The organism is Roseovarius sp. (genome assembly GCF_030373445.1).
Classification (GTDB): domain Bacteria; phylum Pseudomonadota; class Alphaproteobacteria; order Rhodobacterales; family Rhodobacteraceae; genus Roseovarius.
In genome coordinates this window covers 57,672-105,585 of the sequence record NZ_JAUCYU010000017.1, presented here as the reverse complement: position 1 = coordinate 105,585, position 47,914 = coordinate 57,672, and the positions used below count along the sequence as shown (strand labels likewise).

Below are 47,914 nucleotides of genomic sequence, written 5' to 3'. Positions count from 1 at the left end.
TGTTTCGATGGTGTAGATATGACACCAACAATAAGTGTTGTAAAGACACTTAATGGGCCCGCGACGCAGATTCCGCGTAAAGCACTGAAAATGATGGATTCAATTTCGGATTTTCCGCGCGGGCGCGCCGTTCCCGACCCGGTGCCAGCCCCGACTCACCCTGCCTGATTGCCCGGAATTGGCCGATTCCCGCGCAGTTTCGAAGGACGTTCAGCGGAAAACCGTGTTTACACCGACCGCGCTGCCTATATAGTGTCGGCAATACACATAGAGGTGAGCATGACCTATCAATACGAGTACCCGCATCCCGCCGTCACGACCGACACGGCGGTGTTTTCCATCATCGAGGGGCGGCTCAACGTGGCGCTGATCGAGCGGGGCGGGGAGCCCTACAAGGGGCGCTGGGCGTTGCCGGGCGGGTTCGTCCAGATGGACGAGGACCTCGAGACCGGCGCCCGGCGCGAGCTGGCGGAGGAGGCCGGGGTGACGCCCGCGCAGCTGGAAGGGCTGCCGTTCCTGCAGCTTGGCGCCTATGGCCGGCCCGACCGCGACCCGCGTGAACGGGTGATCACGGTTGTGTTCCTGACGCTGGTGCCGATGGACCGGCTCAAGCTGGTGGCCTCGACCGACGCGGCGCGGGCGGAGTGGTTCTCCTTCGACAAGCTGCCGGAGCTGGCCTTCGACCATGCGACGATCCTCGAGGATGCGCGGATGGCGCTGGCGAAGCTGGTGTCGACCGACCTGGGGGATGACGCCTCGGTGGTGTTTTCCTTCCTGCCCGAGGAGTTCACCCTGTCACAGGCGCAGGTGGCTTTCGAGACGATCAAGGGCGAGCCGCTGGAGAAGCGGAATTTCCGCAAGTGGATCAATTCGCATTGGGATCTTGAGGATCTGGAGAAGAAGACCACCGGCGGGCGGCACCGGCCGGCAAGCCTTTACAAGCTGAAGGGGCGCAGGAAGGCGGCTTGAAGGGGCAGGCGCCGCGCATCGGCGGGCCGTGGTGCGGCGATCCGACGTTGGTGATGGGCAGTTTATGCCTGCCAAGTACATCCGTCACTCGAGCGTGGCGCTTGCGTCTGCCAAATCGCCGTGCCGTCGGGGCGGCCCACCTCTCGGCGATTGCAGGCAATCGCCTGTCGGCCAGCGGTCGATGCGCGGCGGCGCGCCCTTGGCGCGCCTTTGTTCCGCGCAAGGCGTGTCCGGTCTAGCGTTGGTGCCTCAGACCCCCAGCCACCTCGTATGCGCCTCGTCGTCCCTGGCCAGCGCCGCCGCGTCGCCGCGCCAGACGATCTGGCCGCGGCCCATCAGGCTGATATCGTCGGCGAGCCCGAGGGCGAAGTTCAGGTTCTGCTCGACCAGCAGGATGGTGAGCCCCGAGGCCTTCAGCTCCTTCAGCTTGCCGAAGATCTGCTGGATGATGATCGGCGCCAGCCCCTCGGTCGGTTCGTCGAGCATCAGGATGCGGGGTGCGGCCATCAGCGCGCGGCCCACCGCCAGCATCTGTTGTTCGCCGCCCGACAGCTCGTGCCCGCCATTGTTCAGGCGGTCGGCGAGGTTGGGGAAGAACGTCACCACCTTGTCGACCGTCCAGTCCGACCCCGGCCCGGCCAGCCGGCCGGCGAGTTCGAGGTTCTCGCGCACCGTCAGGGCGCCGAAGATGTCCCGCGTCTCGGGCACGTAGGCCACGCCCAGCCGGGCGATGTCATAGGGCAGCTTGCCGGAGATCTGCTGGCCGGCCAGCGTGACGCGCCCCGCCGTCAGCGGCAATTGACCGATCACCGATTTCAGCGTGGTCGACTTGCCCACCCCGTTCCGGCCCAGGAGCGCGTGGACCGTGCCCTCGCGCACCTTCAGGTCGAGCCCGTGCACCACGCGGGTCTCGCCATAGCCGGTTTCGATCCCTTCCAGCTCAAGCATCCTGCTGCCAGTCCCCCAGGTAGATGTCGCGCACGACCGGGTTGCCGCGCGTCTCGTCCGGTGTGCCCTCGAACACCACCTCGCCGAAATTCAGCACGGTGATCCGGTCGGCCACGTCGAAGGCGAGGTCCATGTCATGCTCGATGATCAGCACGGTCAGCTCTTCGGGCAATGATTTCAGCAGCCGGTGGAAGCCCTCGATCATCGAGGGGCCGACGCCCGAGGTGGGCTCGTCCATCAGCAGGAGCTTGGGCCGGGTGGCCAGGGCGATGCCCACTTCGAGCTGCCGCCGGTTGCCGTAGGAGGCGGCCTTGACGGGCGTATCCAGCAGGTCGGTGAGCGAGACCAGTTCGGCGGCTTCCTCGACCGCCTCCTTCACGCCGCGGTCGCGGAAGCTGTCCTTGACCAGCCAGGCGATCTTGCCCTGCGCGGCCGCCGCGGCCAGCGTCAGGTTCTCGCGCACGGTGAGGTCCTCGAAGAGGTTGTTCTTCTGGTAGCTGCGCGACAGCCCCATGCGCGAGCGCTGGCTGACGCTCATGCCGGAGATCGACGTGCCGCCGACGAGGATGTCGCCCGCCGTGGGCTTCAGCTCGCCCACCAGCAGGTTGAAGAGCGTGGTCTTGCCCGCGCCGTTGGGCCCGAGGATCACCCGGCGTTCGCCCTGTTCCAGCTTGAACGAGACGTTGCGCGTGACCTGCAGCCCGCCGAAAGCCTTGGAGAGGTTGTGGACGTCAAGCATTCTGCGCCGCCCCCCTGGCCTTGCGCCGGGTCATCCAGTGCTCGATCTGGCCGTAAAGGCCGCGGCCGCCCGCGAGCACCGTGGCGATCAGGACAAGGCCCACGACGATGTGCCAGTGGTCGGTATAGCCGCTCAGCTCGTGCTTGAGCAGGACGAAGGCGATGGCGCCGATCATCGGGCCGATCAGCGTGCCGAGACCGCCGAGGATCACCACGATCAGCGCCTCGCCCGACACCGTCCAGAACAGCAGTTCGGGCGAGATGTACTGGATGTGCTGGCCCGCGATGATGCCCGCGACGCCCGCCAGCAGGCCGGAGAAGCCCATGGCGCGGGCGCGGTGGATGATGGTGCTGACACCGATGGCGCGCATCCGCGGCTCGTTGGAGTGGATGCCGCAGAGGGTGCGCCCGAAGGCCGAGCGCATGACCCAGGCGGCGGCGACGTAGCACAGCAGCACCAGCAGCAGGGCGTAGAGCGCGAAGGGCAGCGACTTGTTCATGGCGATGCCGGCCCAGTCGAAGTCGAACCTTGGCAGGCCGCCCATCCCGTCATCGCCGCCCAGCCAGCGGGATTTGAAGATCACGGTATAGGCCATCTGTCCGAAGGCGAGGGTGGCCATGATGAAATAGATGCCGGTGGTGCGCGCGGTGATCCAGCCGACCACGGTGCCGAACACCGCCGCCGCGCCGATGGCGGCCACGGCCGAGGGCAGGGCGGGATAGCCCAGCTTGGCCGTCAGGATGCCGTAGGTATAGGCCGAGACGCCCATGATGGCACCGTGGCAGAGCGAGACCATACCGCCGAACCCCGCCACCACGTCGATGCTGATGGCGAGGATGGCGAGGATGGCGATTTCCACCACGATCTCGCGGGCGAAATAGCCGCCGTAGATGGCGTAGAGCGCGAGCGCCACGAGTGCGAAGACAAGGACGATGGAACGGGTCGGGGTCTGGTGGAACATCGGCTCAGGTTCCTCGCGCCGGGATCAGCCCTTGCGGGCGCAGGACAAGGATCGCGGCCAGCAGCAGGTAGCTTGCCACGGCGGCGAAGCTTGGCAGGAAGGCCGCGCCGACGGTTTCGATCAGGCCGACGATGAGCGAGCCCGCGATGGCGCCCTGGAGGCTGCCAAGGCCGCCGATGACGACGACGATCAGCGTCGGGATCAGGATCGAGATGCCCATGCCCGTGGTGGCCGAGAAGACCGGCGCGGCCACGACGCCCGCCAGCCCGGCCAGCGCGCAGCCGACGCAGAAGACCGCGAAGAACAGCCGCCCCACGTTGATGCCCATCGCGGCGGCCATGTCGCCGTTTTCCACGCTGGCGCGGATCATCGCGCCGATCTGCGTGCGGGCCAGCACGAGCCACAGTACCGCCATCACCACCGCGCCGAGGCCGATGATGAAAAGCCGGTAGGTCGGGTAGGAGACGCCCAAGAGGTTGGAGGTGCCCGACAGCCCCGCCGGCGCGTCGAGCCCCAGCGCGATGTCGCCCCAGCCCAGCCGGGCGATGTCGAGGAAGACGAAGATCAGCCCGAAGGTGACCAGCACCTGGTTCATCGGTCCGGCGCCGCGTAGCCGGTCGATCAGGGTGAAGTAGAGCAGCGCGCCGATCGCCGTGACACCCAGCGGCGCAAGGATGAACGCGCCCCAGTAGCTGCCGGTCAGCGCCGCCGCCGAGATGCCCAGGTAGGCGCCCATCATGTAGAGCGCCCCGTGGGCGAGGTTGACGAAATGCAGCAGCCCGAAGATCACCGTCAGCCCGATCGACAGCAGGAACAGCAGCATCGAGTATTGCAGTGCGTTCAGGAACTGAAGAACCCAGAAACCCGCATCCATGACCGGCCCCTTTTCACCCCGGGTTGGTTTGCAGAAGGTACACCCCCGAACCGGCCCGGTCCGGGGGCGACACCTTGCGTGGTCTTAGTCGAGCTGACAGCCGTTCGGCTCGTCGCGCACGGCTTCGATCTTGCCAAGGACCTTCTGGGTCAGGCCGTCGCCTTCCTTGACGGTCTCGTAGATATAGACGTCCTGCACGATGTTGTTGGTGGCGGCGTCGATCTCGACCGGGCCGCGCGGGCTGTCGAAGGTCAGGCCCCGCAGCGCCTCGGCGATCGAGGCGCGGTCGCTGGCGCCCGAGTCGATGGCGGCCATCAGTGCCTTGGCGGCGTCGTAGCCCTGGATGGTGAACTCCGACGGCGCCTTGTCCTGCGCGGCCTTGTAGGTCTCGACGAACTTGGTGTTCAGCTCGTTATCGACCGTCGGCACGTAGTGCAGCGAGGCGATGACGCCCACGGCGGCGTCGCCTTCGGCGGCCACGTAGAGCGGCGAGGTCACGAAGCCCGAGCCGTAGAGCGGCAGGTCTTCCTTGAGGTCGAACGAGCCGTACTGCTTGACGAAGCTGATCGCCTCGCCGCCGGCGTAGAACACGAAGAGCGCCTCGGCGCCCGACGACTTGGCGTTGGTCAGGTAGGGCCCGAAATCGCTGGTCTGGCCGAAGGGCGTGAATTCGCCGCCCACGACCTCGCCACCGCCCTCGGTGAATTTCTGGCTGAACGCGTCGACCATCTGGTGCCCAGCGGCATAGTCGGGGGCCAGGGTGTAGGCCGTCTTGACGCCCTGCTCGGCCAGCCATTCGCCCATCGGGCGCGACACCTGCCCGTTCGAGAAGGACACGCGCGTGATGTAGGGCGAGCAGGCCTCGCCCGTCGCCTCGTCATTGCCGGCATTGGCGACGATCAGCGGCACTTCCGCGCCGTCGACGAAATCCCGCACCGCGCCGAGCACGCCCGAGGACACGAGGCCCATGATGACGTCGACCTCGTCCTCGAGCACCAGCTTGCGCGCCTTGGCCAGCCCGACCGGCGGTTTCGCCTCGGTGTCTTCCTTGACCAGCTCGAATTCGCCGGTGCGCCCGGCCTCTTCCAGCGCCATGTTGAAGCCGAGGGTGATCTCGTTGCCGAGGGCCGCGTAGGTGCCGGAATAGGGCAGCAGCACGCCGACCTTCGTCTGTGCGCTTGCCCCGGTCACGGCGAGCAGTGATGCCGCCGCAGCGGTCAGAAACAGTTTCTTCATTGGTATCCTCCCTAACGATATCCTTGCCGAGACTACGGGCAGGTATCGATTCCTGTCTATGCAAAAAAGTGCAGATTGTAAAGGTGAATGTTGCAATATTGCGCAACAAGTGCATTATACGACCAAACCGCTCTATTCGATTCTGTCGTGGCCAATTCGGGAGGAGGCACACATGTCGCAGGAACGTTTCGAGGCCCTGGTCGGCGAGGTTGCGGAGGCCATCGAGGGCAAGCCGCTCGACGCCGGTCTGGCCGGGTATCTCAACAAGACATGGCCGAAGGACGGCCCCGAATTCGCCGAGCTGCGCGAGCTGTGCGCCGAGGGCGAGCGGGACGGCTGGCTGATGTCGCGCGAGGCCGGCGGCATCCGCTTTGGCCGGGCCGTGAAGCCCGGCGGCGCGGCGGGGGATTTCAGCGTCGACGTGGTGCGCATGAAGGATGTACGCGGGCCCCATCACATCCATCCCACGGGCGAGATCGGTGCGATCATGGGCCTTGACGGCCAGCCGCATTTCGATGGCTTCGCCGAGGGCTGGTATGTCTACGAGCCCGGCACCGACCATCACCCGACGGTCACCGGGGGCGATGCCTACGTGCTCTACCTGCTGCCGCAGGGCGCGATCGAGTTTACCGGCAAGTAGGCCGGGCACGCCGGGCCCCGCGCCCGGCGACGGGAGGAGGACCCATCAATGAACGACAATGCCGCACTCTATTTCGTGGACCGCCACATCGAGGAGGGCCGTTCCGACAAGGTGGCCTTCCGCGAGGCCGATGGTGCGAAGCGCAGCCTGACCTATGGCCAGCTGGCACAGGAAGCCGCCCGCTTCGGCGGGGCGCTGGAGCGGCACGGCGTGCGGCGCGAGGAGCGGGTCGCGATGATCGTGCAGGACCAGGTCGAGTTCCCGGTGATCTTCTGGGGCGCGCTCAAGGCCGGGGCCATCCCGGTGCCGCTCAACACGCTTCTGTCGACGCAGGTCTATGACAGCATCCTTTCCGACAGCCGGGCCTCGGTTCTCGTGGTGTCGCAATCGCTGTGGGAGACGGTGGCGCCCGCAGTACAGGACAACCGCTACCTGCGCGCCGTGGTGGTGATCGGCGAGGCGCCCGAGGGCACCGGAAGTTACCAGTCCTTCGTCAAGGACGCGCCAGAGATCGAGACGGTCGAGGCCAGCGCCGACGAGCTGGCCTTCTGGCTCTATTCCTCGGGCTCGACCGGCGCGCCCAAGGGCGTGCGGCACGTGCATTCCAGCCTGCAGGCCACGGCCGAGTGCTTCTCGCGCGATGTGCTGGGGATCACCGAGGACGACACGGTCTATTCCGTCGCCAAGATGTTCTTTGCCTACGGGCTGGGCAACGCCATGTCCTTCCCGATGTCGGTGGGCGCGACCACGGTGATTGCCGCCGGGCGGCCGACGCCCGACCTGGTCTTCCGCATCATGAAGGAGGAGAAGCCGACTATCTTCTGCGGGGTGCCGACGCTCTATGCCGCGCTGGTCTTCGAGCAGGAGAAGGCGGGCACGCCGCCCGATCATTGCATCCGCCTCTGCACCTCCGCCGGCGAGGCGCTGCCGCGCGAGGTGGGCGAGCGATGGCACCGTCTCTGGGGCGCGCATATCGTCGATGGCGTGGGCTCGACCGAGATGCTGCATATCTTCCTGTCGAACCGGCCCGACGACATCGTCTACGGCACCTCCGGCACGGCGGTGCCCGGTTACGAGGTGCGGCTGGTGGACGAGCATGACGAGGACGTGGCCGAGGGTGAAGTGGGCGAGCTGCTGGTGCGCGGCCCGTCGAGCGCCGAGGGCTACTGGAACCGCCGGCACAAATCCATGTCGACCTTCGCCGGGCACTGGACCCGCACGGGCGACAAGTATGAACGCACGCCCGAGGGCCGCTACGTGTATTGCGGGCGGACCGACGACATGTTCAAGGTCTCGGGCATCTGGGTCAGCCCCTTCGAGGTCGAGCAGACGCTGGTCGAACACCCGTCCATCCTCGAAGCCGCGGTCATCGGCCGGGCGGACGATCAGGACCTGATCAAGCCCGCCGCCTATGTGGTGCTGAAGGATGGGGCCGAAAAGGTCGATGCCGACACGCTCAAGGGCTACGTGAAGGACAAGATCGGCATGTGGAAATACCCCCGCTGGATCGAGGTGGTCGACGAGTTGCCGAAGACCGCCACCGGCAAGATCCAACGTTTCAAACTGAGGGAGAGCGCGTGATGAGCATCGACTGGAACGCCGGCAAGGGCACGCTGACGGCGGGCGGCAAATCGCTGGAATGGGCCGCGTTCGGCGCGGCGCCGGGGGAAAACCCGGTGATCGTCATGCTGCACGAGGGGCTGGGCTGCCTCGCCCTCTGGCGCGACTTCCCCGAGCGGGTGGCGCAGGCCACGGGCTGCCCGGTTTTCGCCTTTTCCCGCGCGGGCTATGGCCAGTCGGACCCGGCCGACCTGCCCCGGCCGCTGGATTACATGACGCGCGAGGCAGTCGACGTGCTGCCCGACGTGCTGAACGCGCTGGGCGATGGGCCGGTGATCCTGTTCGGACATTCCGACGGGGCCACGATTGCCGCGGAATATGCCGGGAGGGTGGAAGACTACCGCGTGCGCGGCCTGATCCTGATGGCGCCGCATTTCTTCACCGAGGAGATGGGCCTGGCCGAGATCGCCAAGGCGCGCGAGGTGTTCGCGGAGGGCGACATGAAAACCCGGATGGCCAAGTACCATCGCGACCCCGAGGCCACCTTCCGCGGCTGGAACGACGCGTGGCTCGACCCGGGCTTCAGGGCGTGGAACGTGGCCGAGGTGATCGACTACCTGCGCATTCCGTCGCTGGTGATCCAGGGGCGCGAGGACCAGTACGGCACGCTGGCGCAGGTCGAGGAGGTCGAGACCCGCAGCTATGCGCCGGTCGATACGGCCGTGATCGACGCGTGCAGGCATTCGCCCCACATGGACCAGCCCGAGAAGACGCTGGCGGCGGTGGCCGAGTTCACCGCGCGCCTGACCCGGATCGAGGCGGCGGAGGTCGAGGTCGCGTGAGCCCCGCACCGTGACCCGCGCCCCGGCATTGACCCTGCCGCCCCGGCCCTACCTTCCGGGGAAGACCGAGCGGCCAGACGAGGCGATTTTCGAGCCGCTGAAGGAGGGGCTTTCGCCGGCGATGACACCGGAGGAAATGGCGCAAAGCGCGGCGTTCCTCGGCGGGAAGGAGGCGTTTGCGCAAGGGTATTTCTGGGAGGCCCATGAACTGTGGGAGGCCGTCTGGATGGTCCTGCCCCCCGCCAGCGCCGAGCGGCACCTGCTGCAGGGGCTGATCCAGCTGGCCAATGGCGGGCTGAAGGCGCGGATGGGCCGCGAGAATGCCGCCCGCCGCATCGCCGCGCTGGCCGACACGGCCCTGCGCGAGGCCTTCCTGCAGGGGCAGGAGAGGCTGATGGGGCTGGGCCGCGCGGAGGTGGAAGAGATGAGGAATCACGCGCGGGCACATACCGGGTGAGGGGTGTGCAAAATAATGCCAAATCCCGCCAGATTGGCAATTGCCCGCCATAAACTAATGAAATAAGGGGTTATATCGTGCACAAAACACGGGCTTTGCGGTTTACATGCCCACCCATAAGCACTATGATGCAACTTAACGCACAAGCAAGATTGGCTCGAACCGGGAGGACGCCGCGGTGACCAAGACCATAGATTTTCAGACCGACCCGTCGAAATACCGCCACTGGCGCGTCGAGTATGATGGCGACATCGCCAACCTCTACATGGATGTCGACGAGGATGGCGGGTTGTTCGACGGCTACCAGCTCAAGCTGAACTCCTACGACCTCGGCGTCGATATCGAGCTGGCCGACATCGTCCAGCGGATGCGCTTCGAGCATCCGGAGGTGAAGGTCGTCGTCATGCAGTCGGGCAAGGACAAGGTGTTCTGCGCCGGCGCCAATATCCGGATGCTGGGCGGCGCGGCGCACAGCCACAAGGTCAACTTCTGCAAGTTCACCAACGAGACGCGCAATACCTACGAGGCGGCCGAGGCCGACTCGGGCCAGAAATACATTGCCGCCGTAAAAGGCTCCTGCGCGGGGGGCGGGTACGAGCTGGCGATTGCCTGCAACCACATCATGCTGACCGATGACAGCACGTCCTCGGTCGCGCTGCCCGAGGTGCCGCTGCTGGCCGTGCTGCCGGGCACCGGCGGCCTGACCCGGGTGACCGACAAGCGCAAGGTGCGCCGTGATCTGGCCGACGTGTTCTGCTCGATCGAGGAAGGCGTGCGCGGCAAGCGGGCCAAGGACTGGGATCTCGTCGACGAGGTGATCCCCAACTCGAAATTCGACGCTACGGTGCAGGAGCGCGCGAAGGAATTCGCCGCCGCCTCGAAGAAGGCCACCGGCAAGGGCATCACGCTCGGCCCCATCGACCGCACCATCGGCGAGGACGGCTCGCTGACCTATTCGCTGGTCGAGGTGGAGCTTGACCGCGACCGCCGCCGGGCGACCATCACGCTCAAGGGCCCCGATGGCGAGGCGCCCGCCGATGCCGCCGCGCTGGAGGGGCAGGGGGATCAATCCTACCTGCTGAAGCTCGCCCGCGAGCTGGACGATGCCATCCTGCACCTGCGCCTCAACGAGGCCGAGCTGGGCCTGCTGACCTTCCGCACCCAGGGCGACCCCGAGGCTGTGCTGGCGCATGAAAAGGTCCTGCTCGACAACAAGGACAACTGGCTTGCCAACGAGACCCTGCAATACTGGAAGCGCGTCCTGAAGCGGATCGACGTGACCTCGCGCAGCCTTGTCGCGCTGGTCGAGCACGGCTCCTGTTTCGCGGGCGTGCTGGCCGAGCTGCTGTGGGCCGTCGACCGCTCCTACATGATGGAGGACGAGTTCGAGGGCGACAACCGCCCCGTCGCCACCGTCACCCTGAGCGATGCCAATTTCGGGCAATACCCGATGGGCAACGACCTGACCCGGCTCGAGACCCGCTTTCTTGGCCAGCCCGGCCACGTGGCGGAGCTGAAGGCCAGGACCGGCGAACCGCTGGAGGCCGAGGCGGCCAAGGAGGCCGGCCTCGTCACCTTCGCCTATGACGATATCGACTGGGAGGACGAGATCCGCATCTTCATGGAAGAGCGCGCCTCGTTCAGCCCGGATGCGATGACGGGGATGGAAGCCAACCTGCGCTTTGCCGGCCCCGAAACCATGGAAACCCGGATCTTCGGGCGGCTGACCGCCTGGCAGAACTGGATTTTCAACCGGCCGAACGCCGTCGGCGAGGAGGGCGCGCTGCAACGCTACGGCAGCGGCCTGCGCGGCAAGTACAACATGGAACGCGTCTGACCGGCGCAACTGGGAGACCTAAAACATGCTCGATCTCATCAATGTCAGCTACGACACGCAGATTCCCAACAACGTGAACCTGTCCTCGGACAAGCGCGTTCTGAAGGCGCTGGAAAAGTGGCACCCCGGGTATATCAACTGGTGGAACGACCTGATCCCCGACAATTTCCAGCAATCGCTGGTCTACCTGCGCACCGCCGTCAGCGTCGACCCCAAGGGCTGGGCCAAGTTCGACTACGTCAAGATGCCCGAGTACCGCTGGGGCGTGCTGCTGGCCCCGCAGGTGGAAGACCGCAAGATCCCCTGCGGCGAGCACGTGGGCGAACCGGCCTGGCAGGAAGTGCCGGGCGAATACCGCAACATGATGAAGCGCCTGATCGTCATCCAGGGCGATACCGAGCCCGCCTCGGTCGAGCAGCAGCGCTTCCTGGCGCTGACCGCACCGTCGCTCTACGACATGCGCAACCTTTTCCAGGTGAACGTGGAAGAGGGCCGGCACCTGTGGGCGATGGTCTACCTGCTGCACAAGTATTTCGGCGCCGATGGCCGGGAAGAGGCCGACGACCTGCTGCGCCGGTCGTCCGGTTCGGAGGAAGCGCCCCGGATGCTGGGCGCGTTCAACGAGGAAACGCCCGACTGGCTGTCGTTCTTCATGTTCACCTACTTCACCGACCGTGACGGCAAGATGCAGCTGGAAAGCCTTGCGCAATCGGGCTTCGACCCGCTGTCGCGCACCTGCCGCTTCATGCTGACCGAGGAAGCGCACCACATGTTCGTGGGCGAAACCGGCGTCGGCCGCACCATCGAGCGGACCTGCCAGGTGATGAAGGAAAACGGCATCGACGACCCCTACGATACCGACAAGATCCGGGCGCTGGGCGTGATCGACCTGCCGACCGTGCAGAAGAAGCTGAACCTGCACTACACCCTGTCGCTCGACCTGTTCGGTCAGGAAGTGTCGACCAACGCCGCCAATGCGTTCAACGCCGGCGTCAAGGGCCGCTATCACGAGCACCGGATCGAGGATGACCACAAGCTCGAGGGCGACACCTATACCGTGTGGGATTTCGAGGATGGCAAGGCCGTGCAGAAACAGGTGCCGGCGCTGACCGCCATCAACATGCGCCTGCGCGACGACTATACCCGCGACGCTTCGGGCGGGATCGGCCGGTGGAACAAGATCATCGAGAAGGCCGGAGTCGACTTCAAGCTCAAGCTGCCGCATGAAAGCTTCAACCGGCAGATCGGTGTCTTCGCCGGGCACAAGTTCAACCCCGAGGGCGAGATCGTGTCGGAGGCCGAGTACGAGAAGGGCATGGCCGACTGGCTGCCCACCAAGGCCGACGGCGATTTCATCCAGTCGCTGATGGAGCAGGTCACCGAGCCCGGCAAGTTCGCCGGCTGGATCGCCCCGCCGAAAGTCGGCATCGACAACAAGCCGGGCGACTTCGAATACGTCAAACTGCACATGGCGTAACCCGCCATGGCAAGCGCCGGCCCTGCCTGTCGCGGGGCCGGCATTCCCCAATTCCACCGGAGGAGACAATGCAGATCGATCGCCACATCGGCCACAAGCCCAACATGAGCGCATTGGGCGACGAACTGGCCGCCCTGCGCGGCAGGTGCATCGGCTGTACGGGCTGCAAGGGCACCTGCGCGGCCCTGATCGAGGCGCTGACCCTGCCGGACCATGTTCTGAAAGGGGGCGAGGCATGAACCAGCCGATCAAGCAACACCTGATCGACCCGGAAATCTGCATCCGCTGCTACACCTGCGAGATGACCTGCCCGATCGAGGCGATCACCCATGACGACAACAACGTCGTGGTCGACCCCGACAAGTGCGATTACTGCATGGCCTGCATCCCGGTCTGCCCCACCGGCAGCATCGACGAATGGCGCGTGGTCAAGGAGCCCTATTCGCTGGACGAGCAGTTCTCGTGGGAGGAGTTGCCCGAGCAGGAAGAAATCGAGGCCGCGGGCGCCGGCACCGAAGGCGGGATCGAGGCGCTGGACGACGCGATGGCCGCGCTGCTGGCCGAGGCGCACAAGGGTGCCGGCGGCAAGTCGAAGGCGCCGGCCTCGGCCGCCAAGCCCACGGTCAACCTCTACAACCTCGCCAACCCGGTCGAGGCGGTGGTGCAGGGCAATTACGGGCTGACCCATGACGAGAGCGACTCGGACGTCCGCCACATCATCCTGAACTTCGAGGGCAAGCCCTTCCCGGTGCTGGAAGGCCAGTCGATCGGCATCATCGCCCCGGGCGAGGACGAGAACGGCAAGCCCCACCTGCCGCGGCTCTATTCCGTCTCAAGCCCGCGCGACGGCGAGCGGCCGAACTACAACAACGTCTCGCTCACCGTGAAGCGGGAAGAGCATGGCGTCTGTTCCAACTACGTCTGCGACCTGAAGAAGGGCGACAAGGTCAAGGTCACCGGCCCGTTCGGCGCGACCTTCCTGATGCCCGACGACCCCGAAGCGCGGCTGCTGCTGGTCTGCACTGGCACCGGCTCGGCCCCGATGCGGGCCTTCACCATGCGCCGCCAGCGTGCGGTGGGCGAGAAATCGGGCGGCATGACCATGTTCTTCGGCGCCCGCACGCCGGAAAGCCTGCCGTATTTCGGCCCCTTGCGGAAAGTGCCCGACACCCTGCTGCAAAAGCACCTCGTCTTCAGCCGCCTGCCCGACAAGCCCCGCGAATACGTGCAGGACCGGATGGCCGTGGAAGAGGAGGTGGTCGCCGACCTGCTGCAGGACCCGAAGACCCATATCTATATCTGCGGCCTCCGCGGGATGGAGGAAGGGGTGGAACACGCCTTCGCCAACATCGCCGAAAGCATCGGCCAGCCCTGGCACGACCTGCGCGACACCATGCGCGACGAGGGCCGCTACCACGTGGAGACCTACTAGGCCGATGGACGATCAGGGCGGGCCGGGCGACGCCGGTATCTACGAGCACGAGATCCGCGTCACCTGGGCCGATTGCGACCCCGCGCGCATCGCCTATACCGGGCGCATCCCTTGCTTCGCGCTCGACGCGATCAACGGCTGGTGGGAGCATCACCTGGGCGGCGGCTGGTTCCAGATGGAGATCGACCGGAACATGGGCACGCCCTTCGTGTCGATGTCGCTTCAGTTCACCTCGCCGATCACGCCCCGGCACCGGCTGATCTGCCGGGTCTGGCCCAACCGGCTGGGCGAAACCTCGATCGGGTTCCATGTCGACGGTTACCAGGACGGCACGCTGTGTTTCTCGGGCGATTTCGTCAGCGTCTTCATCACCGCGTCGGAGTTCCGGAAGGCGCCGCCACCGCAGGAAATCCGCGCCCTCGTCGAGCGGCACCTTGTGCCCGCCTGAGCGGGTCTGATAGGCTTCGACCACGTCCGGCAGGTAGGTGGCGCAGGGGGCAACCTGCACCATATTGCCAACCTTGAGGGTTGTGTTCGACCCGTTTTCCTTTAAAATTCTGCACTATATTTCTCAAGGCGGGCAGCATGGCCGAAATCACCAACTTCCGGGGCGAAGTCACGGCAAACGCGCCGAAGGACAGCCTCGACCTCGAGGTGGAAGACCTGATGCAGCGCGTCGGCATGCGCGTGCGCAAGGCGCGCGAGCTGAAGGGCGTGCCCCGCCGGGTGATCTCGGAACGCTCGGGCGTTTCGCCCCGCTACCTCGCCCAGCTCGAAGCCGGGGAGGGGAACATCTCCATCGGCCTTCTGCAGCGCGTGGCCTCGGCCCTCGATCACCGGATCGAATGGTTCGTGGGCCAGGACGACCCCTGGACCTCGGACGCGCTGCGCATCGCCGACCTCTACCGCGCCGCCACCGCCGAGAAGCGGCAGGCCGCGATGGAGGCGCTGAGCACCCACAGCCCCGACCAGCTGCGCGCCCGCCGCATCTGCCTCATCGGGCTGCGCGGCGCCGGCAAGTCGACGCTTGGCGCGATGGCGGGGCAGATGCTGCACACCCCCTTCCTCGAACTCAATATCGAGATCGAGGAACATGCCGGCATGCCGGTCGCCGAGGTCGTGGCGCTTTACGGCCAGGAAGGCTATCGCGAACTGGAATCGCAGGCGCTCAGCCGCATCATCGCCACCCATGACACCGTGGTCCTCGCCGCCGCCGGCGGTATCGTGGCGGAGCCCGACACTTTCAAGACCCTGCTGGCCCATTTCCACACCATCTGGATCCAGGCCCGCCCCGAGGAACACATGAGCCGCGTCCGCAACCAGGGCGACACCCGCCCCATGGCCGGCAACCCCGAGGCCATGGAACAGCTTCGCAGCATCCTGAAAAGCCGCGAGGCGCTCTACGAACAGGCGGAGGCCCAGCTCGACACCACCGGCAAGCCGCTTCATGCCTCCGCCGAGGAACTGGTCGATCTGATCCGCGCCCGCGGCTTCCTCGACGAACCCCCCGCCTGACCCCGGAAACACGGGGATTTGCCCCCGGCAAAGATCGCGTTATTTCCCTCACAGGCCGACTGGAGGGGCAGAGAGGCAAGCGCATGACGGTCCATACGCGCCGGGAGGGGGCGACCGGATATGTCGAGATCGACACCCCGCCCGTGAACGCGATCGGGCCGGGCATCCGCAAGGGGCTGCTGGCCGCCGTGGACTGGGCCGAGGCCGAGGGGCTGGAGCGTGTCATCCTGTCGGCGCGCGGGCGCCTGTTTTCCGCGGGCATCGATATCCGCGAACTTGGCGCGCCGCCGCCCGAGCCGTACCTGCCCGACGTGCTGAACCGGATCGAGCGAAGCCGCGTGCCGTGGATTGCCGTGGCCCATGGCACGGCGCTGGGCGGCGGGCTGGAGCTGATGCTTGCCTGCCGCTATCGCATCGTTGCCCCCGGCACCCGGCTGGGCCTGACACAGGTCACGCTGGGCGTGGTGACAGGGGCGGGGGGCACGCAACGCCTGCCGCGCCTTGTCGGGCTGGAAAAGGCGCTCGAGCTGATCCCGAACGCGCGTACCGTCTCGGCGGAGGAGGCCAGGACAATCGGCCTCGTCGACGAGGTTGCCGCCGATCCTTCCGGCGCCGCCGAACGGCTCGGTTGCGACGTGCTGCGGGCGAAGCTGCCAGTCAACCGGCTTGAGCCCGGCGAGCTGTCGCCCTGCATCTTCGATGCCGCCCGCCGCGCGGCCGAGGCCAACATGCCCGGCCAGGTCGCCCCGCAGCGTGCCATCGACCTGATCGAGGTCTCCCAGTACATGCCCTTCGATGACGGGTTGATACAGGAGCGTGCCGCCTTCCTCGACCTGAGCCATTCCGCCCAGTCGAAGGCCCTGAACCACGTCTTCTTCGCCGAGCGCGCCGCCCGGGCGCCGGAGCGGTTCGAGAACACGCCCCGCCCGGGGCTCGACCGGGTCGCCGTGCTGGGTTCGGGTTTTCTCGGCTCGACTATCGCGTTCGCCCTGCTGATGGCGGGCCTGCCGGTGACCCTTGTGGAAACGGGCGATGACGGGCCCTGTTGCGCCACCTCGGGGATCGACCGGCAGTTCGACCTTGCCCGGCGCCACGGGCGGCTGACCGACGATACCGCCGCCGCCCGCCGCGCGGCGCTGACCCTTGCCGGCGATTTGGCCGGCGCCGGGCCGGTCAGGCTGGTGATCGACTCCGCTGACGGCGCGGGCGAGGAACGTGCCGGCCTGCTGTCCGCCCTGCCGCGCGGCGCGGTCCTCGCGACCACCGCGTTGCACGAGATCGACCGCCTTGCCCGGCACGCGCCCGACCCGACCCTCGTTGTCGGCCTGCATTTCTCCGCACCGGAGCAGTCGGCGGGCCTGCTGGAAATCGTCCCCGGCGCGGCAAGCTCCGACCTGGCCCGTGCCACCGCGTACGACCTTGCCGGGGCTCTCGGCATGCTGCCCGTTCTCTCCCGGCGCGCGGGGCGCGCCATCGGCCGCCGCCTCCTCGCGCGCTATGCCGAGGCCGCCGAAACCGTCCTGATGGACGGCTCCACCCCGTGGGAGGTCGACGAGGCCATGGTCGAGTTCGGCTTTGACACGGGCCCGTTCGAGGCGCAGGACAACACCGGCCTCGACCTTGCCCATGCCGAGCGCCGCCGGCAGGATGCCACCCGCGACCCGACCCGCCGCTACATTCCCGTGGCCGACCGGATGGTCGAACTGGGCAAGCTGGGCCGGAAGACCGGGGCAGGGTGGTACCGCTACCCCGGCGGCGGCAAGGTCGACGACCCGATCGTCGCCGATCTTGCGCTGGAAGAGGCCCGCTATGCAAAAGTCGAGCGCTGCGACTACCGGCCCGAGGAGATCCGCCACCGCCTGCTGCTGGCGCTGATCAACGAGGCGGCGGACATCCTTCACCAGGGCATTGCCGCCTCGGCCACCGATATCGACCTCGTCACCGTCTTCGGCCAGGGCTTCCCCCGCTGGCGCGGCGGGCTGATGCATTACGCCGACACGCTGGGGCCCGCCAAGGTGCTGGAAGGGCTGCGGAAACTGGCGCAGGAAGACCCGCTGGTCTGGGCGCCCAGCCCGCTCATCGAGGAGTGCGCGGCCAAGGGCCTTTCCTTCGCCGACTGGCGGCGCTGAGCCAGCCGCCTACGTGGTCGCCACGGCCTCCGCGATCGCCTGCAGGCACAGGATCGTCTCGGCCATGTAATCCTCGTCATAGCCCGATTCGTTCTCCAGAACGCTCAGGTAGGCGCAGGACAGGCCGCTTTCCGGGTCGACCATCAGGAACTGCCCGCCATAGCCGGCATGACCGATCCACCGGCCATTGCTCATCATCTGGTGGGCGTAGCGCACGAAATCGCGCGGCGCCGGCAGTGGCTTGCCCGCCCCGCCGATCACCGCCTGCGTGAACGCACCGTTCCACGCCATCCCCTGTGCCCCCGCCGCGACCCGCGCCAGCAGCAGCCCGAACCGCGCAAGGTCGGCCGCGCTCAGGCAGCCGCCACCGGCAAAGGCGGGCAGCCCCTCGGGGCTGAGGCTCATGTGCAGCGCACCCGCCACGCCCGCATCGTCGGCGATCTCTTCCACCAGCTTCGGCAGCGCGCCGGGGCGGCAGCCGTCACAGATCAGCGTCAGCAGGTCGGTATTGGCCGAACAGTAATTCACCGTGTCGGCATGGTTGCGCACGTCGGCACTGGTGATTCCGGTCACCACGTCGTGCATCGTTACCTCGGGCGCGTCGCCCCCGGGCAGGCGCCAGCCAAGGGCGATCTCCTCGGTGTAGCATTCCGCTTGCGGGTCGTCGTAATCCTCGGAGAAGTCGTTCATGACATTCATGTCGAGCACGTCCTGCACCGTCGCGCCGCGATAGCCGCTGCCGATCTCGGGTAGGTAATGCTCGACCGTTCGGCCCGGGTCGAGCCACCCCTCGGCCACCATCCGGCCGGCCACGAGATGCATCATCAGCTTGGTCACGGACTGGATCGAATGCGGCTGATCCCCGGGGAAATCCGCCGCATGACGGCTGAGCAGCACCTCGCCCCGCCGGGCGCAGACCAGCCCGGAAAACGCCGCCCGCCCGGTCAGCGTGGCCACTTCCGGCATCGCGGCGATCCCCGCATCCTCGGCCGGCCGCAACACCACCGGTTGCCGGGCCCGCACCGTCAGCGCCCGGCGGAACAGCCGGTGAGCGTTGTGAAACCCGTGCCGGCGATGCGCCGGCTGGTTCCACCGCTGCTTGTTGTCCGCGCCGACCGTCAGGTCGGGGTTCGGCTCGCGTTCAGGCTCCCACATCGTCCACCTGCATCAGCACATCCACCGCCAGCACGCCGGTCTCGTACACGAAGAGCGGGTTGATCTCGATCTCCGCCACGGTCGCGCGGTTGGCCACGGCATATTCCGCCAAACCCGCCAGCGCCGCAACCAGCGCCGCGCGGTCGGCGGCGGGCCGGCCCCGGAACCCGTTCAGCAGCCCGGCCACCTTCAGCCGGCCAAGCGCGTCCGATATCTCCCGCTCCGTCGCCGGCAGCAATAGCGACACCATATCCGCCAGCAACTCCACCAGAATGCCGCCGCTGCCCAGCGTCATCGCCAGCCCGAACTGCGCATCGCGCCGGATGCCCACCACCAGCTCGGCCAGCGGCGGCGGTGCCATGCTTTCGACAAGGAACGCATCCGTCACGATCGTCTCGCGATAGGCGGCCACCGCCACCCGCATCTTCATCGCCGCTTCCAGCAATGCCTCGGGCGACCCGATCCCCAGCGCCACGGCCCCGGCCTCGGTCTTGTGCGCCAGCCCCGGCACCATCATCTTGAGCGCCACGGGAAAGCCGATCTCGCCCGCCGTCTCGGCCAGCGTGCCGGCCCGCGTCACCCGCCCCGTCGGCACCGGCAGCCCGGCATCGGCCAGCATCTCCTTGCCCTGCGCCTCGGTCAGCAGCCGCGCCGCCTTCGTCGCCCGCCCCGGCATCAGCGCGCCCGGCGCCGCCGACAGGATGCGCCCCCGCGCCGCCTTCCACCACGCCGCGTCGCGGATCGCGTTCAGCGTTTCGTGCACCCCCTGCATCGGCGCCACGCCGCGCCTGATGAACGCCTCGCGGATATGCGCGCCCATGTTCTCGGGGATCGTCGCGCAGATCGCGGCCGGAAGCCCCGCCGCCTTCGCCGCCTCGGCAAAGGCCAGCCCGTCGTTGAGATACAGCCCTTCCGTCTCGTCCAGCCCCGGCGCGGGGTAATCCTGCACCAGAAGCGTCGCCTGTGCCGGCACCCTTTCCAGCGCCGCGGCAAAGACCGGCAAGGTCCGCTCGGCCTGCCCCCAGATCGGGGTTGTGTAGTCCAGCGGGTTCGACACGGTGGCAATCGGCGGCAACAGCTCTTTCAGGGCCGCCTTCGCGCCCGCGTCCGGTGCCGGGTAGCGCAGCCCGATCGCCTCGCCATGATCGGCCAGCATCGTCGCCCCGCCGCCCGAACAGGTGAAGCCCAGCACGTCCGCCCCCTCGGGGGCGCCCGCCACGCAGAGAAACTTCAACGTCTCCAGAAGTTGCGACGGGTTGGTCACGCTGATCACCCCCACGCGCTCGAACAGCGCCTCGTAAAGCTCGGCCGATCCGGCCAGCGAGCCCGTGTGGCTGAGCGTCAGCGTCTCGCCGATGGCCGAGCGCCCGGTTTTCAGCGCCACAACGGGCGTGCCGGCTCGAAGCGCCTTCAATGTGGCCCGTTCGAAGGCCGGAATGTCCGACAGCCCCTCGATATGCAGGCCAATCGCCCGCACCTCCGGCCGTTCGCACAGCAGGTCGACCAGTTCCGTCAACCCAAGGTCGGCCTGGTTCCCCGCCGAGGCCATGTAGGCCAGCGGCAAGGAGCGCTGGCTCATGGTGATGTCCGAGGAAAACATCCCCGATTGCGTGACGACCGCCGCGCCGTAACCCGGGCAGGCCCCGCCATGCGCGAAGGGCCAGAGCGCCGAGTTGCCGACGTAATTGATCAGCCCGTAGCAATTCGGGCCCAGCAGGACCATGTCGCCGATGGCCGCCTTAAGCCTTTTTTCCAGCTTGCGCCCTTCGTCATGCGCCTCGCCGAACCCGGCGGTGTAGCAGACCACGCCGCCGGCCCCCATCGCCGCCAGCCCGGCCACCGCGTCGGGCACGAACGCGGCTGGGATGGCAAGGAACACCGCGTCCGGCGCTTCCGGCAGGTCGGCAATCGTGGCAACACAGTCCAGGCCCGCCAGCCTGTCGCGCCTGGGGTTCACCACCCACATCTCGCCAGCGAAGCCCGCCCGCCGTGCCTCGCCGATGGCCACCGCCGCATCGGCCCCGCCGATGAAGGCGATATGGCGCGGGTTGAGAAGCCGCTCGAAATTCTGCCGCTTTTCCGGGGTCATGCGTCACGCGCCCAGCGGCCGCAGGATCGACCGGGTGATGATATGCCGCTGGATCTCGCTGGTGCCGTCCCAGATGCGCTCCAGCCGCGAATCCCGCCACAGGCGCTGGATCGGCAGCTCTTCCATCAACCCCATGCCGCCGTAAATCTGCACCGCGTCGTCGGCGATCCGGTTCAGCATCTCGGAACAATAGACCTTCACCATCGCCGCATCGGCATCCTCCATCGCGCCCCGCCCGGCACGCTCCACCGCGTCGGCCACCATAAGGTCGGCGGCGCGCAGGTTCATGGCTCCGTCGGCCAACCGGAACCCCGTCGCCTGGAACCGCCCGATGGGCTGGCCGAACTGCTTCCGGCTGGCGGCCCATTCCGTCGCCATCTCCAGTATCCGCTCGGCCTTGCCGCAACAGCAGGCCCCGACCCAGATGCGCCCCATGCCAAGCCACTTGCCCGAAAGCTCCAGCCCGCGGCCCTCTTCGCCCAGGATCTGCCCCGGCCCCAGCCGCACATCGTCGAAGGAAAGCTGGTAGGTTTTGTAGCCGCGATAGCTGACGCACTTGTTCCCCTCGCGACAGTCGAACCCCGGCGTGCCCACGTCGACCAGGAACGCCGTCACCCGCTTGCGCTTGCCGCGCTTCGTCTCGTCCTCGCCGGTGGCGGCGAAGACGATGGCGAAATCGGGCATGCAGGGCCCGGAAATGAAATGCTTCGAGCCGTTCAGGATCCAGTCATCGCCATCCTTGCGGGCATTCGTCTTCATCCCCATCACGTCCGACCCGGCCTCGGGCTCGGTCAGGCCGAACAGCTCGCGCTTTTCGCCGGTCACGCATGGCAGCAGGTATTTCTCCCGCTGCTCCCCCTCGCAGGCGAGCAAAATCTCGGTCGGCCGCGCCGCCCAGCTGTGGAGCGCGTGGGAGGTCTTGCCGTATTCCCGCTCGATCAGGTGCATCGCGTCGATGCCAAGGCCCCCGCCGCCCACCTCTTCCGGCAGGTTGCAGGCGTAGAGCCCCAGCTCCTTGGCCTTCGCCTCGATCCGGCGGCCCAGCTCCTCGGGCACCTCGCCGGTGCGGTCGACCATTTCCTCGTGCGGGAACATCTCGTCTTCCATGAAGCTCTTGACGGTCTTCAGAAGCAGGTCGTTTTCATGGCTCACGTGGAAGTTCATGGGGGTTATTCCTCTGCAACAGCCATCTGCGCGCGGCGGCGCGCCAGCAGGGCGTAAATGACGAAGGCCAGAAGCGTGACGCCGATCAGCACGACGGCCGCTGCCGCCACGGTCGGGTCGGTGTTCTCGCGGATGCCGTTCCACATCCGCCGGGGCAGGGTGTAGACGGTGAATTTCGAGATGAAGAGCGTGACGACGATCTCGTCCCAGCTCAGGATGAAGGCGAAAAGCGCCCCGGCCACCACGCCGGGCTTGATCGACGGCAGGATCACACGTCGCATCGTCACCCAAGACGGCGCGCCAAGGTTGCGGCTGGCCTGTTCGAGCTTGGGGTCGAAATTGGCAAGGCTCGCGCTGACGGTGATCAGTACCAGCGGCGTTGCCAGAACCGTATGGGCGAGGATCAGGCCCGGGTAGCTGTCGATCAGCCCCATGGGCACCAGCAGGCGATAGAACACCATGGCCGAGATGATCTGCGGAATGATCAGCGGCAGCAGCAGGAAGGCGCGCACCACCTCCGTGTAACGCGACGTGACCCGCCACAGGCCGATGGCGCAGAGCGTGCCGAGCGAGGTCGCCAGCAAAGCGGTGCTCGCCGCGATGATTCCGCTTTGCGCGAAACTCGACAGCCATTCGGGGCTGGTGAACAGGGTCTCGAAATGCCGGAGCGAATACTCGCCCTTGGGCATCGACAGAAACCGCTTCGGCGTCAGCGACACCGGAATGGCAATCAGCGCCGGCAGCACCAGGAAGAGCAGCGCCAGCCACGCGCCCACGACGTTCAGCTTGGCGAAAAGCCCCGGCCTCATCGTGTCGCCCCCCCGCCGAAGACGGCCGAAAGCTGCATGAACCGCGACATGATCCATAGAAGCGCCAGCACCCCGATCAGCATCAGCGTGCCCAGCATCGCGGCCGTGCCCCATTGGAGCGTCACCAGAAGCTGCACGCTGATATATTCGGCCACCATCAGCACCTTGCCCCCGCCCAGGATCGCGGGCGTCACGTAAAAGCCAAGGCTCAGGATGAAGACCAGCAGGGAAGAGGCCACGAGGCCGGGAATGGTCAGCGGCAGATAGATCCGCCGGAAGGTCTGCACCCCGTTGGCGCCAAGGTTGCGCGAGGCGGCCATGACGCGCGGGTCGAGCGTCTGCATGTTCGCCATCAGCGGCAGCACGGCATAGGGCACCATGTAATGCACCATCCCGATCAGCACGCCCAGCTCGTTGCGCATGAAGCGCACGGGCCGGTCGATCAGGCCGATCGCCTCCATCCCGTTGTTCACAAGGCCATTATGGCCCAGCAGCATCAGCCACGCGAAGGTGCGGACAAGCACTGAGATCCAGAAGCTGATCAGCAAGAGCGTCAGCATGATGTTCTGGTTCTTCTGGTGCGCATGCACCATCGCGTAGGCTAGGCAATAACCGATCGCCACGCTGAAGACGGTGGTGATCGCGCAGGTGCGGAAGGTCGTCCAGAGGATCCGCGCCAGCGCGTCGGATTCGACAAGCTTCTCGTAATTCCCCAGCCCCGGCTCCGGGTCGGTCACGCTCAGCCACAGGATATTGGCAAGCGGCCCGAGGTAGAACGCCACCACCACGAGGAAGAAGGGCGCAACCAGAAGCCATCCGGGGCTGATATGTCGTGTGAGTGCCTGCATCATCGCATGTCCGGGCGTTGGAAACCCGGCCCGCTCGGCGCATCACGCGCACCGGGCGGGCCGGTTCGACCTAGCTGATCGCTTCGAGGAAGGCGTTCACCGCCTCGCTGCCATTCTCGCCCCACCAGACCGGATCGTTATAGACGATCTTGTCGATGTTCTGCTCCGACGTGATGGCATAGGGCTGCTGCTCTTCCGGGATCTCCGAGAACGCCTCGGGGTTCGACGGCGTCATCCCCAGGCAGTCGAGGATCATCAGCTGCGACGGCACCTCCTGCGCGGTGGCGATGAACTTCATCACCGCCTCGCGCCCCGCCGGGTTGCCCTTGGGCACGATATACGCGCCCGGCATCGCCATCGCCTGGTTGTTCACCAGCTTGTAGCGGCCCTCGGTATCCTCCTCGATGTTCTTGCCGCGGTTCTGCCAGATGATCGCCATCGACGCCTCGCCGCTGATGCACATCGAATGCACTTCCGAGCCCGACCCCCAGTAGATGCTGTCATCCTTGATCGATTTGATCTTGGTCAGCGCCCGCTCCATGTCGAGCGGGTAAAGCTCGTCACCGGCCACCCCGTCCGCCATCAAGGCGCCTTCCAGCGACCCGTTCGCCCACTTGTAAAGCGCCCGCGTGCCGGGGAAGTTCTCGGTGTCGAAGAAATCCGCCCAGTCCTTCGGCGGATTGTCCCCGTAAACCTCGGTGTCATAGACGAAGGCATAACCGTAAAGGATGATCGACACCCCGTATTCCAGCGCATATTGCGGCAGGGTCCGGTCCTTGCTGACGATGTCATAGTCGATCGCCTCGAGATGCCCCGTCGGCCCAAGCGACACGGCGTTGAAAAGGTCCGCATCGCACACATCCGCCGTCACGTTGCCGCTGTCGACCATCTCGCGGATCTTGCCTTCCAGCGGGCCCGAGGTGTCGAACTGCATGCCCATCCCGGTCTTTTCCTCGAACGGTTCGCCAATGGCCTTGCCGTGGCACTCCTCGGAAATCCCGCCCCAGTTCCACATCACGATGTGATCGGCGGCGGCCTTGGCGTCGCCTGCCATCACCGCCGACATCGCCACGCCCGACGCGCCGCAGAGCGCGAGGAAGGTGCGCCGGTCCATCCGGCCGTCCCTGTAGGCATGGGCGCTCTGAAGAAGCGTCTCCTTCATGAATTGCTTGTCTTGCATCTCAAGTCTCTCCTTGCTGGTGGCGGGCCTCTCCGGCCCTTATTTTGCGGCGCTTTGCCCTTGCGCCGTTTCGGGTCTTCAACTCTCGTCCAGCCGCACGGCGGCATGATCGGCCCAGGCCAGGTCGACAGCCTGCCCTTGTTGCAGCTCATGCGGATTGCGCCACGCATCCACATCCACCTCGATGGGCTGACGGCCCTCGACCGCGACCATGTATTTCCGCATGGCGCCGAAATAGGTGATGTCGCTGATCGTGCCCGACAGCCGCGCCGCGCCGTTGATCCGGCCGGCGGGCGCCAGGTCGATCTTCTCGGGGCGCAGCGCATAGGTGCCGTCATCGAGGTCGAGGAAATTGCTCTTCCCCAGGAACCCCGCCGCGAATCGTGTCCGCGGGCGTTCGTACAATTCCGTGGGCGTGCCCAGCTGCTCGATCCGCCCGTTCTGCATGATCACGATCCGGTCGGACATCGACAGCGCCTCTTCCTGGTCATGCGTCACGTAGATGAACGTTGTGCCGACCCGCCTGTGAATGTCCTTGAGCTGGTCCTGCACCTCGATCCGCAGCTTCTTGTCGAGCGCGCCCAGCGGCTCGTCGAGCAACAGAACCGGCGGTGCGAAACACAACGCCCGCGCAAGCGCCACCCGCTGCTGCTGCCCGCCTGACAATTGCCCCGGCTTGCGGTGGCCGAAATCCTGAAGCTGCACCAGCTCCAACATCTCGTCCACCCGCGCCTCGATCTCGGCCTTTGGCCGCCCGCGCACGTCCAGCGCATAGCCCACGTTCTGCCGCACGGTCATGTGCGGGAAGAGGGCATAGCCCTGGAACACCATCCCGAAATTGCGCTTCTCCGCCGGCACGGTCTTGATCGACGCGCCATCCAGAAGGATGTCCCCCGCCGAGATATCGAGGAACCCGGCGATCATCATCAGAAGCGTCGTCTTGCCCGACCCGGACGGGCCCAGCAGGGTCAGGAACTCGCCGCGCTGAATCTCGAGGTCGATATCGTCCACCGCCACGACCCCGCCGAAGCGCTTGGTCAGCCCGGTCAGGCTCAGCCCACCTTTGGCGGCCTCGGCCATCAATCGGCCCCTCTCAGCTTGAGCTTGTTGCGCGCCTCCTGCGGCGTGACGGCCCGGCCGCCCATCCGCTCGATGATTTCGACCGCGCGGGTGACCAATTGCCCGTTCGTGGCCAGCACGCCGCGATCGAGATAGATGTTGTCCTCCAGCCCCACGCGGACGTTGCCGCCCATCGCCACGGCGGCGGCCAGCATCGGCATCTGCATCCGGGAAATCCCGAAACTGGCCCAGCTTGCGCCCGCCGGAAGCTGCGCCTTCATCGCCGCCATCGTCTCGACCGTCGCGTCGGCGCCCCACGGGATGCCAAGGCACAGCTGGAACATCGGCGGATCGGCGATCAGCCCCTCGGCCACCATCTGCTTGGCAAACCGGATATGGCCAAGGTCGAACACCTCCAGCTCGGGCTTCACGCCCCACTCCTGCACCAGCCCGGCCATGCGCCGAAGGGTGGGCGGTGTCGAAATATAGATATCGTCGGTGTCGGAAAAATTCAGCGTCCCGCAATCGAGCGAACAGATTTCGGGCAGGCACGCCTTCACATGCGCCAGCCGCTCGTCGGGCCCGATCATGTCGGTGCCGGGGCCGGGCATCGACGGGTCGTCGGCCGAGGGCGCCCAGTCGCCCCCCATCCCGGCGGTGAGGTTGATCACCACGTCCGTATCGCTCTCGCGCACCAGCGCGACGGCCTCCTCGAAAAGCCCCACATCGCGCGAGCCCTTGCCCGTCTCCGGATCGCGCACATGCAGGTGGGCGATGGCCGCACCGGCCTTGGCGGCCTCGATCGCGGCATCGGCCACTTCGCGCGGTGTGACCGGCACGTGCGGGCTCTTGCCCGTGGTATCCCCGGCGCCCGTGACGGCGCAGGTCAGGATCACTTCGAAGTTCATGTGCGCTCCCTCTTTTCTTCGAGTGTGGGCCCGGGCGGCGCAAATAGTGTCGATTATTCGCCGGATTTCAGCTATGGCTGGCGAAATTCTTCACCTATCCGCCGCCCGGAGAGCGCCATGTCCGCCGCTGCCCAACCGCAGAAAACCGCGCCCAGCCCCGCCCGAATCGCCTGCGTGCTGCTGCCGCGTTTCAACATGATGGGGCTCGTCAGCCTGTTGGAACCGGCGCGCATCGCCAACTACCTTTCGGCGTCGCCGCTCTACCGGCATGACTTCCATTCCGTGCATCCCGGCGAGGTCACCGCCAGCAACGGCATGACCCTCGCGTGCGGCCCGCTGCCCGAGAAACTCACCCGCGACGATCTCGTCATCGTCGCCGGAAGCTGGGGGGCCGAGCACTACGCCGATGCCGCGCTCATATCGTGGCTCAGGCGGCAGGCGCGGATGGGCATCCGCCTCTGCGCCGTCGAGATGGCGCCCTACGTCTTCGCCCGCGCGGGCCTTCTCGCCGGGCGGCAGGCGACGACGCACTGGTCCTACCTCGCGGGCTTCCAGGAGAAGTTTCCCGACGTCCTCGCCGCCGAACAGCTCTTCACCCTCGACGGCAAGATCATGACCTGCGCCGGCTCCACTTCGGCCACCGACCTGATGCTGCACCTCATCCGCGCCGATCACGGGGCGGGGCTGGTGGGCGAAATTTCCGACAACATCATGCACCACCCGGTGCGCCCCGCGAACGCCCCCCAGCGCAAGACGCTGGGCCGGGGCACCGAAAGCCTGCCGCCGGGGGTGGCGGCGGCCATCGACCTGATCGAGGCGAACATCTCCGAACCGCTCCCCGTGCCGGATATCGCCAAACAGGTCGGCATCTCCCAGCGGCAACTGGAACGCCAGTTCAACCAGGCGATGGGCTGTTCGGTGGTGCAGTTCGGCCTGCTCCTGAGGCTCCAGCACGCCCGCGTGCTGCTCATCTCCACCGATCTCGGTGTACGCGAAATCTCCGCCGCCTCGGGCTTCAACTCGCTGTCGCATTTCGCCTATGCGTTCCGCAAATGCTTTGGCCGCCGGCCCAGCGAATACCGCCAGGCCTGGCCCGAGCAGGAAGACGCACCCACGTGGCCCGGCACGCTGTCGAAATATCTCGACACGTTCCAGGTGAACCAGCGGATGCGCGGCTGATCCTTACCGACCGCGCACCGACGCAATACCGACAAAATACCGACGTTATACCGACGTCGGGTTTCGACCCCGTCAGCCGTCCCTGACCGCCTTCAGAACCGCCACGATCTTGCGATCCCGTTCCGCCGCCATATCCCGGAAATCCCTGTCCCCTGCCATGGCGTTACACCCGTCAACCATCTGATTTCTCAGATCTTTCGTCAGCTCCGGCGCCTCCAGCCGTGTCCACGGCCATTTCAGTGCCGGCCCGAACTGATCCAGGTTCGTGGCCATCCCGCCCTCACCGCATGCCACGTGAAACGCCATGCACTGCCCCTGCACCGCCATCCGCGGCGCCGGCCCGTTTTTCAAAGCGATATCAATGTCTTCCGGCGTGGCCTCGCCATTGGCCACCATGTGCAGCGCCTCCCGCCACAACGCTTCCTGCAACCGCGTCGCCACGAACCCCGGCACCTCCTTCTTCATCACCAGCGGCGCCTTCCCCGCCACCTCGTAGAACGCCGCAGTCCACGCTACCGCCGCCTTATCCGTCTGTTTCCCCCCGATAATCTCGACCAGCGGCAACAGGTAGGGCGGGTTGAACGGATGCCCGATCACACAGCGCCCCGGCGTCGCACACTCCGCGGCAATCTCCGTCATCGTCAGGCCGGAGGTCGACGACCCGATCACCACCTCCGCCGGCACCAATTCCCCGAGCCGCCGGTACAACGCCTGTTTCACATCCAGCCGCTCCGGCGCGCTTTCCTGAATGAAATCAACGCCCTCAACGGCCTCGGCCAGATCGCTCGTCACCGTCAGCCGATCCATCGACGCCCCCGGCGCCAGCCCCAGGCCGGTCAGGCTCACCCACCCGGTCTCGACCACCGCCATCAACGCGTCGCGTTCCGCCGGGTCGTGGATGTAAGCATTCACGTCATACCCGCGCGCCAGGAAATGCGCGGTCCAGCCGCCGCCAATCGGCCCCGCCCCAAGGCTGGCCACGCGCTTTACGTCAGACGGATCCCGATACATGATCATTCGCCTTTGAAATTGGGGTCACGCTTCTCCACAAAGGCCGCCACGCCCTCCTTGGCGTCCTCTGATTTCAGCATCTTCCGATAGACCGGCAGCCCGTCGCCGCGCATCTTCGCAAACGCCTCATCCAGCGGCACGCATTCGATGGCGCGCTGCACTTCCTTCACACTCTGCATGGCCAGCGGGGCCGACCACGCGATGCTCGCGGCCCATTCCCGCGCGGCATCCATAAGCTCTTCTTTCGGCACGACTTTATTGACCAGCCCGTACTGCGCTGCCTCCGCCGCCGTCATCCGCCGGCCCAGCAGGAACATCTCCATCGCGATGTTATGCGGAATGCGCCGGGGCAGGCGCTGCAACGCCCCGGCATCCGGCACGATCCCCAGCGGCATCTCGGGCAACCCGAACTCCACGTGATCGGCCGCGATCAGCAGGTCACACGCCATCGCCATCTCGAACCCGCCGCCGATGGCCAGCCCGTTGATCGCCGCGATCACCGGTTTGTTCAGCACCCAGTTCTCGGTCAGCCCGGTGAACCCGCCAAAGCCGTAATCGTCGGTCTCCCACCAGTTGTCGAGCTGCATCTCGCCCGCGTTAAGCGCCTTCAGATCCCACCCGGCGGAAAAGATCTTCTCGCCACCACCGGTCAGGATGGCACAGCGCAATTCCTTGTCCTCGTGCAACTCCCGAAACGTCTCCGCCAGCGCCTGAGACGTGGCGACGTCGATGGCATTCACCTTGCCACGCTCCAGCGTAACTTCGAGCACATGGCCGTCGCGAACGACCTTAACCCCGTTAGACATAACAATTTCTCCCTAGTTGAAGGCCGGCATGACCTCGTCGCAGAAAAGCTTCATCGAGCGTTTCTGCGCATCGAGATCCAGCCCCATCGAGGCGTAGTAGACAAAGGCGTCGACGCCCAAGGCCTCGTAGCGTTTCAGTTTCTCGATCACGGTATCGGGCGAACCGAAGAGCAGGTTTTCCTCCAGCATCGCCGGGTCGTATTGCTCCCGCCCCGCCAGCTCCTCCAGCGGGATCTGTTTCGGGAAGCCGTTCACCACGTCGCCCGCGTTGCGGAACAGGTTCTCGAACTGCCCCAGCACCAGCCGGATCGCATCCAGCGCCTTCTGCCGGTCGGCGTCGGTGTCGTAAACGGCGGCGTGGCGCATCAGGGCGAAGGTCGGGCGGAAGCCGTTATCGGCCTTGGCGATCGCCTCGTCGAGCCGCTGTTTGTAAAGCTCGGCCTCCGCGAAGGGCCGGGTCAGCGGCCAGCACAGGATATGGCACTTTTCGCGCATCGCGTAGTCGTAGGTGATGGGCGAGCGCGCGGCGACCCAGACAGGCACCTCCGTCTGCAACGGCTTGGGGCAGGAGGTGGAGGCGGGGAATTTCCAGAATTCCCCGTCATGGGCATAATCGCCCTGCCACAGCGCGCGGACGGCGGGCAGCATCTCCTGCATGTGCTGCCACGCATCCGACTGCTTGAGGCCCGGCTGCATCCGGTCGAATTCGCGCTGATACGCGCCCGAGCCGATGCCGAATTCCAGCCGCCCGTTGCTGATCAGGTCGAGAAACGCCGCCTCGCCCGCCAGCCCGATCGGGTGCCAGTAGGCGGCCGTGGCCACGGCGGTGCCAAGGCGGATTTTATCCGTATGCTCGGCCCACCAGGTAAGGATCTGGAAAGGGTTCGGCGCTATGGTCATCTCCAGAGCGTGGTGCTCGGCGGCCCAGACGATGTCGAACCCGCCCTGTTCGGCCATCTGCACCATCTCGAGCGTGTGGTCGCGCACCGCGCGCATGTCCGCGCTGTCGTTCATCCGCTCGAGGTTGATCGCCAGTTGAAACTTCATCGCCGTGCCTCCCCTCAGCGCATCACGAACGGGTTGGCCATCGGCGCATCCGACGTGTTCATCCACACGGTCTTGGGCCGTGTATAATCGTACATCGCCTGGAACCCGCTTTCCCGGCCATAGCCCGACCCCTTGATCCCACCGAACTCGGCTATGGGAGAGACGACGCGATACGTGTTGACCCAGACGATCCCGGCGCGCACGGCGTCGGCCATGCGCAGCGAGCGGGCACTGTCGCGGGTGAAGATCCCGGCGGCCAGCCCGTGCTCTGTGTCGTTGGCAAGCGCGACGACCTCCTCCTCGGTCCGGAAGGTCTGCACGCACAGGACCGGGCCGAACAGCTCGGTGTCGACGATCCGCAGGCTCTGGCTGGGGCAGGAAACGATGGTGGGCTCGAAATAGAGCCCGTCGAATCCGTCCGGCCGTTTACCACCTGTTAAGACTTTCGCGCCTTCCTCGACCGCGAAGGCCAGCTCGCTCTCGATCCGGTCGCGCTGTCCGGTGGTGCAAAGCGGGCCCATCTGGGTCTCGTCGGCCAGCGGGTCGCCGATCCTGATCTCCTTGGCCTGCGCGATCATCCGGTCAAGGAATTCGTCTGCGATGTCCTCGTGCAGGTAGAGCCGCGACCCCGCCACACAGCTCTGCCCCGTCGCTCCGAAAATCCCGGCAATCGAGGCGTTGACAGCGCTTTCGATATTGGCGTCCTCGAAGACGATGAAGGGCGATTTGCCGCCCAGCTCCAGGCTCAACTCGGCGAAATTGTTCTTCGTGTTTTCAAGCACATGCCGCGCCGCGCCCGGGCCCCCCGTAAAGCTGACCCGCGCCACCAGCTTGTGCCCGGTCAGCGCCCGGCCGCAGGGCTCGCCATGACCGGTGACGATGTTGACCACGCCGGGCGGAAACCCGGCCTCCTCAATCAGCTTGCCGAATTCGAGCATGGCGGCCGAGGCATGTTCCGAGGCTTTCAGCACCACGGTATTGCCGGCGGCCAGCGCCGGCCCGATCTTCACCGCCACGAGGAACAATTGCGAGTTCCACGGCACCACCGCCGCCACCACCCCAAGAGGCTCGCGCTTGGTGAAGACGAACAGGTCGGGCTTGTCGATGGGCAGCGTCTCGCCGCTGATCTTGTCGGCACAACCCGCAAAGAAATGGAAGAACTCTGCGATATACGTCGCCTGCCACTTGGTTTCCTTGAGCATCTTTCCGGTGTCGATCGTCTCGGTCCGGCCCAGCTCCTCCGACCGGTCGGCCAGAAATTCCGCCAGTTTGCGCAGGCATTTGCCCCGTTGCGTGGGCGTCATCTTCGACCACGGCCCTTTCAGGAACGCCTCGTGCGCCGCCCGCACGGCGCGGTCGACATCGGCCTCCGTCGCCTCGGGCACCCGCGACCAGACCGCGCCCGTCGCCGGGTTCGTGCTGTCGAACATGCCCCCGTCGGAGGCGTTCACCCATTCCCCGTCGATGAGCATCTGGTAGCTGCGGATATCGGCCATGAGTCGTCCCCTGTGCTTGTGTCGATTCCCATTGTTGGGCGATGCACGGCAGCGATATGCGAATAATCGACACCGGGTGGCGAAAATTGCCGAGTGGCCACCGGCAATCGCGGCATAGCCTGACCGAAACGGAGGAACGCATGCCGAATTTGCCGGACGGGACAGCCTGGGAACGCCATGGGACACGGGGCGGGCCGACGATCGTGCTGGTTCACGGATTCGGCCTGAACCGGGCGGTCTGGCAATGGATGATCCCGGCGCTGGAGGACCGATACGACATCATCGCCTATGACCTATACGGCCACGGCGACAGCGCGCCGCCGCCCGGGGTGCCGTCGCTGCCGCTCTTCTCGCGGCAATTGCAGGGTGTGCTGGACGCCTGCGAGGCCGACAGCGCCGCCCTCATCGGCTTCTCGCTGGGCGGCATGGTTGCCCGCCGCTTCGCGATGGACCATCCCGACCGCTGTCGCGCGCTGGTGATCCTGCACTCCCAGCACCTGCGTTCCCCCGATGCACAGGCGGCCATCGAGGCCCGCGTCATTCAGGCCGAACAGGAAGGGCCCGAGGCCACTGTCGACGCCGCGCTGGGGCGGTGGTTCACCGACGATTTCCGCGTGCAGAACCCGGAAATGATGGCCCTGGTGCGCGGCTGGGTCACGTCGAACGACAAGGCCGTCTATCCCGCCATTTACAGCGTGCTCGCGAAGGGCGTCACCGAGATCGCCGCGCCCGAGCCTCGGCTGAGCCTGCCCGCACTGGTCCTCACCGCAGACGAGGATTTCGGCAACGGCCCCGCCATGACCCGCGCCATCGCCGCCGAGATCAAGGGCGGCGAGGCGCTTGTCCTGCCCGGCCTGCGCCACATGGCGCTGGCCGAAGACCCCGACGCCGTCAACGCCCCCGTGCGCGCCTTTCTCGACCGCGTCCTGACCCAATGAATGGAGCCCCCGACATGATCCCCGAACTCAGAAAAGTCGTCACCTTCGATGAGGATATCCACACCGAGGGCGGCCGCCCGGCCGACCCCGTGCTGCGCCTGATCGGCGTGGCGGCGGTGGTGAAAAACCCCTGGGCCGGGCAGGGCTATGTCGAGGATCTCAAGCCGGAAATCCGCCGCATCGCCCCGCCGCTGGGCAAGCTGCTGACTGACCGGCTGATCGCGCTGGCGGGTTCGGGCGAGGCGATCGAGGCCTATGGCAAGGCCTGCATCGCGGGCACCGATTGCGAGTGGGAACATGCCTCGGCCCTGATCCACACGCTGCATTACGGCAATTTCTACCGCGAGGCGGTGGGCGCAAAAAGCTATCTCGGCTTCACCAACACGCGCGGCCCCGCGAACACGCAGATCCAGATCCCGCTGATGGACAAGCACGACACCGGCCGCCGCTCGCATTACCTGACGGTGCAGTTCTCGATCTACGACGCGCCTGCCGATGACGAGGTGGTCGTGGCGCTGGGTGCTGCCACCGGGGGGCGGCCGCATCACCGCATCGGCGACCGCTATTCCGACCTCGCCGAGCTGGGCCGCGACGTGGATAACCCCACCGGCACCTGACCCCGTTCTTGACGGTTACATTTTGGGCGAAGTACCACTTCGGTTGCACAAAGGCACATCGCTACCGTGCATCTGAAAGGTTGGCCCCCGATGACGACCGCCAAGACGCGCCCCGCCCCTCAAACCGGCTGCCCGGCCATGTCCGGCGCCCCCAGCGGCATGGTCTCGCCCACCGGCTGCCCGGTCTCCGAGCGCGCGGCGGCCTTCACCCCGTTCGAGGGCGACTACCAGCTCGACCCCGCCGAGGCACTGCGCTGGGCCCGGGCACAGGAGCCGGTCTTCTACAGCCCGCAACTGGGCTACTGGGTGGTGGCGAAATACGAGGATGTGAAGGCCGTCTTCCGCGACAACATCCTGTTTTCCCCCGCCAACGCGCTGGAAAAGGTCACGCCGCTGACGCCCGAGGCGGCGAAGGTGCTGGAGCGCTACAACTACAAGCTCGAACGCACCATGGTAAACGAGGACGAGCCCCAGCACATGGAACGGCGGCGTCTCCTGATGGATGCCTTCATCCCCGAGAAGCTGGAAAAGCACGAGCCGATGGTGCGGGCATTGACGCGGGAGTATCTCGACCGGTTCATCGACCGGGGTCATGCCGACCTGGTGAAGGATATCTTCTACGAAATCCCCCTGGCCGTGGCGCTCCATTTCCTCGGCGTGCCCGAGGAGGGCGTGGAGAAACTCCGCCGCTTCGCCGTGGCCCACACGCTCAACACCTGGGGCCGCCCCACGCCCGAGGAACAGCTCGAAATCGTCGAGAACGTGGGCCAGTTCTGGCAGACCGCGAACGAGATCCTCGACACGATGATCGCCGACCCGACCGGCGAGGGCTGGATGTACGACACGGTGCGCGAGCACAGGAAGCACCCGGATATCGTGACCGAAAGCTACATGCGGTCGATGATGATGGCCATTCTGGCGGCGGCGCACGAGACCACGTCGAACGCCACCGCGAACGCCTTCTGGATCCTGCTGAACAACCGAAACGCGTGGGACGAGATCTGCGAAAACCCCGCGCTCATCCCCAGCGCGGTCGAGGAATGCCTGCGCATGGGCGGCTCGATCGTGGCGTGGCGGCGGGTGGCGACGGACGAGGCGCAGGTGGGTGGCGTGACCATCCCCAAGGGCGGCAAGCTTTTCATCGTGCAGGCCAGCGCCAACCAGGATGCCGCCCATTGGGAGAACCCCGATGAGGTCGACATCTACCGCGACAACGCGGCCGAACACATGTCCTTCGGCTACGGCGCGCATCAATGCATGGGCAAGAACATCGCGCGGATGGAGATGCGCGTCTTCCTCGAGGAGTTCACCCGGCGCCTGCCCCATATGCGGCTGGCCGAGGGGCAGCGGTTCGAGAACCTGCCGAACATTTCCTTCCGCGGGCCGCGCCATATCCACGTGGAATGGGACCCGGCGCAGAACCCGGAACGGCGGGATCCCTCGGTGCGCGAGGGCGGGGTGGTCTTCCCCATCGGCGCCCCGGTGCGCGACGATATCCTGCGGCGGGTACGGGTGCAGGAGATCGTCGAGGAGGCGGAGGGCGTGAAGCGCTTCGTGCTGGCCGACCTGTCCGGCCGCGACCTGCCGCGCTGGTCGCCGGGGTCGCATATCGACGTGGTGGCGGGCGACGTGCGGCGGAAATACTCGCTTTGCGGCCCGTCCGACAGGCCCGGCACGCTGGAGATTTCGATCCTGCGCGAGGAAGAGGGGCAGGGCGGTTCGAAACACCTGCACGACACGCTGAAACCCGGCGACACGCTGTCCATCGCCGGGCCCAAGAACCACTTCCGCCTCGACGAGACGGCGGAGCGCTACGTGCTGATTGCGGGCGGCATCGGCATCACCCCGATCCTCGCCATGGCCGACCGGCTGAAGGCGCGGGGTTTGCCTTACGTGCTGCATTACTGCGGGCGGTCGCGGGGAGCGATGGCATTGGTGAGCCGCGTGCTGCGGGATCACGAGGCGGCCGTGCGGTTGCACGTGGCCGACGAAGGCACCCGGCTCGACCTCGCCGAGGCCGTGGCCGACATGACCCCCGGCACGCAGGTCTATTGCTGCGGGCCGGAACGGATGCTCGACGCGCTGCAGGATATGGCGGAAGACTGGCCCGAGGGCGCGCTGCATTTCGAGTATTTCAGCACCGGCGCCTCCGGCCTCGACCCGGCGAAGGAACATGCCTTCACGGTGGAGTTGCGCGACTCCGATCTCACCGTCGAGGTGCCGGCAGACCGAACCCTGTACGATGTCCTCAAATCGACCGGCATCGACATCCCGATGGAATGCGGCGAGGGACTTTGCGGCACCTGCGAGGCAAGGGTTGTCGAGGGCGAGGTCGACCACCGCGACAGGGTGCTGACCAAGGCCGAACGGGCCAAGGGCGAGCGGATCATGACCTGCTGTTCGCGGGCCAAGGGCGGTAAGCTGGTGCTGGGCCTCTGACCCGCTACCGCGCCACGTTCAGGATCAGCTCCGCCGCCTGCCGCCGCCCGTCGGCCGCGATCATGTCGGCGGAAATGTCGCCTAGCCGTGTCTTCATCCCCTTGTCCGAGGTCAGCCCGGCCAGAGCGTCCATCATCTCCTGATCGCGCCACGCATACCGGTCGAGATGCACGCCCAACCCGGTATCATGCAGCCGCCGGGCATTGTCGTGCCCGTCCCAGCAATAGGGCATGACGATCGATGGCTTGCCGAAATAGAGCGCTTCGTGCACCGAGTTGTTGCCGCCGTGATGGATCACCAGGTCGGTCTTTTCGATCACGCTGGGCTGGGGATACCAGTAGTCGAGATGCACGTTGTCGGGCACGTCGCGGAAGGAATCCTTGTAGCCGCCGACGTTGATCAGGAAGCGATAGGGCAGGTCGGCGAACAGCCGGATCATGCGTTCGAACAGGGCCACGTCGGCGGCGCCGAGGCTGCCGAAGGAGACGTATACGACCGGTGTGTTCGTGGCCGCCGGGATGTCGGGCATCTCGAACGGGTCCTCCTCGCGCACGCAGCCTTCGAGGTAGTGGAAGCGCGGCGGAGAGAGGTGCTCGGCGCGGTCGAAGCGGAGCGGTGCGGCATAGAGCAACAGGTTGAGATCGGGCGAGCTTTCCATGAATTCCCCCGGCGGCAAGGCTGGCAGGCCGCGGCTGTCGCGGAAACTGTTGTACCGCGCATGCACCGGCCCCAACGCCTCCTCATACCGCGCCCGGAAGGCGGGGAAACTGGCCACATCCTCTGCCCCCAGTCCCGACATCACCGGCGGCACCTGCGCATCCGGTATCTCCGTCTCGGCGCAGGAGACCATGCGCACCCAGGGCACCCCGGCCTGCATCAGCGCCGGAAAGCCGATCACGTTGTCGACGACGATGGCATCCGGGTCGATCCGGCCTATCGCGGCCTGCAACGGCGCTTCCGCAATCTCGGCGCTGTCCACGATCGCCTCCCAGCAATCGCGCACGTAGGTCGGCAACTGGTCCTCGGGGCTCAGCCGGAAATGCGGCAGGTGGCGGGTGATGAAACCCGACCAGAATTTCTCCAGCTCCTCGTCCGACATGTCGGGCGCCATCGGTACGGGATGCTCGGCGAAGCCATAATTCTCGAACACTCCGGCGAAGCCCGGGTCACACAGGAAAACCGCTTCGTGACCGCGCTCGCGCAGCGCCTGCGCGATGCCCACGCAGTTGAGCGCGGCCCCGAACGAGGCTTCGGGAAAGAAGGCGATGGTCTTGCGCGTCACGGGCGGGCCGTCCTGTTATCGGCGGGGTCGGTCAACGGCCCCATCTGTCAGACCCGCGAAGGCGAGGTCAATTGCATTAGCGCCGGATCGGCCGGGCGATGGGCGGGACGCCCCGGTTCGACACGCGCGGCCGCTGGTTCTGGGCGGCGCGGACATGGACCAGCATGAGGTCGGCGGCGCGCTCGCCGTCACCGGCCTCGACCGCGTCGAGAATGGCGAGGTGTTCGTGGAACGCGTCGCGCATCCGGCGGCGGTTGGCCCCGATATGATAGGTGGAGAGCCGCCGCAGCCGGGTTTGCTGGCGGATCGCGCGGGCCAGGAAGCGATTGGCACAGCAGGCCGCAAGCGCGTCGTGGAAATCTGCCCCCGCATCGATCCAGGCGCGCATCTCGGTCTGCAGGATATCATCGGTCAGCAAAGCCTGGTGGCGGCGGCGGATATCCGAGAAAAGTGCGGCATCCGGCACGAACCCCGGCTCGCGCAGCGCGGCGGGTTCGATCAACTCGCGGAACCGCGCGCTTTCCTCCATCGCTGACAGCGAATCCGGTGCCGGGCCGAAGCGCCAGTGCTGCCCGTGCCCGCGTTCGAGCAACCCGTCCTCGCTCATCCGGGCTACCACGTGCATCACGGTGGTGCGCGCGGTGCCGTAACGCTGCATCAGGTCATTGACCGATAGCGTGTCGCCCAGCCGGTTGGCGAAACGGTCGCGCAGGATGGCCTGGAACAGTTGATCCTCTTCCGAGGCCGGCAATCCGGGCGCATCGGCGCTGGCGGTATCGAGCGGGCGGGCCAGCGAATAGCCCTGCCGGGGCGCATAGCTCAGAATCCCCGTCTCGGTAAGCAATCGTAAAGCTGCCCGGATCGGCGTGCGCGACACGCCGAAACTGTCGGCGAGGCGCTGTTCGGCCACCTTGGTGCCGGGCTCCGCGCCCTCGACGCGAAGGAGCTCGACGATGCGCCGGGCCAGTTCGGTATGGCTTTTGCGTCGCCGTTCCATCCTCAATCCGCCGAGATTTTCACCATGTCCCGCCCCGCAGCCGGGCCGCGGGCCCAGGCTTGAGTCGATTTTCATTGACGTACTAATTTAGAAAAAAATACAATTTTGTCTATACCCGCGGATTCGGAGCGCATTTCCGGAACGAAACAACAGGCGGGACAGGGCCGTTTCGCGCCATTGGCGCGGGCCGGGCCCGGGACGAAAAGAAACGACCACAGGGAGAAATGGACCAATGAAAAAGACGGCATTTGCCAAGAAACTGCTGGCCGGCGCGCCCGCCGCGGTGCTGGCGCTGGGCCTTGGCCCGGCGGCGGCGCAGACGCTCGTGATTTCCAACTGGGACGGCTACATGCCCGCCGACATGGCGGAACAGTTCGAGGCCGAGACCGGGATCTCGATCGACGTGGCCAACCACGCCACCAACGAGGAGATCATGGGCAAGGTCACCGCCTCGGGCGGGAAGGGCTACGACGTGATCTTCGTCTCCTCGCCCTTTGCCGAAGCGCTCGACAAGCTGGGCATCGCGGCCAAGCTCGACCACTCGATGCTTCCCAACATGGAGAACCTCTACCCCGAGGCGCGCGAGTTGTCCTATGACGAGGGGCTGACCTTCTCGATGCCCTATGCCTGGGGCACGACCGGCCTCTGCTACCGCTCCGACCTGGTGTCGGAAGAGCCGGATAGCTGGATGGACCTGCTCGACCCTTCCGACGACCTGGCAGGCAAGGTCACGATGCTGTCGACCGACCGCTGGATGATCGGCGCCGCGGCGCTGGCCAAGGGCTATTCGGTCAACGTCACCGAGGAGGAGAAGCTGACCGAGGTGAAGGATCTTCTGGTCTCGGCCAAGGAAGACCTGCTGGCCTATGACGACACCACCTTCTATTCCAAGCTGGTCTCTGGCGAGGCGAGCCTTGTGCACGCATGGGACGGCTGGTGCAACTACGGCATCGCCGAGAATGCCGACATCAAGTACACCATCCCCTCCGAGGGCACCGACCTCTGGGTCGACACGATGGTGGTGATGGAAAGCTCCGAGAACAAGGAAGCGGCGCACGAGTTCATCAATTACATCCTCGGGGCCGACACCCATAAATGGGTGGTCGAGAACATCCTCTACAAGGTGCCGAACAAGGCCTCGATGGAAGCGCTGGATGCCTCGATGGTCGAGACCTATCCGAACCTCGGCATGGAACCCGCCGCGATGCTCGAATACGAGATGCTGCGCGACGTGGGCAACGCCCAGAAGGATTACAGCCGTCTCAAGACGGAAGTGATGTCGGCCCAGTAAGCCATCTGCAACGCATGACGGCCCGTGCATCTCCTCGAGGTCGTCTGCCACGCCGCCCCGTCTGACGGGGCGGCGTACATGAAGCCGCCTGCCCGAGAAAGGCCAAGGATACGTGTACCAGAGATTGCGAACCTTCCTGTTCGTGGGGCCGGGGCTGGCATGGCTGACCTTCTTCATGGTCGTGCCCTGCCTGCTGGTCTTTCTCTACTCGTTCTTCGAGCGGGGCGTGTATGGCGGTATCGTCTACGACTTCACCTTCGAGAATTTCGACCGGGCCTTCGACCCGCTCTACCTCGCGATCCTTTTGAAGTCGGCCAAGATCGCGGGGCTGGCCACGCTGATCGCGCTGCTGATCGCCTACCCGGCGGCCTATGCCATCGCCCGCGCCCCGGCACAGCGCCAGCCGGTCTACCTGTTCCTCGTCATGCTGCCGTTCTGGAGCAACTACCTGATCCGCACCTATGCCTGGATCGTGATGCTGAACCGCGAGGGGCTAATCAACCGGGCGCTCCTGGATTTCGGCCTCGTGGGCGAGGCGCTGCCGCTCCTCTACAACGAGGCATCGGTGGTGACCGGGCTGGTCTACAACTACGTGCCCTTCGTGATCCTTGCGATCTATTCCTCGATCAGCCGCCTGAACCCCGAGATCGCCGAGGCGTCGGAAGACCTCGGCGCGCCGTCCTACAAGACCTTCCTGCGGGTGATCCTGCCACTGACCCTGCCGGGTATCGCGGCGGGGGCTGTCTTCGTCTTCGTGCTGTCCATCGGCAATTTCATCACGCCGGACCTGCTGGGCGGGGGCCGCGTGCAGATGGTCGGCAACCTGATCTATGACCAGTTCCTCGAGGCGCGCGACTGGCCCTTCGGCTCGGCCCTGTCGCTGATCCTGATCGGGGTGATGATGTGCCTGCTGTTTGCACAGGCCGTCGCCGTCAACCGCTCGGCGGAGGGCACCCGATGAGCGCCCGCATCCCCCGCCGCCGCGACCCCGCGAAGCTGTTCCTCGGCGGGCACCTGTGGCTGGTCTACACGTTCCTTTACGTGCCGATCCTCGTGCTCATGGCGCTGTCGTTCAACGATCTCGGCCTGCCGACGGCATGGGGCGGCGTCTCGCTCAAATGGTATGGTGAACTGGCGCAGAACGACGCGGTGCTGCGGGCGGCGCTGAATACGGTGATCGTGGCGGTGGTCTCGACCATCCTCGCCACGCTTCTGGGCACGCTGCTGGCCTTTGGCGTCGAGCGGCGGCAACGGCGGAACAACACGATGGAAGCGCTTCTGTTCGCGCCGATGATCATCCCCGACATCGTGCTGGCCATCGCGCTCCTGTCCTTCTTCACGGCGCTCAACTTCACCCTCGGCCTGCACTCGATCATCATGAGCCACGTGGTCTTCAACATCGCCTTCGTCTGCGCCGTGGTGCGCACAAGGCTGCGGAATTTCGACTTCTCGATCGTCGAGGCCAGCATCGACCTCGGCGCGGGCGAGGTGACCACGTTCCGACGGGTGACCCTGCCGGCGATCTTCCCGGGCGTGCTGGCCGGCGGGCTGCTGGCCTTCACCCTGTCGGTCGACGAGTTCATCATCGCCTATTTCACCGCCGGGGCCGGGCAGGGCTCGACCACCTTGCCGATGCAGATCTATTCGATGATCCGCTTCGGCGTGACCCCCGAAATCAACGCGATGGCGACCATCGTGATGCTGGTCAGCTTCACGCTCGTCTTCATCTCGCAGCGCATCGACAGGAAAGCGATCAGTCAATGAGCACGGATGGCGCCACCATGCTGACCGAGACCGGCGCAGACGCCGCAACGGTGATCCGGCTGGAGAACATCACCAAGCGTTTCGGCGCGATCACCGCCGTGAACGATATCTCGCTGAACCTGAAGGAGAACGAGTTCTTCGCGCTGCTCGGTCCGTCGGGCTGTGGCAAGACCACGCTTCTGCGGATGATCGCCGGGTTCGAGTCGCTGAACGAGGGGCGTATCCTGCTCGACGGCAAGGATATCGCCCCGCTGCGCCCCAACCGGCGGCCGATCAACCTGATGTTCCAGTCCTTCGCGCTCTTCCCGCATATGAGCGTGCGGGCGAACGTGTCCTACGGGCTGGAGATGGAAGGCGTGCGCGGCAGCGAGTTGAAATCGCGGGTCGACCGTATCCTCGAGACGACGCAACTGACCGAGTATGCCAGCCGCAAGCCCGACCAGCTGTCGGGCGGGCAAAGACAACGCGTCGCGCTGGCCCGTGCGCTTGTGAAAGAGCCGCGCGTCCTGTTGCTCGACGAACCGCTGGCAGCGCTCGACAAGAAGCTGCGCGAGCATATGCAGCTGGAGCTGAAGCGCCTTCAGCACGAGGTGGGCATCACCTTCGTCGTCGTCACCCACGACCAGGAAGAGGCGCTGGTGATGGCCGACCGCATCGCCCTGATGCGCGACGGGGAGGTGAAGCAATGCGCCAGCCCCGCCGAGTTGTACGAGCACCCCAACAGCCGCTTCGTGGCGGATTTCATCGGCGTGATGAACTTCCTCGACGGCGAGGTGAGCGTCGAGGGCGTGGTCGTGCAGGGCCTTGGCGTTCTCACCGGCCGCTCGAACGGTGATACCCGCACGGGCGACCGCGCCTGCCTGGCCGTGCGCCCCGAGCGCCTGACCGTGGCACCGTCCTCGGCGGAACGGCTGATCCACGACAACGTGCTCGACGGCACCCTGACCGACATCGCCTATCACGGGCAGGATATCGGCCTGCACATCGCCGTGGGCGACGCCGGTCAGGTCCTGATTTCCCGCCTATCCGCCGCGGCCGAAGGCGCGGCGGATTTCAAGGTGGGCGACACCGTCCAGGTCGGCTGGCAAACGCAGAACGCCCTGATCCTGCCCGACGACAGCAAGACATAAAACCAACACGACAGAGGAGGTCATTCCATGACAGACCAGAAAACCATCGTCTTCTTCCCCGAGGCCGCCTTCGGCCCGGCGCTCAACTCGGTGGGCATTGCGCAGGCCTGCCGCGACATGGGCCATCGCTGTGTGTTCGTCACCGACCCGGGCTTTACCGGCGTCTTTGCCGACTATGGCTTCGAAGAGCACCACGTGAACATGTCCGAGCCCATGCCGCCCGAGCAGATGGCGAAATACTGGTCGGATTTCATCAACGGCCACATCCCCAACTTCAACCTCACGCCGTATGAGCAGATCGACAACTACGTGAAGGAATGCTGGGAGGCGATCGTCGATACCTCGAAATGGGCCGAGAAGGAGCTTCCGGGCATCCTGAAGGAGATCAAGCCGGACCTGATCTGCATCGACAACGTGGTGCTTTACCCCGCCACCAAGCAGTATGGCGTGCCGTGGGTGCGCATCATCTCCTGCTCGGAAAACGAGATCCCGGACCCGGCCATTCCGCCCCACCTGTCCGGCTGCGGCGAGAACGACACCGCCTGTCACGAGGCGTTCAACAAGAAGTTCAACGAGGTCATCAAGCCGGTGCATGACGACTTCAACGCATTCCTCAAGACCTGCGGCGAAGACCCGTACCCGACCGGCGAGTTCTTCGAGGAGAGCCCTTACCTTAACCTGCTGCTCTATCCCGCGCCGGTGAAGTTCGACCGTGAAAAGCCGCTCGACCCGGACCGCTTCAAGTATCTCGAAGGCTGCGTGCGGACCGAGAAACCCTATGACGTGCCGGATTTCGGCGAATACAACGACAAGCCGCTGCTCTACGTCTCGTTCGGCAGCCTTGGCGCGGGGGATACCGACCAGATCAAGAAGATCATCGATTTCCTCGGTAAGCAGCCCTATCGCGCGCTGGTCAACGTGGGCGAGTACGAGGCCGAGTACGACAAGGCTACGATGCCCAAGAACGTGCATGTCGCAAGCTGGTATCCCCAGCCTTCGGTCATCCCGCTGGTCGATGCGGTGGTGCATCACGGCGGCAACAACAGCTTCACCGAGTGCCTCTATTTCGGCAAGCCGGCGATCATCATGCCCTATGTCTGGGACGGGCACGACAATGCGACGCGGGTGCAGGAAACCGGCCATGGCTTCAAGATGCACCGGATGAACTGGACCGACGAGGAGTTCGCCGCGAATATCGAGAAGTGCCTCAACGATGCCGAGGTGAAGGCGCGTTGCGAGGCGACCAGCAAGCACATGCAGGGCAATGGCGGGCCGAAGGTGGCCGCCAAGTACCTGGGCGATCTGCTTGAGAAAACCTACGGCTGAAACGGGCCGGGCCGGGCGCACCATGTCGCGCCCGGCGCCCATCAAGGAGCGACGAGTTTGACCACACCGAAACTACAGAACCCCGAAGAGATCACCGATACCGTCGACTGGGGTGAGATCCCCACGATGATCGAGGGGCATTCCCACACCTCGGGCGTGCTGTTGCACAAGGGCCCCGAGGGGCAAAGCGAATGCGGCATCTGGATCTGCACGCCAGGCTACTGGGACTGTCACGTCACGCGTGACGAGTTCTGCCACTTCCTGCAGGGCCGCGCGACCTATACCCGCGACGATGGCGAGGTGATCGAGATCACCCCCGGCACCGTGGCGTTTTTCGAGCAGGACTGGAAAGGCACCTGCCGCGTGCACGAGACCGTGCGCAAGGTCTACATGATCCGCTGACCCGACAGTCCGAAAGGATGACGATGACCGATTTCGACCCGTTTGGGCGCCAGTTCTTCTTTGGTAACGACTATCACCCGGCCGGGCAGGGGGGCAGCATGCATGACGTGATCAACCCCGCCACGCTGGCCCGCGAAGGCGCCATTGCCATGGGCACGCCGGAGGAAGCCGAGGATATCCTGCGCCGGGCCCGCGAGGCGCAGGAGGCATGGGGCGCGATGGACGAGCTGACCCGTGCAGGCTACCTGCACAAGGTCGCCGACAGCATCGCGGCCAACCATGAAGAGGCGGCGCGGCTGATGGTGCTGGAGCAGGGCAAGCCCTACCCCGAGGCCACGGGCGAGATCGCGAACGTTGGCGGCTGCTTCCGCTACTTCGCCGAGATGGCGCGGGATTCCGGTGGCATGCTCCCTGGCACCACGCAGGCGGGCTCGTTCCAGTTCGCGCGGTATTTCCCGTATGGCGTCAGCGTCCACATCGTGCCCTACAACTTCCCCATCCTGCTGATGTGCTGGACGGTGGCGGCCTCGCTCGCCTCGGGCAATGCCTGCGTGGTCAAGCCGTCGGAGCTGACATCGCTTTCCACGCTGAAATTCATGGAGAATTTCCGCCACCTGCCCGCCGGGCTCGTGTCCTGCATCACCGGCGGGGGCGAGACGGCGCAGGCGCTGATCCGGTCGAAGCAGAGCGACGTCGTGGCCTTCACAGGGAGTGTCGCGACGGCGAAGAAGGTCAACGTGGCCTGTGCCGAACAGCTCAAGCCCTGCATCATCGAGGCGGGCGGGAGCGACCCGATGATCGTCTCGTCCCATGCGCCGCTCGACGTGGCGGTGGCCGGGGCGACCACGGCGGCGTTCCACCTGTCAGGGCAAATCTGCACCTCGACCGAGCGGTTCTACGTGCATGACGCGGTACATGTCCAGTTCGTTGAGGGCCTGGCCGACATGGCGCGCAAGCTGCGTGTCGGCAACGGCATGGAGGTGTCTGAGGTCGGCCCGCTGGTGACCGAGGCGGCGCGCGACAAGGTCGTGCGGCTGGTCGACGGGGCAGTGGCCGACGGGGCGACGCTGATCTGCGGAGGGCGGGTGCCGCCGGGGCGCAATACCGGCTGGTTCTACGAGCCCACGGTGCTGACCAACGTCACGCCGGATATGGATATCATGCGGGAAGAGCTGTTCGGCCCGGTGGCCGCCATCTGCCGGGTGAAGAGCTTCGAAGAGGCGCTGGAACGCGCCAATGACAGCGAGTTCGGCCTTGGCGCCAGCCTCTTCACCACCAGCCTCGAGGAGGCGATGGAGGCCTATGAGCGGCTCGAGGCCGGGATGGTCTGGGTCAACAATCCGCTCATCGACAACGATGCGTTGCCCTTCGGCGGGTGGAAGAACTCCGGGCTGGGCCGCGAGCTGTCGCGGCTTGGGCTCGATGCCTTCCGGCAAAGCAAGATGGGCGTGATCGACTGGAAGCCGAAGGTCCAGGACTGGTGGTATCCCTATCCCGACGCATGGTTCGGCAACACCGAAGGCTCGCGCTTCTGACGCTCAGGCCCCGTCCGGCTTGGCGCCGGCAAGGTCGAAATGGTCGGGGAAGAGGGCCGACAGGAAGCGGAAGATGATGCGGCAGGCCTCGCTCCGGTCGAAGGCATCCGGGTGAATGAGGTAGTCGGCCCACATTCCCTCGAGAAAGGCCAGCGTGCCATGGGTGGCATCGCGGGCCGTCTGTTCCGGGTCATCCACGCCGGAGGCCACTGCAATTGTCGTGAAGGCCTCGAACATCAGCCCGCGCAGGCGGACGTCGCGGGTGTCGCTGAAGGTCCGGATCGACTTGCGCTCGCGCGCCTCGCCGCGGAAGCCGTACCAGATACGGACGGTATACCGGTTCAGGATCGTCTCGCTCAGGTCGGAGCGGATCACCGCCTCGATCTGCTCCTGTGGCCAGGCCGACGGGCGGACCTTGTCGAGCAGCTTGTAGAGGTTCTGGTAGTAGAGGTCGCTGGCATGCTGAACGGCGGCGTCCATCAGCCCGTCCTTGCCGTTGAAATGCAGGTGGATCATCCCGCGCGACAGGCCGGCCTTGTCGATGATCGTGCTGACCGAGGTGCGCGCGTAGCCGATCTCGGCCACGCAATCCAGGGTCGCCTCGATCAAGGCAAGCCGATTCCTTTCGCGCAGCTGTGCCCGTCGGCCAGTCGAGTCGTCCGTGCTGCTGTCCGAACTGTCGGGCAAAACAAACCCCCGTTTCCCTTAACATTTTTCCGGTCTACGCGCGCTCGGGTCAAGCGGCTTTAACCGAGTCTATTGACAGGATCACATAATACCAGCAATTTAAATGGACGATCGTCCATTTTACAAGCTGGTATGTCGGGGAACCATGATCACGCTCAGGTCGGAGGCTTCGCAGGGGATGGCGCTCAGCGCGCCGGCGACGCTGTATGTCGGACTTCTGGTGGCCGCGCCGCTGGGCATCCTCGTCGTCTACAGCTTCTGGACGCAGACCTATGTCAGCATCGACCGCACCTTCACGTGGGAGAACTATCGCCTCGCGGTCGAAGACCCGCTGGTGCGGCACCTGCTGATCCGCTCGGTCTGGATCGCCGGGCTCGTCACGGCGGCGACCGTGGCGCTGGCCTATCCGATTGCGTATTTCATCGCCTTCCGCACCCGGCACAAGACGCTCTGGCTGCTGCTGATCACCATCCCGTTCTGGACAAGCTACCTGCTGCGGGTCTTCTCGTGGAAACTCATCCTCGGCTTCAACGGCGTGCTGAACAGCGCGTTGATGACGGTTGGTCTGATCGAAGAGCCGCTGACCTTCCTGCTGTATAACGAGGTCGCCGTGGTGCTGACGCTGGCCCATGCGTGGGCGCCGTTTGCGATCATGCCGATCTACGTCTCGCTTCAGAAGATCGACCGGAGCCTGCTGGAAGCGGCGACCGATCTGGGTTGTTCCAAGCTGGAGCGGTTCGTGCGCGTGACCCTTCCGCTGACTGTGCCCGGCATCATCGCCGCCTGCCTGATCATCTTCATCCCCACGGTGGGCGACTACGTGACGCCCGCGCTGGTCGGCGGGTCGGATGGCAAGATGATCGCGAACCTGATCCAGGTGCAGTTCGGAGCGGCCAACAACTGGCCGCTGGGTGCGACGCTCTCGCTGATGGCGATGCTGGCGGTGGGGCTGGTGGCGGGCTGCTTCGTGCTGCTGTCGAACCTTTTGGCACGGAGGATCAGATGAGCCGCCTTCTGCGATCCTTCCCCGGCCTTTCGGCCTACGCGGTTTTCTACCTCGTGTTTCTCTACACGCCGGTGCTGCTTCTGCCGCTCTTCTCGTTCAACGAGGGCACGATCGTCGCCTTTCCGATAAAGGG

General features: G+C 65.9%; 45 protein-coding genes (1 of these 45 running past the window's edge). 25 read left to right on the top strand and 20 right to left on the bottom strand.

Annotated features, from left to right (window positions below; translation table 11 throughout):
• Positions 1 to 279 precede the first annotated feature (279 nt).
• The gene (locus QUV18_RS23325) at positions 280 to 969 is read left to right on the top strand and encodes an NUDIX domain-containing protein (protein WP_300896569.1); all 690 of its coding nucleotides are present in this window, start codon (positions 280 to 282) and stop codon (positions 967 to 969) included.
• Positions 970 to 1,218: 249 nt separating this feature from the next.
• Here the strand turns inward: QUV18_RS23325 and QUV18_RS23320 are convergent, their stop codons facing one another.
• The 5 genes from QUV18_RS23320 to QUV18_RS23300 form a co-directional block, all read right to left on the bottom strand.
• On the bottom strand, positions 1,219 to 1,917 hold the full coding sequence (locus tag QUV18_RS23320) for an ABC transporter ATP-binding protein (RefSeq protein ID WP_300896568.1): 699 nt from the start codon (positions 1,915 to 1,917) through the stop codon (positions 1,219 to 1,221).
• Positions 1,910 to 2,656 (bottom strand): ABC transporter ATP-binding protein, encoded by a 747-nt coding sequence (locus QUV18_RS23315; RefSeq protein WP_300896567.1) that lies wholly within the window; start codon positions 2,654 to 2,656, stop codon positions 1,910 to 1,912. The genes QUV18_RS23320 and QUV18_RS23315 overlap by 8 nt, the downstream gene beginning before the upstream one ends.
• Positions 2,649 to 3,617, bottom strand: a complete 969-nt coding sequence (locus QUV18_RS23310; RefSeq protein WP_300896566.1) for a branched-chain amino acid ABC transporter permease — start codon at positions 3,615 to 3,617, stop codon at positions 2,649 to 2,651. Before QUV18_RS23310 ends, QUV18_RS23315 begins: the two co-directional genes overlap by 8 nt.
• 4 nt (positions 3,618 to 3,621) lie before the next feature.
• Positions 3,622 to 4,491, bottom strand: a complete 870-nt coding sequence (locus QUV18_RS23305; RefSeq protein WP_300896565.1) for a branched-chain amino acid ABC transporter permease — start codon at positions 4,489 to 4,491, stop codon at positions 3,622 to 3,624.
• Between the two features lie 84 nt (positions 4,492 to 4,575).
• A complete protein-coding gene (locus tag QUV18_RS23300) occupies positions 4,576 to 5,727 on the bottom strand; it encodes an ABC transporter substrate-binding protein (protein WP_300896564.1) in 1,152 nt (383 codons plus the stop codon).
• A gap of 172 nt (positions 5,728 to 5,899) precedes the next feature.
• Between QUV18_RS23300 and QUV18_RS23295 the strand changes: the two genes are divergently transcribed.
• The 11 genes from QUV18_RS23295 (at position 5,900) to QUV18_RS23245 (ending at position 17,616) form a co-directional block, all read left to right on the top strand.
• A complete protein-coding gene (locus tag QUV18_RS23295) occupies positions 5,900 to 6,367 on the top strand; it encodes a DUF4863 family protein (RefSeq protein WP_300896563.1) in 468 nt (155 codons plus the stop codon).
• A gap of 48 nt (positions 6,368 to 6,415) precedes the next feature.
• Positions 6,416 to 7,948 (top strand): benzoate-CoA ligase family protein, encoded by a 1,533-nt coding sequence (locus QUV18_RS23290; RefSeq protein ID WP_300896562.1) that lies wholly within the window; start codon positions 6,416 to 6,418, stop codon positions 7,946 to 7,948.
• Positions 7,948 to 8,769, top strand: a complete 822-nt coding sequence (locus tag QUV18_RS23285; RefSeq protein ID WP_300896561.1) for an alpha/beta hydrolase — start codon at positions 7,948 to 7,950, stop codon at positions 8,767 to 8,769. Before QUV18_RS23290 ends, QUV18_RS23285 begins: the two co-directional genes overlap by 1 nt.
• A gap of 10 nt (positions 8,770 to 8,779) precedes the next feature.
• Entirely contained in the window at positions 8,780 to 9,226 is a 447-nt protein-coding gene (locus QUV18_RS23280) for a DUF309 domain-containing protein (RefSeq protein WP_300896560.1), read from the top strand.
• 178 nt (positions 9,227 to 9,404) lie between these two features.
• Complete coding sequence (gene boxC, locus QUV18_RS23275) at positions 9,405 to 11,063, top strand: 2,3-epoxybenzoyl-CoA dihydrolase (protein ID WP_300896559.1); 1,659 nt, start codon at positions 9,405 to 9,407, stop codon at positions 11,061 to 11,063.
• 25 nt (positions 11,064 to 11,088) lie between these two features.
• Positions 11,089 to 12,540, top strand: coding sequence for a benzoyl-CoA 2,3-epoxidase subunit BoxB (gene boxB / locus QUV18_RS23270; RefSeq protein ID WP_300896558.1), 1,452 nt, complete (start codon positions 11,089 to 11,091; stop codon positions 12,538 to 12,540).
• Between the two features lie 68 nt (positions 12,541 to 12,608).
• Positions 12,609 to 12,779 (top strand): hypothetical protein, encoded by a 171-nt coding sequence (locus QUV18_RS23265; RefSeq protein ID WP_300896557.1) that lies wholly within the window; start codon positions 12,609 to 12,611, stop codon positions 12,777 to 12,779.
• Complete coding sequence (gene boxA, locus QUV18_RS23260) at positions 12,776 to 13,972, top strand: benzoyl-CoA 2,3-epoxidase subunit BoxA (protein ID WP_300896556.1); 1,197 nt, start codon at positions 12,776 to 12,778, stop codon at positions 13,970 to 13,972. The genes QUV18_RS23265 and boxA overlap by 4 nt, the downstream gene beginning before the upstream one ends.
• Positions 13,973 to 13,976: 4 nt before the next feature.
• Entirely contained in the window at positions 13,977 to 14,420 is a 444-nt protein-coding gene (locus QUV18_RS23255; RefSeq protein ID WP_300896555.1) for a thioesterase family protein, read from the top strand.
• A gap of 137 nt (positions 14,421 to 14,557) precedes the next feature.
• Positions 14,558 to 15,487 carry a helix-turn-helix transcriptional regulator gene (locus QUV18_RS23250; protein WP_300896554.1) on the top strand — a complete coding sequence of 310 codons (930 nt, stop codon included), beginning with the start codon at positions 14,558 to 14,560 and terminating at the stop codon, positions 15,485 to 15,487.
• Positions 15,488 to 15,570: 83 nt separating this feature from the next.
• Complete coding sequence (locus QUV18_RS23245) at positions 15,571 to 17,616, top strand: enoyl-CoA hydratase-related protein (RefSeq protein ID WP_300896552.1); 2,046 nt, start codon at positions 15,571 to 15,573, stop codon at positions 17,614 to 17,616.
• A gap of 9 nt (positions 17,617 to 17,625) precedes the next feature.
• Here QUV18_RS23245 and QUV18_RS23240 read toward each other — a convergent pair whose 3' ends face one another.
• From QUV18_RS23240 to QUV18_RS23205, 8 genes are all read right to left on the bottom strand, one after another.
• On the bottom strand, positions 17,626 to 18,771 hold the full coding sequence (locus QUV18_RS23240) for a serine hydrolase domain-containing protein (protein WP_300896551.1): 1,146 nt from the start codon (positions 18,769 to 18,771) through the stop codon (positions 17,626 to 17,628).
• On the bottom strand, positions 18,758 to 20,860 hold the full coding sequence (locus tag QUV18_RS23235; RefSeq protein WP_300896550.1) for an acetate--CoA ligase family protein: 2,103 nt from the start codon (positions 20,858 to 20,860) through the stop codon (positions 18,758 to 18,760). The genes QUV18_RS23240 and QUV18_RS23235 overlap by 14 nt, the downstream gene beginning before the upstream one ends.
• A gap of 3 nt (positions 20,861 to 20,863) precedes the next feature.
• Positions 20,864 to 22,024, bottom strand: a complete 1,161-nt coding sequence (locus QUV18_RS23230; RefSeq protein WP_300896549.1) for an acyl-CoA dehydrogenase family protein — start codon at positions 22,022 to 22,024, stop codon at positions 20,864 to 20,866.
• A gap of 5 nt (positions 22,025 to 22,029) precedes the next feature.
• Positions 22,030 to 22,833: an ABC transporter permease gene (locus tag QUV18_RS23225; RefSeq protein WP_300896548.1), complete on the bottom strand. Its 804-nt coding sequence runs from the start codon at positions 22,831 to 22,833 to the stop codon at positions 22,030 to 22,032.
• Entirely contained in the window at positions 22,830 to 23,681 is an 852-nt protein-coding gene (locus tag QUV18_RS23220) for an ABC transporter permease (protein ID WP_300896547.1), read from the bottom strand. The genes QUV18_RS23225 and QUV18_RS23220 overlap by 4 nt, the downstream gene beginning before the upstream one ends.
• Before the next feature lie 70 nt (positions 23,682 to 23,751).
• Positions 23,752 to 24,861, bottom strand: coding sequence for an extracellular solute-binding protein (locus QUV18_RS23215; protein WP_300896546.1), 1,110 nt, complete (start codon positions 24,859 to 24,861; stop codon positions 23,752 to 23,754).
• A 78-nt stretch (positions 24,862 to 24,939) separates the two neighbouring features.
• Positions 24,940 to 25,941: an ABC transporter ATP-binding protein gene (locus QUV18_RS23210; RefSeq protein WP_300896545.1), complete on the bottom strand. Its 1,002-nt coding sequence runs from the start codon at positions 25,939 to 25,941 to the stop codon at positions 24,940 to 24,942.
• On the bottom strand, positions 25,941 to 26,828 hold the full coding sequence (locus QUV18_RS23205) for a 3-keto-5-aminohexanoate cleavage protein (RefSeq protein ID WP_300896544.1): 888 nt from the start codon (positions 26,826 to 26,828) through the stop codon (positions 25,941 to 25,943). Before QUV18_RS23205 ends, QUV18_RS23210 begins: the two co-directional genes overlap by 1 nt.
• A gap of 117 nt (positions 26,829 to 26,945) precedes the next feature.
• Here QUV18_RS23205 and QUV18_RS23200 point away from each other — a divergent pair, with 117 nt between their 5' ends.
• The gene (locus QUV18_RS23200; protein ID WP_300896543.1) at positions 26,946 to 28,007 is read left to right on the top strand and encodes a GlxA family transcriptional regulator; all 1,062 of its coding nucleotides are present in this window, start codon (positions 26,946 to 26,948) and stop codon (positions 28,005 to 28,007) included.
• A gap of 72 nt (positions 28,008 to 28,079) precedes the next feature.
• Here the strand turns inward: QUV18_RS23200 and QUV18_RS23195 are convergent, their stop codons facing one another.
• From QUV18_RS23195 to QUV18_RS23180, 4 genes are read right to left on the bottom strand one after another with little or no spacing between them, the layout of a single operon-like run.
• Positions 28,080 to 29,024, bottom strand: a complete 945-nt coding sequence (locus QUV18_RS23195; protein WP_300896542.1) for a 3-hydroxyacyl-CoA dehydrogenase NAD-binding domain-containing protein — start codon at positions 29,022 to 29,024, stop codon at positions 28,080 to 28,082.
• Positions 29,021 to 29,824 carry a carnitinyl-CoA dehydratase gene (locus QUV18_RS23190; protein ID WP_300896541.1) on the bottom strand — a complete coding sequence of 268 codons (804 nt, stop codon included), beginning with the start codon at positions 29,822 to 29,824 and terminating at the stop codon, positions 29,021 to 29,023. The genes QUV18_RS23195 and QUV18_RS23190 overlap by 4 nt, the downstream gene beginning before the upstream one ends.
• Before the next feature lie 12 nt (positions 29,825 to 29,836).
• Positions 29,837 to 30,871 carry an LLM class flavin-dependent oxidoreductase gene (locus QUV18_RS23185; RefSeq protein WP_300896540.1) on the bottom strand — a complete coding sequence of 345 codons (1,035 nt, stop codon included), beginning with the start codon at positions 30,869 to 30,871 and terminating at the stop codon, positions 29,837 to 29,839.
• A gap of 14 nt (positions 30,872 to 30,885) precedes the next feature.
• The gene (locus QUV18_RS23180; protein WP_300896539.1) at positions 30,886 to 32,367 is read right to left on the bottom strand and encodes an aldehyde dehydrogenase; all 1,482 of its coding nucleotides are present in this window, start codon (positions 32,365 to 32,367) and stop codon (positions 30,886 to 30,888) included.
• Between the two features lie 140 nt (positions 32,368 to 32,507).
• Here QUV18_RS23180 and QUV18_RS23175 point away from each other — a divergent pair, with 140 nt between their 5' ends.
• The 3 genes from QUV18_RS23175 to QUV18_RS23165 all read left to right on the top strand — a co-directional run bounded on the left by QUV18_RS23175 (position 32,508) and on the right by QUV18_RS23165 (position 36,361).
• Positions 32,508 to 33,305 carry an alpha/beta hydrolase gene (locus QUV18_RS23175; protein WP_300896538.1) on the top strand — a complete coding sequence of 266 codons (798 nt, stop codon included), beginning with the start codon at positions 32,508 to 32,510 and terminating at the stop codon, positions 33,303 to 33,305.
• Positions 33,306 to 33,319: 14 nt separating this feature from the next.
• On the top strand, positions 33,320 to 33,922 hold the full coding sequence (locus QUV18_RS23170) for an amino acid synthesis family protein (RefSeq protein ID WP_300896537.1): 603 nt from the start codon (positions 33,320 to 33,322) through the stop codon (positions 33,920 to 33,922).
• Positions 33,923 to 34,012: 90 nt separating this feature from the next.
• Positions 34,013 to 36,361, top strand: a complete 2,349-nt coding sequence (locus QUV18_RS23165) for a cytochrome P450/oxidoreductase (protein WP_300896536.1) — start codon at positions 34,013 to 34,015, stop codon at positions 36,359 to 36,361.
• A gap of 4 nt (positions 36,362 to 36,365) precedes the next feature.
• Here QUV18_RS23165 and QUV18_RS23160 read toward each other — a convergent pair whose 3' ends face one another.
• Positions 36,366 to 37,643, bottom strand: a complete 1,278-nt coding sequence (locus QUV18_RS23160; protein WP_300896535.1) for a glycosyltransferase — start codon at positions 37,641 to 37,643, stop codon at positions 36,366 to 36,368.
• A gap of 76 nt (positions 37,644 to 37,719) precedes the next feature.
• Positions 37,720 to 38,640 (bottom strand): GntR family transcriptional regulator, encoded by a 921-nt coding sequence (locus QUV18_RS23155; protein WP_300896534.1) that lies wholly within the window; start codon positions 38,638 to 38,640, stop codon positions 37,720 to 37,722.
• A 232-nt stretch (positions 38,641 to 38,872) separates the two neighbouring features.
• On the opposite strand from QUV18_RS23155, the gene QUV18_RS23150 reads away from it, so the two are divergent.
• From QUV18_RS23150 to QUV18_RS23120, 7 genes are all read left to right on the top strand, one after another.
• Positions 38,873 to 39,931: a spermidine/putrescine ABC transporter substrate-binding protein gene (locus QUV18_RS23150; RefSeq protein ID WP_300896533.1), complete on the top strand. Its 1,059-nt coding sequence runs from the start codon at positions 38,873 to 38,875 to the stop codon at positions 39,929 to 39,931.
• 112 nt (positions 39,932 to 40,043) lie between these two features.
• Positions 40,044 to 40,892 carry an ABC transporter permease gene (locus tag QUV18_RS23145; protein WP_201259214.1) on the top strand — a complete coding sequence of 283 codons (849 nt, stop codon included), beginning with the start codon at positions 40,044 to 40,046 and terminating at the stop codon, positions 40,890 to 40,892.
• Positions 40,889 to 41,695 carry an ABC transporter permease gene (locus QUV18_RS23140; RefSeq protein ID WP_300896532.1) on the top strand — a complete coding sequence of 269 codons (807 nt, stop codon included), beginning with the start codon at positions 40,889 to 40,891 and terminating at the stop codon, positions 41,693 to 41,695. Before QUV18_RS23145 ends, QUV18_RS23140 begins: the two co-directional genes overlap by 4 nt.
• A complete protein-coding gene (locus QUV18_RS23135) occupies positions 41,692 to 42,825 on the top strand; it encodes an ABC transporter ATP-binding protein (RefSeq protein WP_300896531.1) in 1,134 nt (377 codons plus the stop codon). The genes QUV18_RS23140 and QUV18_RS23135 overlap by 4 nt, the downstream gene beginning before the upstream one ends.
• A gap of 27 nt (positions 42,826 to 42,852) precedes the next feature.
• On the top strand, positions 42,853 to 44,151 hold the full coding sequence (locus QUV18_RS23130) for a glycosyltransferase (protein WP_300896530.1): 1,299 nt from the start codon (positions 42,853 to 42,855) through the stop codon (positions 44,149 to 44,151).
• Positions 44,152 to 44,208: 57 nt separating this feature from the next.
• The gene (locus QUV18_RS23125; RefSeq protein WP_057820759.1) at positions 44,209 to 44,553 is read left to right on the top strand and encodes a cupin domain-containing protein; all 345 of its coding nucleotides are present in this window, start codon (positions 44,209 to 44,211) and stop codon (positions 44,551 to 44,553) included.
• 23 nt (positions 44,554 to 44,576) lie between these two features.
• Positions 44,577 to 46,088 (top strand): aldehyde dehydrogenase family protein, encoded by a 1,512-nt coding sequence (locus QUV18_RS23120; RefSeq protein ID WP_300896529.1) that lies wholly within the window; start codon positions 44,577 to 44,579, stop codon positions 46,086 to 46,088.
• Positions 46,089 to 46,091: 3 nt separating this feature from the next.
• Here the strand turns inward: QUV18_RS23120 and QUV18_RS23115 are convergent, their stop codons facing one another.
• Positions 46,092 to 46,697, bottom strand: a complete 606-nt coding sequence (locus tag QUV18_RS23115; RefSeq protein WP_300896528.1) for a TetR family transcriptional regulator C-terminal domain-containing protein — start codon at positions 46,695 to 46,697, stop codon at positions 46,092 to 46,094.
• 223 nt (positions 46,698 to 46,920) lie between these two features.
• Here QUV18_RS23115 and QUV18_RS23110 point away from each other — a divergent pair, with 223 nt between their 5' ends.
• Positions 46,921 to 47,781: an ABC transporter permease gene (locus tag QUV18_RS23110; RefSeq protein ID WP_300896527.1), complete on the top strand. Its 861-nt coding sequence runs from the start codon at positions 46,921 to 46,923 to the stop codon at positions 47,779 to 47,781.
• Positions 47,778 to 47,914, top strand: the 5' end (the start) of a protein-coding gene (locus QUV18_RS23105) for an ABC transporter permease (protein ID WP_300896526.1). Its footprint extends 658 nt past the window's final position; 137 of the gene's 795 nt are visible here — the first part of the coding sequence; it begins with the start codon at positions 47,778 to 47,780; its stop codon lies off the right edge, out of view. Before QUV18_RS23110 ends, QUV18_RS23105 begins: the two co-directional genes overlap by 4 nt.

What these genes read in the sequence shown, in the direction of transcription:
- QUV18_RS23325 (WP_300896569.1), top strand. Translation starts at nt 280, where the DNA reads ATGACCTATCAATACGAGTACCCGCATCCCGCCGTCACGACCGACACG.
- QUV18_RS23320 (WP_300896568.1), bottom strand. Translation starts at nt 1,917, where the DNA reads ATGCTTGAGCTGGAAGGGATCGAAACCGGCTATGGCGAGACCCGCGTG.
- QUV18_RS23315 (WP_300896567.1), bottom strand. Translation starts at nt 2,656, where the DNA reads ATGCTTGACGTCCACAACCTCTCCAAGGCTTTCGGCGGGCTGCAGGTC.
- QUV18_RS23310 (WP_300896566.1), bottom strand. Translation starts at nt 3,617, where the DNA reads ATGTTCCACCAGACCCCGACCCGTTCCATCGTCCTTGTCTTCGCACTC.
- QUV18_RS23305 (WP_300896565.1), bottom strand. Translation starts at nt 4,491, where the DNA reads ATGGATGCGGGTTTCTGGGTTCTTCAGTTCCTGAACGCACTGCAATAC.
- QUV18_RS23300 (WP_300896564.1), bottom strand. Translation starts at nt 5,727, where the DNA reads ATGAAGAAACTGTTTCTGACCGCTGCGGCGGCATCACTGCTCGCCGTG.
- QUV18_RS23295 (WP_300896563.1), top strand. Translation starts at nt 5,900, where the DNA reads ATGTCGCAGGAACGTTTCGAGGCCCTGGTCGGCGAGGTTGCGGAGGCC.
- QUV18_RS23290 (WP_300896562.1), top strand. Translation starts at nt 6,416, where the DNA reads ATGAACGACAATGCCGCACTCTATTTCGTGGACCGCCACATCGAGGAG.
- QUV18_RS23285 (WP_300896561.1), top strand. Translation starts at nt 7,948, where the DNA reads ATGAGCATCGACTGGAACGCCGGCAAGGGCACGCTGACGGCGGGCGGC.
- boxB (WP_300896558.1), top strand. Translation starts at nt 11,089, where the DNA reads ATGCTCGATCTCATCAATGTCAGCTACGACACGCAGATTCCCAACAAC.
- QUV18_RS23265 (WP_300896557.1), top strand. Translation starts at nt 12,609, where the DNA reads ATGCAGATCGATCGCCACATCGGCCACAAGCCCAACATGAGCGCATTG.
- boxA (WP_300896556.1), top strand. Translation starts at nt 12,776, where the DNA reads ATGAACCAGCCGATCAAGCAACACCTGATCGACCCGGAAATCTGCATC.
- QUV18_RS23255 (WP_300896555.1), top strand. Translation starts at nt 13,977, where the DNA reads ATGGACGATCAGGGCGGGCCGGGCGACGCCGGTATCTACGAGCACGAG.
- QUV18_RS23250 (WP_300896554.1), top strand. Translation starts at nt 14,558, where the DNA reads ATGGCCGAAATCACCAACTTCCGGGGCGAAGTCACGGCAAACGCGCCG.
- QUV18_RS23245 (WP_300896552.1), top strand. Translation starts at nt 15,571, where the DNA reads ATGACGGTCCATACGCGCCGGGAGGGGGCGACCGGATATGTCGAGATC.
- QUV18_RS23240 (WP_300896551.1), bottom strand. Translation starts at nt 18,771, where the DNA reads ATGTGGGAGCCTGAACGCGAGCCGAACCCCGACCTGACGGTCGGCGCG.
- QUV18_RS23235 (WP_300896550.1), bottom strand. Translation starts at nt 20,860, where the DNA reads ATGACCCCGGAAAAGCGGCAGAATTTCGAGCGGCTTCTCAACCCGCGC.
- QUV18_RS23230 (WP_300896549.1), bottom strand. Translation starts at nt 22,024, where the DNA reads ATGAACTTCCACGTGAGCCATGAAAACGACCTGCTTCTGAAGACCGTC.
- QUV18_RS23225 (WP_300896548.1), bottom strand. Translation starts at nt 22,833, where the DNA reads ATGAGGCCGGGGCTTTTCGCCAAGCTGAACGTCGTGGGCGCGTGGCTG.
- QUV18_RS23220 (WP_300896547.1), bottom strand. Translation starts at nt 23,681, where the DNA reads ATGCAGGCACTCACACGACATATCAGCCCCGGATGGCTTCTGGTTGCG.
- QUV18_RS23215 (WP_300896546.1), bottom strand. Translation starts at nt 24,861, where the DNA reads ATGCAAGACAAGCAATTCATGAAGGAGACGCTTCTTCAGAGCGCCCAT.
- QUV18_RS23210 (WP_300896545.1), bottom strand. Translation starts at nt 25,941, where the DNA reads ATGGCCGAGGCCGCCAAAGGTGGGCTGAGCCTGACCGGGCTGACCAAG.
- QUV18_RS23205 (WP_300896544.1), bottom strand. Translation starts at nt 26,828, where the DNA reads ATGAACTTCGAAGTGATCCTGACCTGCGCCGTCACGGGCGCCGGGGAT.
- QUV18_RS23200 (WP_300896543.1), top strand. Translation starts at nt 26,946, where the DNA reads ATGTCCGCCGCTGCCCAACCGCAGAAAACCGCGCCCAGCCCCGCCCGA.
- QUV18_RS23195 (WP_300896542.1), bottom strand. Translation starts at nt 29,024, where the DNA reads ATGATCATGTATCGGGATCCGTCTGACGTAAAGCGCGTGGCCAGCCTT.
- QUV18_RS23190 (WP_300896541.1), bottom strand. Translation starts at nt 29,824, where the DNA reads ATGTCTAACGGGGTTAAGGTCGTTCGCGACGGCCATGTGCTCGAAGTT.
- QUV18_RS23185 (WP_300896540.1), bottom strand. Translation starts at nt 30,871, where the DNA reads ATGAAGTTTCAACTGGCGATCAACCTCGAGCGGATGAACGACAGCGCG.
- QUV18_RS23180 (WP_300896539.1), bottom strand. Translation starts at nt 32,367, where the DNA reads ATGGCCGATATCCGCAGCTACCAGATGCTCATCGACGGGGAATGGGTG.
- QUV18_RS23175 (WP_300896538.1), top strand. Translation starts at nt 32,508, where the DNA reads ATGCCGAATTTGCCGGACGGGACAGCCTGGGAACGCCATGGGACACGG.
- QUV18_RS23170 (WP_300896537.1), top strand. Translation starts at nt 33,320, where the DNA reads ATGATCCCCGAACTCAGAAAAGTCGTCACCTTCGATGAGGATATCCAC.
- QUV18_RS23165 (WP_300896536.1), top strand. Translation starts at nt 34,013, where the DNA reads ATGACGACCGCCAAGACGCGCCCCGCCCCTCAAACCGGCTGCCCGGCC.
- QUV18_RS23155 (WP_300896534.1), bottom strand. Translation starts at nt 38,640, where the DNA reads ATGGAACGGCGACGCAAAAGCCATACCGAACTGGCCCGGCGCATCGTC.
- QUV18_RS23150 (WP_300896533.1), top strand. Translation starts at nt 38,873, where the DNA reads ATGAAAAAGACGGCATTTGCCAAGAAACTGCTGGCCGGCGCGCCCGCC.
- QUV18_RS23140 (WP_300896532.1), top strand. Translation starts at nt 40,889, where the DNA reads ATGAGCGCCCGCATCCCCCGCCGCCGCGACCCCGCGAAGCTGTTCCTC.
- QUV18_RS23135 (WP_300896531.1), top strand. Translation starts at nt 41,692, where the DNA reads ATGAGCACGGATGGCGCCACCATGCTGACCGAGACCGGCGCAGACGCC.
- QUV18_RS23130 (WP_300896530.1), top strand. Translation starts at nt 42,853, where the DNA reads ATGACAGACCAGAAAACCATCGTCTTCTTCCCCGAGGCCGCCTTCGGC.
- QUV18_RS23120 (WP_300896529.1), top strand. Translation starts at nt 44,577, where the DNA reads ATGACCGATTTCGACCCGTTTGGGCGCCAGTTCTTCTTTGGTAACGAC.
- QUV18_RS23110 (WP_300896527.1), top strand. Translation starts at nt 46,921, where the DNA reads ATGATCACGCTCAGGTCGGAGGCTTCGCAGGGGATGGCGCTCAGCGCG.